Source organism: Streptomyces sp. NPDC015532 (assembly GCF_043078065.1).
Classification (GTDB): Bacteria; Actinomycetota; Actinomycetes; order Streptomycetales; family Streptomycetaceae; genus Streptomyces.
This window is the reverse complement of sequence record NZ_JBIBSY010000001.1, coordinates 770,006-825,451: the sequence shown is the minus strand read 5'-3', so window position 1 is coordinate 825,451 and position 55,446 is coordinate 770,006. Positions and strand designations below refer to the sequence as shown.

At 70.7% G+C, this 55,446-nt stretch carries 52 protein-coding genes, 1 tRNA gene, 3 pseudogenes and 1 riboswitch (2 of these 57 only partly in view); of the genes and pseudogenes, 26 read left to right on the top strand and 30 right to left on the bottom strand.

All coding sequences use genetic code 11. The features are described from left to right. Positions 1-1,087: the 5' portion of an alpha-L-arabinofuranosidase B gene (locus ACF07B_RS03475; RefSeq protein ID WP_392177953.1), read on the bottom strand. The gene continues 467 nt to the left of window position 1, outside the view; the window shows 1,087 of its 1,554 coding nt (coding positions 1-1,087); the start codon lies at positions 1,085-1,087; its stop codon lies off the left edge, out of view. A 295-nt stretch (positions 1,088-1,382) separates the two neighbouring features. On the opposite strand from ACF07B_RS03475, the gene ACF07B_RS03470 reads away from it, so the two are divergent. Then, positions 1,383-2,015, top strand: a complete 633-nt coding sequence (locus tag ACF07B_RS03470) for a response regulator transcription factor (RefSeq protein ID WP_362399165.1) — start codon at positions 1,383-1,385, stop codon at positions 2,013-2,015. A 395-nt stretch (positions 2,016-2,410) separates the two neighbouring features. Here ACF07B_RS03470 and ACF07B_RS03465 read toward each other — a convergent pair whose 3' ends face one another. From ACF07B_RS03465 to ACF07B_RS03445, 5 genes are all read right to left on the bottom strand, one after another. Next, the gene (locus ACF07B_RS03465) at positions 2,411-3,265 is read right to left on the bottom strand and encodes a hypothetical protein (protein WP_392177588.1); all 855 of its coding nucleotides are present in this window, start codon (positions 3,263-3,265) and stop codon (positions 2,411-2,413) included. Then, on the bottom strand, positions 3,262-3,801 hold the full coding sequence (locus ACF07B_RS03460) for a SigE family RNA polymerase sigma factor (RefSeq protein WP_369485269.1): 540 nt from the start codon (positions 3,799-3,801) through the stop codon (positions 3,262-3,264). Before ACF07B_RS03460 ends, ACF07B_RS03465 begins: the two co-directional genes overlap by 4 nt. 51 nt (positions 3,802-3,852) lie before the next feature. Continuing rightward, complete coding sequence (locus ACF07B_RS03455) at positions 3,853-5,271, bottom strand: MFS transporter (RefSeq protein WP_392177587.1); 1,419 nt, start codon at positions 5,269-5,271, stop codon at positions 3,853-3,855. Between the two features lie 143 nt (positions 5,272-5,414). After that, positions 5,415-6,608 carry a lipid-transfer protein gene (locus ACF07B_RS03450; protein WP_384238282.1) on the bottom strand — a complete coding sequence of 398 codons (1,194 nt, stop codon included), beginning with the start codon at positions 6,606-6,608 and terminating at the stop codon, positions 5,415-5,417. 7 nt (positions 6,609-6,615) lie between these two features. Beyond that, complete coding sequence (locus ACF07B_RS03445; protein WP_392177586.1) at positions 6,616-9,009, bottom strand: acyl-CoA dehydrogenase; 2,394 nt, start codon at positions 9,007-9,009, stop codon at positions 6,616-6,618. Positions 9,010-9,304: 295 nt separating this feature from the next. Between ACF07B_RS03445 and ACF07B_RS03440 the strand changes: the two genes are divergently transcribed. The 5 genes from ACF07B_RS03440 (at position 9,305) to ACF07B_RS03420 (ending at position 14,909) form a co-directional block, all read left to right on the top strand. After that, entirely contained in the window at positions 9,305-11,050 is a 1,746-nt protein-coding gene (locus ACF07B_RS03440) for an MFS transporter (RefSeq protein ID WP_392177585.1), read from the top strand. Positions 11,051-11,160: 110 nt separating this feature from the next. After that, entirely contained in the window at positions 11,161-11,811 is a 651-nt protein-coding gene (locus tag ACF07B_RS03435; RefSeq protein ID WP_362408369.1) for a class I SAM-dependent methyltransferase, read from the top strand. A 22-nt stretch (positions 11,812-11,833) separates the two neighbouring features. Further along, positions 11,834-12,811, top strand: coding sequence for an N-acetylmuramoyl-L-alanine amidase (locus ACF07B_RS03430; RefSeq protein WP_392177584.1), 978 nt, complete (start codon positions 11,834-11,836; stop codon positions 12,809-12,811). Between the two features lie 205 nt (positions 12,812-13,016). Next, positions 13,017-13,784, top strand: a complete 768-nt coding sequence (locus tag ACF07B_RS03425) for a hypothetical protein (RefSeq protein WP_392177583.1) — start codon at positions 13,017-13,019, stop codon at positions 13,782-13,784. A gap of 114 nt (positions 13,785-13,898) precedes the next feature. Then, positions 13,899-14,909 carry an LLM class F420-dependent oxidoreductase gene (locus ACF07B_RS03420; protein WP_392177582.1) on the top strand — a complete coding sequence of 337 codons (1,011 nt, stop codon included), beginning with the start codon at positions 13,899-13,901 and terminating at the stop codon, positions 14,907-14,909. Positions 14,910-15,016: 107 nt separating this feature from the next. Here ACF07B_RS03420 and ACF07B_RS03415 read toward each other — a convergent pair whose 3' ends face one another. Beyond that, positions 15,017-15,583 (bottom strand): hypothetical protein, encoded by a 567-nt coding sequence (locus ACF07B_RS03415; RefSeq protein ID WP_392177581.1) that lies wholly within the window; start codon positions 15,581-15,583, stop codon positions 15,017-15,019. A gap of 161 nt (positions 15,584-15,744) precedes the next feature. Between ACF07B_RS03415 and ACF07B_RS03410 the strand changes: the two genes are divergently transcribed. After that, the gene (locus ACF07B_RS03410) at positions 15,745-16,038 is read left to right on the top strand and encodes a hypothetical protein (protein WP_326788091.1); all 294 of its coding nucleotides are present in this window, start codon (positions 15,745-15,747) and stop codon (positions 16,036-16,038) included. Between the two features lie 87 nt (positions 16,039-16,125). Here the strand turns inward: ACF07B_RS03410 and ACF07B_RS03405 are convergent, their stop codons facing one another. Genes ACF07B_RS03405 through ACF07B_RS03395 form a run of 3 tightly spaced genes read right to left on the bottom strand, consistent with a single transcriptional unit; the run spans position 16,126 to position 19,426 of the window. Beyond that, the gene (locus ACF07B_RS03405) at positions 16,126-17,208 is read right to left on the bottom strand and encodes a prenyltransferase/squalene oxidase repeat-containing protein (RefSeq protein ID WP_362408359.1); all 1,083 of its coding nucleotides are present in this window, start codon (positions 17,206-17,208) and stop codon (positions 16,126-16,128) included. Further along, positions 17,205-17,969: a class I SAM-dependent methyltransferase gene (locus ACF07B_RS03400; RefSeq protein WP_369485249.1), complete on the bottom strand. Its 765-nt coding sequence runs from the start codon at positions 17,967-17,969 to the stop codon at positions 17,205-17,207. Before ACF07B_RS03400 ends, ACF07B_RS03405 begins: the two co-directional genes overlap by 4 nt. Continuing rightward, positions 17,963-19,426, bottom strand: a complete 1,464-nt coding sequence (locus tag ACF07B_RS03395; protein WP_392177580.1) for a glycosyltransferase family 4 protein — start codon at positions 19,424-19,426, stop codon at positions 17,963-17,965. Before ACF07B_RS03395 ends, ACF07B_RS03400 begins: the two co-directional genes overlap by 7 nt. 240 nt (positions 19,427-19,666) lie before the next feature. Between ACF07B_RS03395 and ACF07B_RS03390 the strand changes: the two genes are divergently transcribed. Next, a complete protein-coding gene (locus ACF07B_RS03390) occupies positions 19,667-20,368 on the top strand; it encodes a TetR family transcriptional regulator (RefSeq protein ID WP_384243353.1) in 702 nt (233 codons plus the stop codon). A gap of 195 nt (positions 20,369-20,563) precedes the next feature. Here ACF07B_RS03390 and ACF07B_RS03385 read toward each other — a convergent pair whose 3' ends face one another. Together ACF07B_RS03385 and ACF07B_RS03380 are read right to left on the bottom strand one after the other, a co-directional pair. Continuing rightward, positions 20,564-20,797, bottom strand: a complete 234-nt coding sequence (locus ACF07B_RS03385) for a ferredoxin (RefSeq protein WP_362408351.1) — start codon at positions 20,795-20,797, stop codon at positions 20,564-20,566. Between the two features lie 2 nt (positions 20,798-20,799). Next, positions 20,800-22,257: an aldehyde dehydrogenase gene (locus tag ACF07B_RS03380; RefSeq protein ID WP_369485246.1), complete on the bottom strand. Its 1,458-nt coding sequence runs from the start codon at positions 22,255-22,257 to the stop codon at positions 20,800-20,802. A 193-nt stretch (positions 22,258-22,450) separates the two neighbouring features. On the opposite strand from ACF07B_RS03380, the gene ACF07B_RS03375 reads away from it, so the two are divergent. Continuing rightward, complete coding sequence (locus ACF07B_RS03375) at positions 22,451-23,530, top strand: MBL fold metallo-hydrolase (RefSeq protein ID WP_392177579.1); 1,080 nt, start codon at positions 22,451-22,453, stop codon at positions 23,528-23,530. A 127-nt stretch (positions 23,531-23,657) separates the two neighbouring features. On the opposite strand, the gene ACF07B_RS03370 is transcribed toward ACF07B_RS03375, so the two are convergent. Continuing rightward, the gene (locus tag ACF07B_RS03370) at positions 23,658-24,320 is read right to left on the bottom strand and encodes a phosphotransferase (protein WP_392177578.1); all 663 of its coding nucleotides are present in this window, start codon (positions 24,318-24,320) and stop codon (positions 23,658-23,660) included. Positions 24,321-24,433: 113 nt separating this feature from the next. Next, a riboswitch (cobalamin riboswitch) is annotated at positions 24,434-24,497 on the top strand. A 134-nt stretch (positions 24,498-24,631) separates the two neighbouring features. Here ACF07B_RS03370 and ACF07B_RS03365 point away from each other — a divergent pair. The 6 genes from ACF07B_RS03365 (at position 24,632) to ACF07B_RS03340 (ending at position 31,267) form a co-directional block, all read left to right on the top strand. Further along, complete coding sequence (locus ACF07B_RS03365) at positions 24,632-25,864, top strand: prenyltransferase/squalene oxidase repeat-containing protein (protein WP_392177577.1); 1,233 nt, start codon at positions 24,632-24,634, stop codon at positions 25,862-25,864. After that, complete coding sequence (locus ACF07B_RS03360; RefSeq protein WP_362408341.1) at positions 25,861-26,517, top strand: SCO2322 family protein; 657 nt, start codon at positions 25,861-25,863, stop codon at positions 26,515-26,517. Before ACF07B_RS03365 ends, ACF07B_RS03360 begins: the two co-directional genes overlap by 4 nt. A gap of 294 nt (positions 26,518-26,811) precedes the next feature. Further along, positions 26,812-27,906: a CbiQ family ECF transporter T component gene (locus ACF07B_RS03355; RefSeq protein ID WP_392177952.1), complete on the top strand. Its 1,095-nt coding sequence runs from the start codon at positions 26,812-26,814 to the stop codon at positions 27,904-27,906. Continuing rightward, positions 27,903-29,624, top strand: a complete 1,722-nt coding sequence (locus ACF07B_RS03350; protein WP_392177576.1) for an ABC transporter ATP-binding protein — start codon at positions 27,903-27,905, stop codon at positions 29,622-29,624. The genes ACF07B_RS03355 and ACF07B_RS03350 overlap by 4 nt, the downstream gene beginning before the upstream one ends. Next, positions 29,621-30,469: an ECF transporter S component gene (locus tag ACF07B_RS03345; RefSeq protein WP_392177575.1), complete on the top strand. Its 849-nt coding sequence runs from the start codon at positions 29,621-29,623 to the stop codon at positions 30,467-30,469. The genes ACF07B_RS03350 and ACF07B_RS03345 overlap by 4 nt, the downstream gene beginning before the upstream one ends. 378 nt (positions 30,470-30,847) lie before the next feature. Next, complete coding sequence (locus ACF07B_RS03340) at positions 30,848-31,267, top strand: transglycosylase SLT domain-containing protein (protein WP_369485235.1); 420 nt, start codon at positions 30,848-30,850, stop codon at positions 31,265-31,267. A 443-nt stretch (positions 31,268-31,710) separates the two neighbouring features. On the opposite strand, the gene ACF07B_RS03335 is transcribed toward ACF07B_RS03340, so the two are convergent. Next, entirely contained in the window at positions 31,711-32,292 is a 582-nt protein-coding gene (locus tag ACF07B_RS03335) for a TMEM165/GDT1 family protein (protein ID WP_369482845.1), read from the bottom strand. 483 nt (positions 32,293-32,775) lie between these two features. Here ACF07B_RS03335 and ACF07B_RS03330 point away from each other — a divergent pair, with 483 nt between their 5' ends. The 3 genes and pseudogenes from ACF07B_RS03330 (at position 32,776) to ACF07B_RS03320 (ending at position 34,685) form a co-directional block, all read left to right on the top strand. Beyond that, the gene (locus ACF07B_RS03330; protein ID WP_392177574.1) at positions 32,776-33,420 is read left to right on the top strand and encodes an HNH endonuclease family protein; all 645 of its coding nucleotides are present in this window, start codon (positions 32,776-32,778) and stop codon (positions 33,418-33,420) included. A 156-nt stretch (positions 33,421-33,576) separates the two neighbouring features. After that, positions 33,577-34,212 (top strand): annotated as a pseudogene (locus ACF07B_RS03325) (alkaline phosphatase family protein); the annotation flags it as partial. Positions 34,213-34,406: 194 nt separating this feature from the next. Continuing rightward, positions 34,407-34,685, top strand: a complete 279-nt coding sequence (locus ACF07B_RS03320) for a hypothetical protein (protein ID WP_392177573.1) — start codon at positions 34,407-34,409, stop codon at positions 34,683-34,685. 36 nt (positions 34,686-34,721) lie between these two features. Here the strand turns inward: ACF07B_RS03320 and ACF07B_RS03315 are convergent, their stop codons facing one another. After that, positions 34,722-34,952 carry a hypothetical protein gene (locus ACF07B_RS03315; protein ID WP_392177572.1) on the bottom strand — a complete coding sequence of 77 codons (231 nt, stop codon included), beginning with the start codon at positions 34,950-34,952 and terminating at the stop codon, positions 34,722-34,724. After that, positions 34,949-35,149 carry a hypothetical protein gene (locus ACF07B_RS03310; protein ID WP_392177571.1) on the bottom strand — a complete coding sequence of 67 codons (201 nt, stop codon included), beginning with the start codon at positions 35,147-35,149 and terminating at the stop codon, positions 34,949-34,951. Before ACF07B_RS03310 ends, ACF07B_RS03315 begins: the two co-directional genes overlap by 4 nt. A 75-nt stretch (positions 35,150-35,224) precedes the next feature. Here ACF07B_RS03310 and ACF07B_RS03305 point away from each other — a divergent pair, with 75 nt between their 5' ends. Further along, the gene (locus ACF07B_RS03305; protein ID WP_392177570.1) at positions 35,225-36,442 is read left to right on the top strand and encodes a helix-turn-helix transcriptional regulator; all 1,218 of its coding nucleotides are present in this window, start codon (positions 35,225-35,227) and stop codon (positions 36,440-36,442) included. A gap of 344 nt (positions 36,443-36,786) precedes the next feature. Here ACF07B_RS03305 and ACF07B_RS03300 read toward each other — a convergent pair whose 3' ends face one another. The 6 genes from ACF07B_RS03300 to ACF07B_RS03275 form a co-directional block, all read right to left on the bottom strand. Continuing rightward, positions 36,787-37,281, bottom strand: a complete 495-nt coding sequence (locus ACF07B_RS03300; protein ID WP_392177569.1) for a transfer protein spdA — start codon at positions 37,279-37,281, stop codon at positions 36,787-36,789. 506 nt (positions 37,282-37,787) lie between these two features. Then, positions 37,788-38,144, bottom strand: a complete 357-nt coding sequence (locus ACF07B_RS03295; protein WP_392177568.1) for a hypothetical protein — start codon at positions 38,142-38,144, stop codon at positions 37,788-37,790. A 572-nt stretch (positions 38,145-38,716) separates the two neighbouring features. Beyond that, positions 38,717-39,499, bottom strand: coding sequence for a hypothetical protein (locus ACF07B_RS03290; protein WP_392177567.1), 783 nt, complete (start codon positions 39,497-39,499; stop codon positions 38,717-38,719). A gap of 49 nt (positions 39,500-39,548) precedes the next feature. Beyond that, positions 39,549-39,806: a hypothetical protein gene (locus tag ACF07B_RS03285; protein ID WP_392177566.1), complete on the bottom strand. Its 258-nt coding sequence runs from the start codon at positions 39,804-39,806 to the stop codon at positions 39,549-39,551. After that, positions 39,803-40,090, bottom strand: a complete 288-nt coding sequence (locus tag ACF07B_RS03280) for a hypothetical protein (protein WP_392177565.1) — start codon at positions 40,088-40,090, stop codon at positions 39,803-39,805. Before ACF07B_RS03280 ends, ACF07B_RS03285 begins: the two co-directional genes overlap by 4 nt. Before the next feature lie 1,411 nt (positions 40,091-41,501). Further along, on the bottom strand, positions 41,502-43,064 hold the full coding sequence (locus ACF07B_RS03275) for a recombinase family protein (RefSeq protein WP_392177564.1): 1,563 nt from the start codon (positions 43,062-43,064) through the stop codon (positions 41,502-41,504). 115 nt (positions 43,065-43,179) lie between these two features. On the opposite strand from ACF07B_RS03275, the pseudogene ACF07B_RS03270 reads away from it, so the two are divergent. Further along, positions 43,180-44,223, top strand: a pseudogene (locus ACF07B_RS03270) (alkaline phosphatase family protein); the annotation flags it as partial. A 200-nt stretch (positions 44,224-44,423) separates the two neighbouring features. Then, positions 44,424-45,053: a DedA family protein gene (locus tag ACF07B_RS03265; protein WP_369482848.1), complete on the top strand. Its 630-nt coding sequence runs from the start codon at positions 44,424-44,426 to the stop codon at positions 45,051-45,053. 210 nt (positions 45,054-45,263) lie between these two features. On the opposite strand, the gene ACF07B_RS03260 is transcribed toward ACF07B_RS03265, so the two are convergent. After that, positions 45,264-45,494: a DUF2277 domain-containing protein gene (locus tag ACF07B_RS03260; protein ID WP_362407569.1), complete on the bottom strand. Its 231-nt coding sequence runs from the start codon at positions 45,492-45,494 to the stop codon at positions 45,264-45,266. A gap of 242 nt (positions 45,495-45,736) precedes the next feature. Between ACF07B_RS03260 and ACF07B_RS03255 the strand changes: the two genes are divergently transcribed. After that, positions 45,737-46,651 (top strand): ketopantoate reductase family protein, encoded by a 915-nt coding sequence (locus ACF07B_RS03255; RefSeq protein WP_392177563.1) that lies wholly within the window; start codon positions 45,737-45,739, stop codon positions 46,649-46,651. Positions 46,652-46,987: 336 nt separating this feature from the next. On the opposite strand, the gene ACF07B_RS03250 is transcribed toward ACF07B_RS03255, so the two are convergent. The 4 genes from ACF07B_RS03250 to ACF07B_RS03235 are packed head-to-tail and all read right to left on the bottom strand — an operon-like array spanning position 46,988 to position 50,589. Then, the gene (locus tag ACF07B_RS03250; RefSeq protein ID WP_392177562.1) at positions 46,988-47,899 is read right to left on the bottom strand and encodes a LysR family transcriptional regulator; all 912 of its coding nucleotides are present in this window, start codon (positions 47,897-47,899) and stop codon (positions 46,988-46,990) included. 37 nt (positions 47,900-47,936) lie between these two features. After that, on the bottom strand, positions 47,937-48,524 hold the full coding sequence (locus ACF07B_RS03245; protein WP_369482851.1) for a hydrolase: 588 nt from the start codon (positions 48,522-48,524) through the stop codon (positions 47,937-47,939). A 2-nt stretch (positions 48,525-48,526) separates the two neighbouring features. Beyond that, positions 48,527-50,128, bottom strand: a complete 1,602-nt coding sequence (locus ACF07B_RS03240; RefSeq protein WP_392177561.1) for an MFS transporter — start codon at positions 50,126-50,128, stop codon at positions 48,527-48,529. Further along, complete coding sequence (locus tag ACF07B_RS03235; RefSeq protein ID WP_392177560.1) at positions 50,125-50,589, bottom strand: MarR family winged helix-turn-helix transcriptional regulator; 465 nt, start codon at positions 50,587-50,589, stop codon at positions 50,125-50,127. The genes ACF07B_RS03240 and ACF07B_RS03235 overlap by 4 nt, the downstream gene beginning before the upstream one ends. Before the next feature lie 280 nt (positions 50,590-50,869). Here ACF07B_RS03235 and ACF07B_RS03230 point away from each other — a divergent pair, with 280 nt between their 5' ends. Continuing rightward, the gene (locus tag ACF07B_RS03230; protein ID WP_362407582.1) at positions 50,870-51,202 is read left to right on the top strand and encodes a hypothetical protein; all 333 of its coding nucleotides are present in this window, start codon (positions 50,870-50,872) and stop codon (positions 51,200-51,202) included. A gap of 36 nt (positions 51,203-51,238) precedes the next feature. Here the strand turns inward: ACF07B_RS03230 and ACF07B_RS03225 are convergent, their stop codons facing one another. Both ACF07B_RS03225 and ACF07B_RS03220 read right to left on the bottom strand, forming a co-directional pair. Next, the gene (locus ACF07B_RS03225) at positions 51,239-51,667 is read right to left on the bottom strand and encodes a DUF3761 domain-containing protein (protein WP_392177559.1); all 429 of its coding nucleotides are present in this window, start codon (positions 51,665-51,667) and stop codon (positions 51,239-51,241) included. Positions 51,668-52,367: 700 nt separating this feature from the next. Continuing rightward, positions 52,368-53,105: an XRE family transcriptional regulator gene (locus ACF07B_RS03220; RefSeq protein ID WP_392177558.1), complete on the bottom strand. Its 738-nt coding sequence runs from the start codon at positions 53,103-53,105 to the stop codon at positions 52,368-52,370. A 210-nt stretch (positions 53,106-53,315) separates the two neighbouring features. Here ACF07B_RS03220 and ACF07B_RS03215 point away from each other — a divergent pair. Next, positions 53,316-54,344: pseudogene (locus ACF07B_RS03215) on the top strand (IS110 family transposase); the annotation flags it as partial. 117 nt (positions 54,345-54,461) lie between these two features. Continuing rightward, on the top strand, positions 54,462-54,845 hold the full coding sequence (locus tag ACF07B_RS03210) for a tyrosine-type recombinase/integrase (protein ID WP_392177557.1): 384 nt from the start codon (positions 54,462-54,464) through the stop codon (positions 54,843-54,845). A 95-nt stretch (positions 54,846-54,940) separates the two neighbouring features. Here the strand turns inward: ACF07B_RS03210 and ACF07B_RS03205 are convergent. Then, positions 54,941-55,012, bottom strand: a tRNA-Val gene (locus tag ACF07B_RS03205). 398 nt (positions 55,013-55,410) lie between these two features. Here ACF07B_RS03205 and ACF07B_RS03200 point away from each other — a divergent pair. Continuing rightward, positions 55,411-55,446: the 5' portion of a DUF4097 family beta strand repeat-containing protein gene (locus tag ACF07B_RS03200; RefSeq protein WP_392177556.1), read on the top strand. It continues 792 nt past the right edge of the window; the window shows 36 of its 828 coding nt (coding positions 1-36); its start codon is at positions 55,411-55,413; its stop codon lies off the right edge, out of view.

The window sequence follows — 55,446 nt, the reverse complement described above, 5'->3', positions numbered from 1 at the left end:
TCAGAGAGCCCGTGATGCCGGTCGAGCCGCCGTAGCCGACGGAGACGATGTTCGACTGCACCAGGTTGTCCGCGGCGTCCGTCGGGATGCCCGAGGTCATGACGCCCTCGAAGAAGGACCCGATGGAGCCGTTGCTGTTGTCGCCGCCGGTGCCCAGGACGATCGCGCCCTCCTGGTGCATGGGCGAGTAGCCGCCTGCGGTGGGTTCACCCCCGGAATAGGTGGTCGTGAGACTGCCCGACTGGGCGTTGCCGTATTTCAGCGCGAAATGGTCCTGACCGTTGTTTTTCAGCAAAGCGGTCACGAAGGGCATCGCACCGGTTCCGGTGTTCGACGTGTTCTTGCTGTATCCGGCGTCGGACTGGAACAGCCCGTTCTCCAGGTCGGCCTGCACCCACGGGCCCTGGCCGTAGCAGGGCGAGAACCAGCACTCGGTGCCGAAGTTGATCGCGTCCATGTGGCCGTTGCCGGTGTCCAGGTTGTTGGTCTCGGCGTTGCCGTAGTCGAAACAGCAACTGCCGTTGACGTGGGTACCGGAGGTCACCATGTACATCCCCTCGGCCTGCCCGTTGACGGCGACGCCCGAGGTGGAGTTGTCCCGGTAGCCCATGCCCGCCGAGATCTCCAGACCGTAGACCTGGTGGCCGCCGGCGGTCACCGGCAGCGCGTCCGCGGGCGCCCCGACATCGGCCGCGCCGGCCCCGCCCGCGCCCTCGATCGTGAGGTCGTTGTGGCGCGAGGACTGGTCGTAGATCTTGGTGATGATACAGGTGGTGCCGTTGCAGAAGGAGTCCTGCGCCGCCGCGTTCGCGTATCCGCCGGCCGCCAGGAGACCGATGTTCGCGGTGGCGCTGTCGGAGGCGCGCTGCACCTGGTAGAGCGAGCCGTTGTACGACGAGTAGAGCGCCCTGACGAGGCTGTGCGCGGCGACACAGGGGGTGCCGGCGGTGGCGTAGATGTCGCAGGGGAGCGACCCCGCGGCGGTGGCCTGCGGCGCGCCGACGGCGAACGCGACGACGGCCGCCATCACCGACAGCACGGCCAGGGCCGTGTTTCTGAGGCGCTGTAAGCGCGGGAGGGATGACATCACGGTGCACTTCCGTTCCTGGTAGGACAGTGCGGGTGTCCGGTTCGAGATACCGGACATCGTTCGATCGATATACCGAACCCATTCCCGGTCGAAATTCCGAACGTTTACGGAAAGCGGCCCGGCTCAGGAATTCCAAAGGGGAGTGCTGAATTCCGAGGCGATTATTTGCCCGCGACCGGGGGCCGTCAAGACGCGCGGACAGGAACCAGGACGATTTTTCCGGAGACCGCCGGAGCGTGCGGAACGGGCGGCCGGGCGGCCCTCTCGCCTTACGCTGGGCCGCGTGAACGAGATGCCCCGGGACCACCGGCCCGCCAAGTCCGTCCGTGTCCTGCTCGCCGAGGACCAGATGATGATGCGCGGGGCACTCGCCCTGCTGCTGGGGATGGAGCCGGACATCGAGGTGGTCGCGCAGGTGTCCGCGGGGGACGAGATCGTGGACACGGTGCTGACCAGCCGGCCCGATGTGGCCCTGCTGGACATCGAGTTGCCGGGGATGAGCGGGCTGGACGCCGCCGCCGAACTGCGGGAGCAGGCGCCCGACTGCCGGGTGCTGATCCTCACCACGTTCGGCCGTCCGGGCTATCTGCGGCGGGCCATGGAGGCCGGTGCCGCCGGGTTCCTGGTCAAGGACGGGCCCGTGGAGGAACTGGCCGAGGCGATCCGCCGGGTGCTGACCGGGGAGACCGTCATCGATCCGGCGCTCGCCGCCGCCGCGCTGAGCGCCGGACCCAATCCGCTCACGGCCCGCGAGTGCGACGTGCTGAAGGCCTCGGTGGACGGCGCGACCGTCGCCGACATCGCCGGCAAGCTGCACCTGTCCGAATCGACCGTCCGCAACTACCTGTCCTCGGCCATCGGCAAGACAGGCACCCGCAACCGCATGGAGGCAATGCGGGAAGCCCGCCAACAGGGGTGGCTGTAGGGCTTGTTCACCCGCAGCGCGCGGGACCGCCCCGCGTCACGCGGGTTACCACCGACAGGGTTGACGGTGAGGCCTTCTCGCACGGAGTGCGCCGGCGCCCGCCACCAGGCCACGCGGGTGACCGCCAACAGGGGCGGCCGTAAGACCTGTTCGCCCGGAGCATGCGGGCGCCCGCCGCCGGGTCGCGCGGTGGCCCGCCAACAGGGGCGGCTGCAGGGTCTGTTCACCCCGCGTGCGCCGGGGCCCGCCATCAGCCACGCGGGTGGCGCGCCAACAGGGGCGGCCGTAAGACCTGTTCGCCCGGAGCATGCGGGCGCCCGCCGCCGGGTCACGCGGGTGGCGCGCTCCTGGTCCGGTAGCGGGCCGCCCGCCGGTTCACTCCTCGTCCGCCTTCGCTACTTCGTCACCTTCGCCGAGCCGGAGCCGACGTGCCCGGCATGCGGCGCCACGCACACGAACCAGTTCGGCCGGGAGCCGTCCACCGGCCGGATCAGATCCTCGTAGGACGAGCCGAGGTCGGTCCCCGGGGCGGCCTTCCCGGCCTTGATCGTCGTGCCGTCGTCCCAGGTGCAGGTGACCTCCCGGACGGTCGTCGCGACCTTGCCGATCACCAGCAACCCAGGCGCCCCCGCCGTACCGCTCCGGCCGGTTCGCAGCGGCACCAGCGCGGCCTCGATGTCCTTGCCCGACAACGAGTCGCCCTTGTCGACCGGCCCGTCGAGCACCGTTTCCGGGCTGTCGTCCCCCACGAGGAGGCGGACGAACAGCCAGCCCTTGCCGATGAGGTCCGAGGCGACCTGGGTGCCCGTCGGCTTGAGGGCGTCCTCGCTCATGCTGGCCCACTGGGACCGCGCCTCCGTCTCGTTCCTCGGCGCCCCCCAGACGACGACCTCGACGCTCCACTCCCTGCCGGGCTCGGTCCCGCGCGCCACGGTGGTCGCCTGCGGCTCGTACACATGCCGCCGCTCCGGCGTCGACGGCCCGGACGCGGCCGGCACGACCCGCCTGCCGCCGTCGTTCCCGCCCGTGCCCCCCGCGAGGGCCAGCGTCCCCGCGGAACCCGCGGCGACGACCAGGGCCGCCGCCGCCACCGTCGCCCAGCGGCGCGCCCTGCGGCGCCGGCCGCCGCGCACGACCGCCTGGCAGGGGGCCGCGCCGATCTCGACCTCGTCCGCCGCCCGGGCCAGCAGGACGGCGATGTCCGCGTCCGTCGCCATGTCGTGATCCGTCTCCCGGTTCGCGCTCATCATGTCCGCCCTCCGTGCTTCACCGTGTCCGCCAGGCCCGGCAGGACACGGAGTTTCGCGATCCCCTTGGACGCGTTGCTCTTCACCGCGCCCACCGAGCAGCCCATCGCCTCGGCGGCCTGGCTCTCGCTCAGGTCCTCCCAGTAGCGCAGGACGACCGCCTGCCGCTGACGCGGGGGCAGTTGGGCCAGTGCGGTGACCAGAGCACCGCGGTCGTCGGCACGGGCCATCGGGTCACCGCTGTCGGGGACCTCGCGGCTCAGCCCCGCGTCGTCCTTCGGCGCGAGGAACTCCTTGAGCTTCCTGCGGTGCCGGCGAGCGTGCGCGTTGATCATCACGCGCCGCACATACGCGTCCGGTTCGTCGGCCGAGCCGACCCTGCGCCATGCCACGTACACCTGCTCCAGCGTCGTCTGGACCAGGTCCTCGGCGGCGTGCCGCTCCCCAGTCAGGAGAAACGCCGTACGCATCAGTCGCGGCCAGCGGCCGACGACGAAGCTCCGGAACTCCGCGTCCCGAGCCTGTTTCCGGTCCCCCATGTGCACCTCCTAGATGACTGAAGGAGTCCGCGGGCACCGGATTCCGTTGCCTCAGCGCCGTGGGACCGTCCGCGGCAGCCACAGCAGCATCAGCACGGCACCGGCGAGCAGCATCACACCGCTGACGCGGAACGCCAGCGCGTACCCGGCGGTCAGTGCCTCCCCCGAGACGCTTCCCCCCGTACGGGCCGCCGCGATCGTGGACATGACCGCGAGCCCCAGCGAACCGCCCATCACCCGCGAGGTGTTGACCAGGCCCGACACCACCCCCGCGTCCTCCGGCGCCGCGCCCGAGGTCGCGAGCGCCGCCAGCGGTGTCGCGGCCAGGCCGGCGCCGGCCATCATCAGGATGCCGGGGAACATGATCGCCGTGACGTACAAGGCGTCCGCCGTCATGGTCGACTGCCAGCCGAAGCCGGCCGCGGCGAGAAGCGTGCCGAGGACCGCCACGTTGCGCGCCCCGACGACCGGCATGAGGCGGGGCGCCGACTTCGAGCCGATGACCACGGCGAGCGAGCTCGGCACCAGGGCGAGGCCCGCGCCGAGCGGCGAGTAGCCGAGCACGTTCTGCGCGTACAGCGTCATGAAGAACCACATGCAGAACATCGCCGAGCCGGAGACGAACACGGCCGCGTTCGCCGACGCCACCGAGCGCAGCCGCAGCAGCTTCAGCGGCATCAGTGGCGCCCGGGTCCGCGCCTCGACCGCCAGGAAGAGCCCGATGAGAGCCGCCCCCGCGCACAGCGGTACGAGCGTCGCCGCCGCGGTCCAGCCCTCGGCCTCCGTCTGCACGATCCCGTACGCCAGGGTCGCCAGTCCCGCCGTCACCAGGAGCGCGCCCGGCAGGTCGAGCCGCCGCCCGTCCCCGGCCCGGCTCTCCACCAGCCGGGACGCCGCGCCGGCCAGCACGATGGCGCCGACGGGCACGTTGATGAGAAGCACCCAGCGCCACGACAGCCCGTCGACCAGCAGTCCGCCGACGAGTCCGCCCGCCGCGCCGCCGCCGGCCCCCACGGCGGTCCAGGTCGCGATGGCCCGCGCGCGTGCGGCGCCCTCGGGGACGGCCGACGTCAGGATCGTCAGCGTCGAGGGCGCGAGCACCGCGGCCCCCAGGCCCTGCGCGGCGCGCGCGAGGAGCAGTTGGGTCCCCTCCTGGGCGAGGCCGCCCGCGACCGAGGCGAGCGTGAAGAGCGCGAGGCCCACCAGGAACATCCGCTTGCGCCCGTACAGGTCACCGGCCCGCCCGCCGAGGAGCATGAATCCGGCGAAGGCCATCGAGTAGGCGTTCACCACCCACTGGAGTCCGGGGGCGCTCAGCCCCAGGTCGGTCCGCATGGAGGGCAGGGCCACGTTGACGACGGACACGTCCAGGACGACCAGGAACTGTCCGGCACACGCGAGCGCGATCACCACCCAGGGGGGCGGGGCGGTGCGGACGGATATCCGGGTGTCTTCAGCGGCTCGGAGCATGGCTGTCATGCTCTCAACCCGCTTACGCCCCTTGCATCAGGATTTCGGCCCAGCCGGCATACGGCGGGGGACCTAGGCCGTGTCCGGATCACGCGGCGGGACGCGGCCCGACCCGAACGACGGACCCCGGGACCCGGAACCGGTCACGCTCCCGCGCGCAGCAGCGTGACCACCGCCGCGCCGCCCAGCCCGATGTTGTGCGCGAGTCCGACCCGCGCCCCCGGGACCTGGCGCGCCCCGGCCTGTCCCCTCAGCTGCCGGACGAGCTCGGTCACCTGGGCGATCCCGGTCGCTCCCAGCGGATGGCCCTTGGAGATCAGCCCGCCGGAGGGATTCACCACCCAGCGCCCGCCGTACGTCGTCGCCCCGGACTCGACGAGTGCGCCCGACTCGCCCTCCGCGCACATGCCGAGCGCCTCGTAGGTCAGCAGTTCGTTGACGGAGAAGCAGTCGTGGAGCTCGACGACGTCCACGTCCTCGATGCCGAGCCCGGAGCGCTCGTAGACCTGGCGCGCGGCCTCCCGCGACATCGGCTGCCCCACGACGTCGATGCAGGAGCCGGAGGCGAAGGACTCCTCGGTGTCGGTGGTCATCGCCTGCGCGACGATCTCGACGGCCCTGTCCTCCAGCCCGTGCCGCTCGGCGAACCGTTCGGACACGACGACGGCGGCGGCGGCTCCGTCGGAGGTGGGCGAGCACTGGAGCCGGGTCAGCGGCCGGTGCACGGCCTTCGCGGCGAGGATCTCCTCGACGGAGTACACGTCCTGGAACTGGGCGTCGGGGTTGTGCGCCGAGTGGCGGTGGTTCTTGGCGCCCACGGCGGCGAGCTGGGCCTCGGTCGTGCCGTACCGCTCCATGTGCTCGCGGGCCGCGTCGCCGAAGATCTGCGCGGTGGGCGGGGACATCTCGAAGCCGTGCCGGGCGGCCATGACACCGTAGTGGCGGGCGACGGGTGAGGTGGCGAAGTCGCCGCCGTCGGCCCCCGATCCGAGCGAGCCCCGCTTCATCTTCTCGAAGCCCAGTGCGAGGACGCAGTCGGAGATCCCGCCCTGCACGAACTGCCGGGCCAGCATCAACGCGCTCGCCCCGGTGGCGCAGTTGTTGTTCACGTTGTAGACGGGCACGCCGGTCAGGCCGAGTTCGTAGGCGGCTCGCTGACCGGCGGTGGACGCCTGGAAGCAGTAGCCGACGGGCACCTGTTCCACCTCGGTGTACGAGATCCCCGCGTCGGCCAGGGCGCCGGAGCCGGCCTCGCGGACCATGTCCCAGTACTGCCAGTCCCGGGTCTCGGGCTTCTCGAACTTCGTCATGCCGACACCGACGACGTACGTCTTCATGGCGCTCCTAGTCTCGCGGCAGGCCGAGGATGCGCTCGGCCACGACATTGAGCTGGACCTGGGTGGTGCCGCCCGCGATGGTCAGGCACCGGGAGAGCAGGAAGCCGTGCACGGCCCGCTTGCCGGGGCCCTCGCACAACGCGCCCTCGGGGCCGAGGAGTTCGAGGGCGAGTTCGGCGACCTTCTGCTGATGTGCCGTCTGCACGAGTTTGCGGACGGAGGCGCCCGCGCCCGGTTCGACGCCGGAGACCTGGCGGAGCGTGGTGCGCAGGGAGATGCAGGCCAGGGCGTGCGCCTCGGCCAGCAGCGCTCCCAGCCGGGGGCCGTCGGCGTCGGCCGGTATCAGTGCCTCCAGGCCGGTGTCGAAGGTCAGCTGGTCGGCCATGTGGACGCGTTCGTTGCCGAGCGTGTTGCGGGCGACCCGCCAGCCGTCGTCGACCTCGCCGACGACGGCATCCGCGGGCAGCAGCACGTCGTCGAACCAGACCTCGTTGAAGAGGGAGTCCCCGGTGATCTCCTTCAGGGGGCGGATGCCGATGCCGTCCGTGTTCTTCATGTCGACGACGAAGTAGGTGAGTCCCTTGTGCTTGGGCGCGGCGGGGTTCGTCCGGGCGAGGAGGATCCCGTGGTCGGCCCACTGCGCCGCACTCGTCCACACCTTCTGTCCGTTGATCCTCCACCGTCCGTCGGCGGTGCGCTCGGCGCGGGTGCGCAGCGAGGCGAGGTCGGATCCGGCGCCGGGCTCCGAGAAGAGCTGGCACCACAGGAGGTCGCCGCGCAGGGTGGGCAGCAGATAGCGCTCCTGCTGCCGCCGGGTCCCGTGCGCGATGAGGGACGGCACGACCCAGGTCGCGATCCCCAGATCGCTGATCCGCACTCCGGCCCCGGCCAACTCCTGCTGCACGGCGAGCTGTTGTACGGGCCCCGCGCCGAGGCCGTACGGCGGCGGAAGATGCGGGGCGGCGTACCCGGTGGGCGCCAGGGACCGGCGGGCGTCCGCCGGTCCGAGCCCGCGCACCCGGTCGATCACCTCACGGGCGGCGGCCCGGTACCCGGACGCCTCCGGCGGCAGTTCCAGGCGCAGTTCCCGCCGTACGCCGTCGCGGGCGAGCCGTACCGCCCGCCGCAGGTGTCCGCTCCCGGTCCCGAGCAACTGCCGTGCCACCAGGGCCCGGCGCAGATGGAGATGGGCGTCGTGCTCCCAGGTGAACCCGACGCCGCCGAGGATCTGGACGCAGTCCTTGGCGCAGGAGCAGGCGGCGTCGAGGGCGGTGCCCGCCGCGAGCGCGGCCGTCAACTCCCGTACGCCGGGCGGCTCCTGTCCGGCGCGGGCCGCGTCCCAGGTGAGCGCCCTGGCCTGTTCCAGCCGCAGCAGCATGTCGGCGCACAGGTGCTTGACGCCCTGGAAGCGTCCGATGGGGCGGCCGAACTGCTCGCGGACCCTGGCGTGCCCGGCCGCCGTGTCCAGCGACCAGGCCGCGGTGCCGCAGGCGTCCGCGGCGAGGACGACGGCGGCCAGGTCCCGGACCAGTGACGGGCCGACCGCGAGGACACGGCCGGCGGGGACCCGCACCCCCCGGGCCCGGACCTCGGCGGTCCCCCGGGTCGGATCGGCACTGTCGTGCGCCCGGACATCCAGATCGACGGCGTCCACCACCAGCCAGACAGTGCACTCGGTCACGCCCCCCGCGCCGGGAGTCCGGTCGGACCCTGCACCCGCGCCGGAGGTGTCGTCGGACACAAGCTCCGTGTCGACGATGGGGTCGGACACGGCGCTCGACGCCGCCAGGACGAGCACGTCCGCGTCGGCACCCGACAGCACGGGCGGCGCGGTCCCGTCCAGCACGTACCCGCCGTCCACCGCGCGGACCGTCATCGTGCCGGTGCCGAACGCGACGGCGCCGATGCGCTCCCCGCACCCCAGGGCCCGTAAGAGATCAGCCCGCTCCGGGTCCCGTACGAGATCGGAACGCCCGAGGCCCCGTCCGAGATCAGCCCGCCCCCGGTCCCGTACGAGGTCCTCGCGCCCCGGCGCCCCCACCGGAGGGCCGAACCCGGGCCCCCGCGGAGAATCACCCGCCTCACCCGCTCCCCGACGAAGCTCCGCCGCCAGCACCGCGGCCGCCAGGACGGTCGCCGCGAACGGTCCCGGCAGCGCGGCCCGCGCGGCCTCCTCCACGACGACGGCGAGGTCGACGAGGTCGCCGCCGCCACCGCCGCAGGCCTCGGGAAGGTGCACGGCGAGCAGCCCCTGCGCGGCGAGCGCGTCCCAGAACGGGGGCCTGCCGCCACCCGGCGCGTCCAGGAGCTTGCGGACCTCCTCGGGCGGCACGGCGCGGGCGATCCATCCGCGCACGGCCTCGGCGAGCTCCTGTTGCTCCGGCGTGACCGCGATGCCCATGCGTGCCTCCCCAAAGGCCCAAGGTGCGTGGATCCGCGTCAGACTAGAACACGTTTCATTCTGACGGTAGGTCAGATACCCATGACTCGGTCAAGAAATCGTTAGTGCGCCGAAGCATCGGAATAGTTGCCCCGGCGCACCGGTTCCTCCTGCACGTACCCGCGTGGATCGCGCGGCCGACGTCCCCTGCCCCCAGGGACCACCCGCCCGACCGTCCCCGCGTCCCCATGGACCCGCCCCCTCCCGCGCGCTCTCCCGAGAGCGCCCATCACCTACGGCCTGGAGGCCCCCCGCAATGACGCACACGACGACCGGCAGGACCGCGCGGAGGCCGGGCGGCGCGACCGTGCCGGTGCTCGCCTTCGCGGGCATCGTTGTCGCGGTGATGCAGACCCTGCTCGTCCCGGTCATCAAGGATCTGCCGACGCTCCTGGACACCGCGCCCAGCAACGCCACCTGGGTCCTGACCTCGACCCTGCTCGCGGGCGCCGTCGCCACCCCGATCATGGGCCGCCTCGGCGACCTCTTCGGCAAGCGGCGCATGCTGCTGACCAGCCTGTCCATCATGGTGGTCGGCGCCCTGGTCAGCGCGCTGAGCAGCACCCTGCTCCCGATGATCGCGGGCCGTACCCTCCAGGGCTTCGCGATGGGCGCGATCCCGCTGGGCATCGGCCTGATGCGCGACATGCTGCCCCGCGAGAAGCTCGGCTCCGCGATGGCCCTGATGAGCTCCTCGATCGGCGTCGGCGGCGGACTCGCGCTGCCCGCCGCGGCCCTCGTCGCCCAGCACGCGGACTGGCACGCCCTCTTCTACGGCGCCGCCGGCCTCGGCGTCCTCTCGATCGTCCTCACCCTCGTCCTCGTGCCGGAGTCCCCGATGCGCGCCGAGGGCACCTTCGACGTACTGGGCGCGATCGGCCTGTCCGCCGGGCTCGTGCTCTTCCTGCTGCCGATCACCAAGGGCAGCGACTGGGGCTGGACCGCGCCCACCACGCTCGGCCTGTTCGGCGCCTCCGCCGCCGTCCTGCTGCTGTGGGGCGTGATGGAGCTGCGTCTGAAGGCCCCGCTGGTCGACCTGCGCACCACGGCCCGCCCGGCGGTCCTCTTCACCAACCTCGCCTCGATCATGGTCGGCGTCTCCTTCTACGTCGTCTCCCTGGTCCTGCCGCAGCTCCTCCAGCTCCCGACGTCCACGGGGTACGGCCTCGGGCAGTCGATGGTGAACGCGGGGCTGCTCGTGGCACCGCTCGGCCTGACGATGATGCTCACCGCCCCCGTGTACGCCCGTCTGTCGGCGAAGTACGGCCCGAAGGTCACGCTGATCATCGGCATGGTGATCATCGGGATCGGTTACGGCGCCGGACTCGGCCTGATGAGCGCCGCCTGGCAGTCGCTGGTCATCGCGGTGATCCTGGGCGCGGGCATCGGCCTCGCCTACTCCTCGCTGCCCGCCCTGATCATCGGCTCCGTCCCGGCCTCGGAGACGGGTGCCGCCAACGGTCTGAACACCCTGATGCGTTCCATCGGCACATCGGTGTCGAGCGCCGTCATCGGCATGGTGCTCGCCAACACGGCGCACCACGTCGGCGGAGCCGCCGTCCCGACCATGCACGGCTTCCGCGTGTCCTTCCTGATCGCCACGGGCGCGGTCGCGGTCGGCGTGCTCATGGCGCTGTTCCTGCCGGGCCGCCGCCCGGCCACCAAGCCCTCGCTGGTGGCCAGCAGCGAGGAGGACGCGGCGCTGGAGCGGGCGCACGAGGTGCTCGGCGGTTTCCGCGGCCGGGTCCTGGACACCGGGGGCGGCCCGGTCGCCCGCGCGAAGGTCACCCTGATCGACCGGCGCGGCCGCCAGGCGGGCGCCACCTTCTCCGCCGAGGACGGCAGCTACGCGCTCGCCGTACCGGCCGAGGGCGCCTACGTGCTCGCCGCCCGCGCCGCCGGCCACGGTCCGCTCGCCTCGTCGGCCACGCACACCGGCGACGACCGTCCGGTCGCCCTCGACCTCTCGCTCCCGGGCGAGAACGCCGACGTCACGGCCTGACGCGGGGACCCGCCCCGCGAGTGATCATCGCCACCCCCGCCGCCCGTTCGGCGGGGGTGTGGTGCACGATGCTCCGCGTACCCGTTGTTCGCACCGATGGAGGAAACCCCATGCCCGCGGCACCCAAGCCCGAGATCCTCGCCGCCTTCGAGGCCGCGAAGGGGTTCATGCCGAGCGGTGAGGGACTCGCGCTCCACGAGGCCGCCGTCGAGGCCGGACGGCTCGGGCTGCCGCTCCTGGAGGTCGGCACCTACTGCGGGCGTTCCACGATCCTGCTCGCCGACGCGGCCCGCGAGGCCGGGGTGACCGCCATCACGCTCGACCATCACCGGGGCAGCGAGGAGCAGCAGCCGGGCTGGGAGTACCACGACCCGTCCACGGTCGACCCGGAGATCGGCCTGATGGACACGCTCCCCGCCTTCCGCCGCACCCTGCACCGGGCGGGCCTGGAGGAGCACGTGGTCGCGCTGGTCGGCCGTTCGCCGCAGATCGCCGCCTTCTGGGGCACGCCCCTCGGTCTCGTGTTCATCGACGGCGGTCACACCGACGAACACGCGAGCGGCGACTACGAGGGCTGGGCGCCGCATGTCGCCGAGGGCGGCCTCCTCGTCATCCACGACGTGTTCCCTGACCCCGCCGACGAGTTCACCGGCCAGGCCCCCTATCGCGTGTACCTCCGGGCCCTGGAATCCGGCGCGTTCACCGAGATCGCGGTGACGGGCTCGCTGCGCGTCCTGCGGCGAACCGGAGCAGGGATCTGAGCTCCCGGTTAGAGTCGCTGACGTGTCGTACGTAGGCCCAGACTTCGATCCGCCCCAGCCGCGCCGCTCCCGGCGCGGTCCGCTCACCGTCGCGCTCGCCGCGCTCGTACCCGGCGCACTGGCCGGATACCTCGTGTGGCAGGCCGTGGGAGACGATTCGGGGGGCGGTTCCGACCGGGCCGTTCCCGCTTCGTCGTCCTCCGCGCCCGGCTCCGTCTCCCCCTCCTCGCGGGCATCCGCCTCGGCGACGGACGACGCCAGGCCGAGTGCGTCGTCGGCCCCGGCCTCCTCGTCCCCCTCCTCGTCCTCGAAGCCCGCGGCGTCCGGCTCCCTCAAGGGCAAGGTCGTCGTCATCGACCCGGGGCACAACCCCGACAACTTCCGGCACACGTCCGATATCAACCGCAAGGTGAACATCGGGACGAACTGGAAGGAGTGCGACACGACCGGCACGTCGACCAACGCGGGTTACACGGAAGCCCGGTTCACCCTCGACGTCGCGCACCGGATGCGGGACATCCTGGAAAAGCAGGGCGCCACGGTGAAGTTGACCCAGGACGGCGACCGGTCCTTCGGCCCCTGCGTCGACGAGCGGGCCCGTATCGGCAACACGGCGCACGCGGACGCGGTCGTCTCCCTCCACGCCGACGGATCGGCCGCCGGCAACCGCGGCTTCCATGTGATCCTCCCGGCGTCGGTGCACGCGGGTGCCGCCGACACCCGACCGATCGTCTCCTCCTCCCGCGACCTCGGCGAGCACATCGCGGGGCTGTTCGTCCGCGAGACGGGCAGCGCGCCCTCCAACTACGTCGGTGACGGCACCGGACTGGTGGTCCGTAAGGATCTCGGCGGTCTCAATCTGTCAACGGTTCCCAAGGTGTTCATCGAGTGCGGCAACATGCGCGATACGAAGGACGCTGCGCTGCTCACCAGTGGCGCGTGGCGAGAGAAAGCGGCACGGGGGATCTCTGAAGGAATCGTTGGTTTCCTGCACGGGTAGTGATCTACGGATCCAACCCCGCGACACCCTGATCGACCGGGCGATAGGGTCGTCCGTACGATAAAGGGCCATCCCCCGCGCTTCACACCGCGTCCCGACGGCGGCACCATGTCGGCGACACGGTGCACAGCGATGCCTCACCGATGACGAGACGACTGACGAAGGACCTGAAGTGAATATCCGCTCCCTCACTCGAGGCGACGGCGTGGTGATCGGAGCAGCGGTGTTGCTGTTCATCGCGTCGTTCCTCAATCTCTACTCCTTCTCCGGGTACAGCATTGACTCGAACGCCTGGGACAGCCTCGGCGAAGGCCTCGGCGTCTTCATGGGCGGGGTCATCGGCGCAGCCCTGATCGTCGTCAACCGCTGCCTGCCGCAGCCGCGCAAGGTTCTCGGGCTCGACCTGGGCGCGGTCGGCGTGGCGTTCACGGTTCTCGTCGCGTGGACCATGTTCTGGTCCCTCGTGGACGTCCCGGACAGCGCCAGCGCCTCCGCGGGTCTCATCCTCGGCTTCATCGCGGCGCTCGTCCTGGCCGGCGCGGCCGTCGCGACCCCGCTCGTCCCGGCCCTCCAGGCCGCTCTCGTCGGCGCCCCGACCCCGATCGCCCCGCAGCCCTACGGCGGTCAGCCGCAGGGTGGTTACGGCTACCCGGGCGCCTCGCAGCCCGGTCAGCCCGGCCAGCAGCCCTACGGCGCCCAGCCCTCGCAGCCCACGCAGCCGTTCGGTGGACAGCCGAGCCAGCCGTCGGCGCCGCAGACGCAGTCGCCGGCCCAGGACTTCTCCCCGTTCTGGTTCGCCGTCCCGGTCGCGCGGCCGCTGTTCGGTGAGGACGGCTCGCCGTCGCCGATCGCCGAACTGGCGCCGGGCACCTGGTACCTGGCCGTCGAGCAGCGTGGTGCGACCCTGGTGGCGCAGACGCAGGACGGCCGTCGTGGTGTGCTTCAGGACACCTCGGGGATCCAGCGCGGCTGATCCGCCCATCGCTCGCGCGACGGCCCCTCGCCCTTTCCGGCGGGGGGCCGTTGTCGTACAGTCGCAGCACGCCATGAACTGACGGACCGTCAGGACTCTGTCTCTGGAGGCGACATGCGGCTCGGTCTCGCGCTCGGCTACTGGGGGCGCGGCCCCTCGGCGGACCATGTGCCGCTCGCCGTCGAGGCGGAACGGCTCGGCTACGACTCGGTGTGGACCGCGGAGTCCTGGGGCTCGGACGCGTTCACGCCGCTCACCTGGATCGCCGCGAGGACCACCCGCATCCGGCTCGGCACGGCGATCGCTCAGATGGCCGCCCGCTCCCCCACCACCACCGCGATGCACGCGCTCACCCTCGACCATCTCTCCGGCGGGCGCATGATGCTGGGGCTCGGCCTGTCGGGGCCTCAGGTCGTCGAGGGCTGGTACGGGCGGCCGTTCCCGAAGTCGCCGCTGACCGCGACCCGGGAGTACGTCGACGTCGTACGCCAGGTCCTGCGGCGCGAGGGGCCGGTCGAGCTGGACGGACGCTTCCACTCCCACCCCTACCGGGGCGCCGACGGCACGGGACTCGGCAAGGCGCTGAAGCCGATCACTCACCCGCTCCGCGCCCAACTGCCCATCCTGCTCGGGGCGGAGGGCCCGAAGAACATCGCTCAGACGACCAGGATCGCGGACGGCTGGCTGCCGCTGTACTGGTCGCCGACGCGTCCCCAGGCGTACGAGGCCTCGCTCACCGACCTGCCCGAGGGCTTCCTCGTGGCGCCGATGGCCCGGGCGCACGTCTGTGACGACGTCAGCGAGGGACTCCTGCCGGTCAAGGCGATGCTCGGCTTCTACATCGGCGGGATGGGGCACGCGGCCCGCAACTTCCACGCCGATCTGATGGCCCGGATGGGCTTCGAGGAAGAGGCCCGCAGGATCCAGCGGCTGTTCCTGGAAGGACGCCGGGAAGAGGCCGTCCTGGCCGTCCCCGACGCCTTCGCGGACGAGATCTCGCTCGTCGGACCGCGTGAACGCATCGCCGAGCGGCTGGAGTCGTGGCGCAAGGGCCCGGTGACCGACCTGCTGGTCCTGTCCCCGGACCCCCACACCCTGCGCGTGCTGGCCGAGCTGAACTCCTAGGCCGTGTCCGCAAAGTCGCGCCTGCCCGGCGACCGGGCGAACGACGCGACTTTGCGGACACGACCTAGCCGCAGCGGCGGACGGATGGCGCTGGTCAGCCGGACGGCCTAGCCTCCGCTCAGCTGGGACGCCGACGGCACCTTGTCCTTGACCTCGGCGCCCGCGCTCTTCCCGGCCGCCTTCACCTGGTTGATGACATCGTCGAAGGAGTTCACGACGGAGTCCGTGGAGTCGCCCTTGCGCAGCTTGGCGGGCAGGCCCTTGAGGGCGGCGATGCCCGCGGCGAGCGGGGCGACGGCCTTGGACAGCGCGGGGTCGCCCTCGGCGTTCTTCGAGGCGGCCTTGAGCCGGTTGTACGCGAAGACGCCGGCGAGCCCTGCCTTGACCAGGGCGACCTTGCGGCCCTTCGCGCCCTTCTTGAACGTGCCCGCCTTCCAGGGCTTGACGATCCACTGGTAGGTGGCGCCGGCCGCGAGCCCCGCGTTCGCCACGAAGCGGGTCTTGGCGAACTTCTGTTTCTGGGCCGACGTGGTCGGCGCCGGGGTGGCGGCCAGCCGCGTCGCGGCCGCGGTGTCCTGGCCGGATCCGCCGCCGCTGCCACAGGCCGTGGCACCGCCGATCAGGACACAGGAGAGGGTCAGCGCCACGATCAGGCGCCGTATCGGTACGGGCACGGGATCCTCCGGATGAGGGGACGGTTCTCCCCGGTCCGCCGGTGCTCGCCCCGCGGGGGCGAACGCGGCTCTCCCCGGCAGCCTGGCCCGGTCCGGACACCCGTGCCAGTCGGCGCGGCCCGTTCGGGTTTCATCCGCAAGGGACGGGCAATCCGCTGGACATGTCCCCTAGATACCGCAACGGTTCGAATCAGGCGGGGACGGTCATCGCGATCATCGCGGACGTCATGGCCGTCATCCTCGGTCTCTGGATCCTGATGTATCTGCTCGACGCCAATCGTGGCAACGACCTCGTGCAGTTCATCCACAGCACCGCGGCCTGGCTGGCCGGCTGGTCGCGCGACCTGTTCACCTTCGACAAGGAGTGGGCGCGTGTCGTCGCCGGCTACGGTCTCGCCGCCGTCGTCTACCTGTTCATCGGCCACGCGGTCGCCAACCGCATCCATCGCCACTGACCGGCACCGAAACGGCCGGGAGCACCCGAGGAGTCCGAAGAGTTCACAGCGTCCGGACGGTCCGCGAAGCGGGGACCGTCCGGACCTTCAGCGTGTCGGCGTGCAGCAGTCGGGGTCCAGGCCGGCCGGCAGCCGCTCGCCGCCGAAGACCGCGCAGGTGGCCTCGTCGCCGCCCAGCGCGGCGACCGCCAGGAGCAGGGAGCCCGCCGTCCAGGTGGTGAGCTCCTCGGGCCAGACGGCCCGGTCCTCGAAGACATAGCCCGTCCAGTACAGACCGGACCGCGGATCACGCAGGTGCTGGATGGACTGGAGGATCTCCAGAGCACGGTCCGACTCACCCACCACCCAGAGGGCCAGGGCGAGTTCGGCCGACTCACCGCCGGTCACCCACGGGTTGGGAATCACGCAGCGCACCCCGAGACCGGGCACCACGAAGCGGTCCCAGCCCTCCTCTATACGGGACTTGGCCTCGGCACCCGTCAACGCGCCGCCGAGCACCGGGTAGTACCAGTCCATGGAGTAGCGGTCCTTGTCGAGGAACCGCTCCGGGTGCAGCCGGATCGCGTGCCGCAGCGCGCCGACCGCCAGCTCCCAGTCGGGCTGCGGCTCCTCGCGCTGCTCGGCGATGGCGAGAGCACAGCGCAGCGCGTGATGGACCGAGGAACTCCCGGTCAGCAGCGCGTCGTCGACCGCCGTTCCGTCGTCCTCGCGCTTCCAGCCGATCTGCCCGCCGCTCTGCTGGAGCCGCAGCACGAACTCCACGGCCGCGTAGACCGCGGGCCACATGCGGTCCAGGAAGACGTCGTCGCCGGTCGCCAGGTAGTGGTGCCAGACGCCCACCGCGATGTACGCGACGAAGTTGGTCTCGCGTCCGCGGTCGGTGACGTCCTCGAAGTCCCCGTCCGCGTAGGCCGCGTACCAGGACCCGTCCTCGTTCTGATGCCGTGCCAGCCACTCGTAGGCCCGCTCGGCGGCCTCGTGCTCGCCGGCCGCGTCGAGCGCCATGGCGGCCTCGGTGTGGTCCCACGGGTCGAGGTGGTGGCCGCGGAACCACGGGATGGCTCCGTCGGGGCGCTGCACCGCGAGGATCCCGCGCACCGTGGCGAGGGCCTCCTCGGCGGTGAGGACTCCGGGCAGGACGAGGTGTTCTGTCCGCCGGGGAGTGGTCACGTGGCGTCCGCCTCGGAGGTCTTCGCGGCCGTACCGGCGAGCTTCGGCAGGTGCGGCTTGGTCGCGTACGCCACGAAGCTCTTGCCGATCAGGGGGTTCAGGGTCTGCTCGACGACCCGGGTCGCCAGCGGCTTCTTCATGATGTCCCAGACCAGCAGCTTGTGGTACGCCCGCACGGGCAGCGCCTTGTCGTTGTCGACGCCGAACGCGCACTTGAGCCACCAGTACGGCGAGTGCAGGGCGTGCGCGTGGTGCGAGCCGTAGGGCCGCAGGCCGGCCTCGCGGATCTTCGCGAGCAGTTCGTCCGCCTTGTAGATGCGGATGTGGCCGCCCTCGACCTCGTGGTAGGCGTCGGACAGCGCCCAGCAGACCTTCTCCGGGCCGTAGCGCGGCACGGTGATGGCGATGCGCCCGCCCGGCTTGAGCACCCGGACCATCTCGGCGAGGACGCCCTTGTCGTCCGGGATGTGCTCCATGACCTCGGAGATGATCACGACGTCGAAGGACTCGTCGGGGAAGGGCAGCGCGAGCGCGTCGCCCTCCATGGCCGTCGCGGTGGCACCGGCGGGCGCCTCCCCGGCCTCCTTCATCGCGGCGAACCACTTGGCGACCTCGCGGATCTCCTCGCCGTTCTGGTCCAGCGCCACGACCTGCGCGCCGCGCCGGTAGCACTCGAAGGCGTGCCGGCCGGCACCGCATCCGAGGTCCAGGACGCGGTCGCCGGGGGCGAGCGGGAACCGGGAGAAGTCGACGGTCAGCACGTGGCCCTGCTTTCGCGATTGGCTGCAACTAGTTCTTCGGCGGCGGGAGCGGCTTCCGCGGCCTCGGCGCGATCGGGTCCCGGGGCCGGGGAGCCGGCGTCCGGCGCGGCTGCGCGCCCGTCGGTGCCCGCGGCCTCGCGCGTGCGGCGCCGGGACGCGGAAAGGGCCATCGCCGCACGGTAGTGGGCCACCGTGCCCTCGGCCGCCCTGGCCCAGGTGAAGCGCGCGAGGACGCGCTCGCGGCCGGCTGCGCCGAGCCGGGCGCGCAGCGCGGGGTCGCCGAGGAGCCGCCCGAGGGCCGCCGCCAGCGCTCCCGGGTCGCCCGGGGGGACCGCGAGGCAGGTCTCGCCGTCGGGTCCCGCGACCTCCGGGATCGCTCCGCCGGTGGTCGCCACGAGCGGTGTCCCGGTGGCCATCGCCTCGGCGGCGGGCAGCGAGAAGCCCTCGTACAGGGAGGGCACGCAGGCGACCTCGGCCGAGCGGACGAGGTCGACGAGCTCGGCGTCGGAGATGCCCTTGACGAACTCGACGGCGTCTTCGAGGCCGTACCGCTCGATGGCCTGGGCGACCGGCCCGTCCTCGGCGCGCCTGCCGACGACGACGAGGTGCGCGCCGGGGTGTTCGGTACGCACCTTCGCGAGCGCCTCGACGAGGAACACCAGGCCCTTGAGCGGGACGTCGGCGCTGGACGTGGTGACGATGCGGCCCGGCACCTGGGGCACGGAGGGGTCCGGCGAGAAGAGGTCGGTGTCCGCGCCGATGTGGACGACGTGGATGCGGTCCTGCTCCACCCGCAGGTGGTCGACGATCTCCTGCCGGGAGGTGCCGGAGACGGTGAGGACGGACCGCAGGCGGCGGGCGACGCGCTTCTGCATGCGGGTGAAGGCGTACCAGCGGCGGACCGAGGCCCGGCGCTGCCAGCCCTCGGCGGCGTCCAGTTCCAGTTGCCGGTCGACCGTGATGGGGTGGTGGATGGTGGTCACCAGCGGGGCGCCGACGTCCCCCAGCAGTCCGTAGCCGAGCGTCTGGTTGTCATGGATGACGTCGAACTCGCCGCGCCGGGCCCGCAGATGGCGGCGGGCGCGCAGCGAGAACGTCAGCGGCTCGGGGAAGCCGCCGGTCCACATGGTGCCGACCTCGAGGGCGTCGATCCAGTCGCGGTACTCGCCCCGCGCGGGGGTGCGGAAGGGGTCCGGCTGGCGGTACAGGTCCAGGCTGGGCAGCTCGGTGAGACTCAGCCCGGGAAGGCCCTCGTCGAGCACGGGGTAGGGCTGGGAGCCGATGACCTCGACGCGGTGGCCGAGGCGGGCGAGTTCGCGCGAGAGATGCCGTACGTAGACACCCTGGCCGCCGCAGAACGGGTTTCCCTTGTACGTGAGAAGCGCGATGCGCAGGGGTGGTTCCCCGTCGGCTGCCGTGCCCTTCCCGGGGTCCGCCTCCATGGCCTCAGCGGTCACTTCCGGTCCCCTTCTCCCTGCACTTTCCCGCGAGATTACGCCGGGACGCTAATCTAGAACAAGTTTCAGACTTGATCGTTCACGGAGCACTGAATCTACCGGCAGGTAGCGCCGCTGTGAGCGGTGGATCAGGTGATTCACGCCACGACGGAGCGGTGGGATCAGCTGGTCCACTCGGTGGTGTCACCCCCTGGCGGGCCGGCTCGTCGCTCCCTCTCGCTGATGTCACGGAACGGACCCATGCCTGCGGAAGCCAAGGCGGACTCGAAGAACGCGCGACCCGCGCCGGGGACCGGCACGCCCGCCGTGCCGACCGGTGCCGCGCACACCCGGCCGCACTCCACGTCGCATCCCGCCTCTCCTCCGCTCACCGAGCGGCAGGAGGCGCGCCGCCGCCGGATCCTGCACGCGAGCGCGCAGCTCGCCAGCCGGGGCGGCTTCGACGCCGTGCAGATGCGCGAGGTCGCGGAGTCCTCGCAGGTCGCTCTCGGCACCCTGTACCGCTACTTCCCCTCGAAGGTGCATCTGCTCGTCGCCACGATGCAGGACCAGCTGGAGCACATGCACGGAACGCTGCGCAAGAAGCCGCCGGCCGGGGACACGGCCGCGGAGCGGGTGGCGGAGACGCTGATGCGGGCGTTCCGTGCCCTCCAGCGCGAGCCGCATCTGGCCGACGCGATGGTCCGCGCGCTCACCTTCGCGGACCGCAGTGTCAGCCCCGAGGTCGACCAGGTCTCGCGGCAGACCACGGTGATCATCCTGGACGCGATGGGCCTCGACGACCCGACGCCGGCCCAGCTCTCCGCCGTCCGCGTCATCGAGCACACCTGGCACTCGGCCCTGATCACCTGGCTCTCCGGCCGCGCCTCGATCGCGCAGGTAAAGATAGACATCGAGACGGTCTGCCACCTGATCGACCTGACCGACCCGAACGGCCGGTAGCCCCTCCGGGACGGCCGCGAGGTCCGGGACACCCCGGCCGCCCGGGAGGGCGGCCGGGGGAACCGGAACGCCCGGACCGGCCGAAGCGCTCACGCCGGCCGGACCGGTCGAAGCGGTCACGGCAGCGGGACCGGCCCGGACGGCCGGAGCGGCGGCGGCAGGAGGCATCCCGTCCCCCGCGCCCGGCCCGGCACCCTATTCCTCCGGCGGGAACACCGGCTCGCCGCCCGCCAGCAGCGAGATCATGACGGCCTCGACCGGGCAGCCCTCGGCCGCTTCGAGAATCCTCTCGTTGGCGTCGGTCTCCGGCTCGACGGGATGGGACTGCATGCCGGCGTCGAGACGGAAGGCGTCCGGGGCGAGGTGGACGCACTGGGCCGAGCCGATGCAGACGGAACGGTCGACCTCGACCTGCCAGCGGTCACCCATCCTCAGGCCTCCCAGCCGGCCGGCAGGTGGATCATCTTGTGCTCCAGGAACTCGCCGTACCCCTCGGGCCCGAACTCCCGCCCGAGGCCCGAGTTCTTGTAGCCGCCGAAGGGGCCCAGCATGTCGAGGCTGAAGGTGTTCACCGAGTAGGTGCCGGTACGGACCTGGCGGGCGATGTCGACGCCGTGGGCGACGTCCGCCGTCCAGACACTGCCGCTCAGCCCGTAGTCGGAGTCGTTGGCGATCTTCACGGCCTCGGCCTCGTCGCCGTAGGGGAGCAGACAGATCACCGGGCCGAAGATCTCCTCCCGGGCGATGCGCATGCTGTTGTCGACGTCCCCGAACAGGGTCGGCTCGACGTACCAGCCGCGGTCCAGCCCCTGCGGGCGCCCGCCGCCGGCCAGGATCTTGGCGCCCTCCTCCTGGCCGATGCGGATGTAGTCGAGGCTGCGCCGCCGCTGCCGTTCGGCGACCAGCGGTCCGACCTGGGTGGCCGGGTCGAGCGGATCGCCGACGACCAGCGCGTTCGCCGCCGTGGCGAAGGCCTCCGCGAACTCGTCGTAGCGCGAGCGGGGCACGAGGATGCGGGTCTGGGCCACGCAGGCCTGGCCGTTGTTCATCCAGGCCGCCGAGACGATCCCCGGAACCGAGGTGTCGAGGTCCGCGTCGGGCAGCACCACGGCCGCCGACTTGCCGCCCAACTCCAGTGTCACTCGGGTGAGATGGCGGGCGGCGACCTCCATGACGCGTTTGCCGGCCGCGACCGAGCCGGTGAAGGAGACCTTGTCGACGCCGGGGTGTCCGACCAGGTACTCACTGACCTCGCGGTCGGCCGGGAGGATCGACAGCACCCCTTCGGGCAGCCCGGCCTCCTTCGCGATCTCCCCGAGCAGATAGGCGTCCAGCGGCGATTCGGGGGACGGCTTCAGCACGACCGTACAGCCGGTCAGCAGGGCGGGCGCGAGTTTGGCCGCCGCCACGAACTGCGGGACGTTCCACGGGACCACGGCCGCCACCACGCCCACCGGCTCACGGCGGACGAGGATCCTGCCGAGGACTCCGTCGCGGGTCTCCTCGTACGTGTAGCCGCGCGCGACCGTGATCGCCGTGTCCCACACCATCATCGCGCCGAGGGCCTGCGCGAGGACGCTCCAGGAGTAGGGGGAGCCGTTCTCCGAGGAGATGACGCGGGCGATCTCCTCGTGGCGTACGGCGATGGCGTCCTTGATCCGGGCGACGACCGCAATCCGCTCGTCGAGGCTCATGCGCGGCCAGGGCCCCTCGTCGAACGCCCGGCGCGCCGCGGCGACGGCGCGGTCGACGTCCGCGGCGGAGGCGTGCGGCACCCGGCCGATGACCTCCTCGGTGTGCGGCGAGATCACCTCGATGACGTCCTTGCCGAGCGGGTCGGTCAACTCCCCGCCGATGAACAGCTGTCCGTGTTCCACGAGCTCGGTCATGGCCGACTGCCTCCCAAGGGTGCTCTCCGGCACCATGTCTGACGGTTCATCAGATACGAGAACTGATACCAGTTCCCGCCACATGAGTCCACGGCACGGACACCGCCGTACTCCCGGACGGAACAGTCGACTTGGGCTCCCATTGGAACCCGTTCTAGTTATAGTGGCGGGAATCGGCGATGGGTGGAAGCGCATGACGCAGGTGACCGATCACGGCGGGGGCGTACGGTCCATCAGCGTCCCCATCCCGGACAACCCGCTCGGCCACACGCTGGTGTACCTGGTCGACACCGACGCGGGGCCCGTGCTCGTCGACACCGGCTGGGACGACCCGGCCTCCTGGGACACCCTCGTCGAGGGGATCACCGGCTGCGGGACCTCGGTCGCGGAGATCCACGGCGTGGTCATCACCCACCACCACCCCGACCACCACGGACTGTCGGGCCGGGTCCGGGAGGCCTCCGGTGCCTGGATCGCGATGCACGCCGCCGACGCGGCGATCGTCCGGCGTACCCGGGAGACCCGGCCCGAGGGCTGGTTCGCCTACATGGCCGCCAAGCTGACCGCCTCCGGCGCCCCGGAGGAGCATGTCGCCCCGCTCCGCGCGGCACCCCGCTCGCTCCGCCGCCCCAGTACCCTGCCCGGCTTCTCCCCCGCGCTGCCCGACCGTGAGATCGTCCCCGGCGAACTCCTGGCCCTGCCCGGCCGCCGGCTGCGCGCCGTATGGACCCCCGGCCACACGCCCGGACACGTCTGCCTCCACCTGGAGGAGGCCCACCCGGACCGGCTGCCCGGCAACGGACGCCTGTTCTCCGGCGACCACCTGCTGCCGAGGATCACCCCGCACATCGGTCTCTACGAGGACCCGGACACCCACGGGCGCCCTCCCTACGGGAACGGGATCGAAGGCCTCGGGGAGATCGCCGACCCGCTCGGCGACTACCTCGACTCCCTGGAGCGCGTCGGCCGTCTCGGCCCCGCCGAGGTGCTCCCGGCCCACCAGCACGTGTTCACCGACGCCCCCTCCCGGGTCGCGGAGCTGCTCGCGCACCACGAGGAGCGGCTCACCGGCCTGCTCACCCTGCTCTCCGTACCGCTCACGCCCTGGCAGCTCGCCGAACGCATGGAGTGGAACCGCCCCTGGGCCGACATCCCCTACGGATCACGGAACATCGCGGTCTCCGAGGCCGAGGCGCATGTCCGCCGGCTGGTGAAGCTGGGCCGGGCGGAGGCCGTGACGGGCAGCGATCCGGTGACGTACGTGGCCGTGTGACCCGACACACCCGTCGATCCAGACCAACCGACTCCCAGCCCGGCCGAACCCCGCACGCCGACGAGGGACCCGGCTGAACCCACGCGCTCCGATCCCCCAGCCCGGTGTCACGCCCCCGGCCGGTCGCTCAGCCCAGCAGCTCGCGAACCAACGCGTCCGCCTCACCCAGGAGTCCGACCTCACGCGTGCTCATCGTCGGGTTGGCCGCCCTGCGCCGGCCCGCCTCCCGGAGCCCCTCCTCGGTCACCTGGTCCTCGTTCCCGTCGAGCAGCGCCTCCAGCGTCTCCTCGGCCACGCCCCCGATCGCCTCGCCGCCGACGGCGACCTGGGCGAGGATCACGGCGGACATCGCCCAGTCGAGACCGGGCGCCCCCTCCTCGGTGTTGGACCAATCGATGACCTTCGGTCCGTCCGGGGTGAGCATCACGTTGTCGGGGTGCAGGTCCAGGTGCAGCACACGGACGGCGGGGTCGGCGGAGAGCCGCGCGGGCACGGCATGCAGCTTGCGCAGCAGCCGGGCCAGGGTGAGACCCGCTTCCTGGGCGGAGAGCAGGCCCTGGCCGAAGGCCTCCAGCATGGTCGGCCCGGACAGCCTCTCCATCACCAGATCCCCGCCGGTCGCGGCCCGCACCCCCGGCACCGGATAACCGTGCGAGCGCACGTGCTGCATCACCGCCGCCTCGGCCGTCGCGTCGCCCCAGCCGGCGCGGTCGCGCCGCAGCACCCACGCCTCGTCTATCTCGTAGACGTCCGCCGAACGCCCCGAGCCGAGCAGTCTCCCCGTACGCATGACCCGAACCTAGCGGATGTCGCCCAGGTCACTCCGGGCCCGTGCCCCGGGCAACACCCGGCGGAATCCGGGCGGCCGGTAGAGTGAGCGCGTCGTCATCACACCTCCACGAGGAGAAGCCGGTGCGAATCCGGCGCTGACCCGCAACCGTGAGCCACTTCGGTGGTGAGCCGGATCGCCTCGCACAGGACGTGACCGGCTCGTGCCCTCGGCAGCCCGCCGACGGCCGGCATCGTCGAGGGATACGGAGCCGGAGCCGCCCGGATACCTCAGCGTGCCCGGTGCTGCCCGGCTCCCCACAGGGGAGAGTCATGTTTGTTCGCCGCACCGCCGCGGTACTGGCCGCCACCGCCGTCATCGGGGCGGTCGTCGCACCCGCAGCCTCCGCGGACTCGTCCCCGTCGCCCTCGGCGGCACTGCCCTCGGGCCTGTTCGGCTCGACCGACCCGACCTACGACGGCGTGTGGCGCCAGTCCCTCGCCCTGCTCGCCCAGCACACCGTCGGTGTGCGGCCCGCCGAGAAGGCCGTGGACTGGCTGACCGGCCAGCAGTGCGCGAACGGCGCCTTCGCCGCGTACCGCGCCGACGCGGCCGCCGCGTGCGACGCGAAGACGCAGGTCGACACCAACAGCACCGCGGCCGCCGTACAGGCCCTCGCCGCGCTCGGCGGGCAGGACGACGCCACCAAGAAGGCCGTGACCTGGCTCAAGTCCGCGCAGAACAAGGACGGCGGCTGGGGCTACATGGCCGGCGGCCCCAGCGACACCAACTCGACGTCCGTCGTCATCGGCGCGCTGAAGGCGGTCGGCGAGAAGCCCGCGAGCGTCTCCAAGGACGGCAAGTCACCCCTCGACGCCCTGCTGAAGCTGTCGACGGCCTGCGACGCGGAGGGCGACGGCGCCTTCGCCTACCAGCCCGACAAGAAGGGCAAGCTGGCGGCGAACGCGGACGCGACCGCGGCGGGCGTGACCGCCGGCATGGGCCAGGGATTCGCGGCGGCGCCCGGTAACCCGTTCGACCTCACGGGTTGCGTCATCGCCGACGTCCCCGACCTGGCGACCGCGGCGGGGAACGGCGCCGACTATCTCGCCAAGGCGATGGCGAAGACCTCGTACCTGAAGTCCGCGCTCCCGGGCGCCAAGGACCAGCCCGACTACGGCAACACGGCGGACGCGGTCGTGGCCCTGTCCGCCATCGGCGCGACGGAGGCCGCGCAGAAGCCGCTCACCTGGCTGGAGAAGAACTCCGCCGACTGGGCGGCCAAGTCCGGCCCCGCCGCGTACGCGCAGCTGATCTTCGCCGCGCACACCTCCGGCACCGACCCGCGCGACTTCGGCGGCAAGGACCTCGTGGCACAGCTCAACGCCACGGGCCCGGCACCGGCCGCGGCGGGCGCCTCGGCGAGCCCGAGCGAGAAGAAGAACGACGAGAAGAAGGACGGCGACAGCGGGCTCGGCGTCTGGTGGATCGTCGGTGTCGGCCTGGTCGCGGGCATCGGCGTCGGCTTTCTGATCAGCGGCCGCAACAAGAAGCGACAGCTGTGACCGGCCGTCGGACGGCCGCGCCCGTTCTGACCCTGGCGCTGGCTCTCCTGCTCCTCGTCCTCGGCGGCGCGGGGCAGGCCGGAGCCGTCGGCTACCGCTACTGGTCCTTCTGGGACCTGACCGGCGGGAAGTGGACCTACGCCACCCAGGGCCCGTCGACCGCGCGGCCGTCCGACGGCGACGTCCAGGGCTTCCGCTTCGCGGTGAGCGAGGACTCCCAGCACGCCGTACAACCGCGCGGGGAGCGGGAGTTCGCCGCGATATGCGCCAAGACGCCCGCCCTGCAAGGAAAGAAGCGGGTGGCCCTGGTCATCGACCCGGGTACGGCCGCCGACGCGCCGTCCGGCGAGCGGCCGCCGGCCGCGCGCACCGCCTGCGCCCAGGTCGCGCCCGACGCGAGCACCGCGGAGGCCCTGGCCGCGGTCGCCGGCCCCCTGCGCTACGACACCAACGCCCTGCTGTGCGCCATCACGGGCTATCCGCGGACGGGCTGCGGCGACCCGGTCGCGGCCGGCGGATCCACCGCGACCGCCCGCCCGCACACCTCCGCACCGGCCCGCCAGGGCCCTTCGGTCGGCTTGCTGGCGGGAGCGGCCGCGGTGGCCGTGCTGGGTGCGGCGGCCGTCTGGCAGGCCCGTCGGCGCAGGGGCTAGGCGCAGGTCATGAGCAAGGCCGACCGCCCCACCACCTCCACGAGCGGCCGCCCCGCGGCGCGGTGGGGCTCCGCCCTGCCCGAACGGGGCCGGGACACCCGGGTGTCGGGCCCCCGGCGCCCGGCCGCGGAGGAGACGCACGCACCGCCGAGCGCCGACCCGGCGGAGACTTCGGGGAGCGTCAGCCCGGCCGGGCAGCAGCCGAACTCCCGCCCCCTCCGTCTCTTCCTCTCCCTCAGCCGTACGAGCAATACGAGCGATACGAGCAGGACGAGCAGGACGGGTACCGTCGCCATGGCGACCCGGTCCGACGCCCTGCACCCCGGGGCCTGGTGGATCTGGGCGCTGGGGCTCGGCACGGCGGCCTCCCGCACCACGAATCCGCTCCTGCTCGCGCTGCTCATGGCGGTGGCGGGGTTCGTGGTGGCCACTCACCGCACCGACGCCCCCTGGGCCCGCTCCTACACCGCCTTCGTGAAACTCGCGGCGGCCGTCCTCGTCATCCGCCTGGCCTTCGCCGTCTTCCTCGGCTCCCCGATCCCCGGCACGCACGTGATCGTCACCCTCCCCGAGGTCCCCCTCCCGCACTGGGCACAGGGGGTGCGCATCGGCGGCCGGGTCACCTCCGAGGGCCTGCTCTTCGCCCTCTACGACGGCCTGAAGCTGGCCGCCCTCCTCGTCTGCGTCGGCACGGCCAACGCCCTCGCCAACCCGGCACGGCTGCTCAAGTCGCTGCCGGGAGCGCTGTACGAGGCGGGCGTCGCGGTGGTCGTCGCGCTCACCTTCGCGCCGCATCTGATCGCCGACGTCCAGCGCCTGCGCGCCGCGCGCCGGCTCCGCGGCCGTCCCGACCGAGGGCTGCGCGGTCTGCTGCACGTCGGACTCCCGGTCCTGGAAGGCGCGCTGGAACGCTCGGTCGCGCTGGCCGCGGCCATGGACGCACGGGGGTACGGGCGCACGGCACAGGTCCCGGCCGCCGTGCGCCGGACCACCTCGGCCCTCACCCTGGGCGGCCTGCTCGGCGTCTGCGCCGGCACCTACGGACTGCTGACCGCGGCGGGCGACAGCTACGGCCTGCCGGTCCTGCTGGCCGGGCTCGGCGCGGCGCTCGGCGGTCTGTGGCTGGGCGGCCGCCGTTCGGCGCGGACGCGGTACCGGCCCGACCTCTGGGGCGTCCGGGCCTGGCTGGTCGCCGGGTCGGGCGTGGCGGTCGCGGCCCTGATGATCGTCGCCGCGTCCTCCGACCCCGCCGCGCTGCGCCCCGGCGTCATCCCCCTGGTGGCCCCCACCCTCCCGCTCCGGCCGGCGGCGGCGATCCTGCTCGGTCTGCTCCCCGCCTTCGTGGCCCCCACCCCCCAGCGAACCCCGGCCCCCGAGGAGTCATCGTGATCCGCTTCGAGGATGTCTCCGTGACGTACGACGGAGCGGCCGAACCCTCCGTCCGGGGCGTGGACTTCGAGGTGCCGGAGGGCGAACTGGTGCTGCTGGTCGGCCCGTCCGGGGTCGGCAAGTCGACGGTGCTGGGCGCGGTGAGCGGACTGGTCCCGCACTTCACCGGCGGCACGCTGCGCGGCCGGGTCACCGTCGCAGGACGGGACACCCGTACCCACAAGCCACGCGAACTCGCGGACGTGGTCGGCACCGTGGGCCAGGACCCGCTGTCCCACTTCGTGACGGACACGGTAGAGGACGAACTCGCCTACGGCATGGAGTCGTTGGGCCTGGCGCCGGCCGTGATGCGCCGCCGCGTCGAGGAGACCCTCGACCTTCTCTCGCTGGCCGATCTGCGCGACCGCCCGATCGCCACCCTGTCCGGCGGCCAGCAACAGCGGGTCGCGATCGGCTCGGTGCTCACTCCGCACCCGCGGGTCCTGGTCCTCGACGAACCCACCTCGGCCCTGGACCCCGGCGCCGCCGAGGAGGTCCTCGCCGTCCTCCAGCGCCTGGTCCACGACCTCGGCACCACGGTCCTGATGGCCGAGCACCGCCTGGAACGCGTCGTCCAGTACGCCGACCGGCTCGCCCTCCTGCCCGCGCCGGGGGCACCGCTGACGCTCGGCACCCCGTCCGAGATCATGGCCGTCTCCCCGGTCTGCCCGCCGGTGGTGGACCTCGGCCGCCTGGCCGGCTGGTCCCCGCTCCCCCTGACCGTGCGCGACGCGCGACGCCGGGCGGGAACACTGCGCGAGCGTCTCACCACCGCTCCGACCCCGGCCGTACCCACCGCTCCCCTCCGCGCGCCCCTCCCCCTTCCCGAGGCGCCACAACGCCCCGCCCCGCCCTCTTCCCCGCTCTCCCGTCTCCTTCGCGGCCGCGGTCGTGGGCGCGGCCCCGCCGCCGCCCCGACGTCGTCATCGGAGGTGGCCGCCGCCTCGTCGCTGGCCGTGCGGCGCGGACGCGTCGAGGCTCTGCGCCGGGTCGATCTGGCGGTGGGGCCGGGCGAGACCATCGCGCTGATGGGCCGCAACGGCGCCGGGAAGTCGACGCTGCTCTCGGCGCTGGTCGGGCTCGTCGAGCCGACCGCCGGTTCCGTCCGGGTCGGCGGGGCGGCACCGCATCGCCTGGCGCCGCGTGACCTCGTACGGCGGGTGGGACTCGTACCGCAGGAGCCGCGGGATCTGCTGTACGCGGACACGGTGGCCGCCGAGTGCGCCGCGGCCGACGAGGACGCCGGGGCCGCCGCCGGAACCTGCCGGTCGCTGGTGTCCGAGCTGCTGCCGGACATCGCCGACGACACACACCCGCGTGATCTCTCCGAGGGCCAGCGCCTGGCACTGGCGCTGGCCGTCGTCCTGACGGCCCGCCCCCCACTGCTGCTCCTGGACGAGCCGACCCGCGGCCTCGACTACGCGGCCAAGGCCCGGCTGGTCACCGTGCTGCGCGGGCTCGCCGCCGAGGGGCACGCCATCGTGCTGGCCACCCACGACGTGGAACTCGCCGCCGAGCTCGCCGACCGCGTGGTGATCCTCGCGGACGGCGAGGTCGTCGCCGACGGTCCCACCGCCGAGGTGGTCGTCGCGTCCCCGTCCTTCGCCCCGCAGGTCGCCAAGATCCTGGCCCCCGCGCCCTGGCTCACCGTCGCCCAGGTCAGAAGGGCCCTCGCATGACCACCGCCGACACGCCCGCCGCGCGCCCGCAGGCCCAGCCCCAGGCCCGAGCCGTCCGCCTCGGCCCGCGTTCCGTCGCCGCCCTGGCCCTGGTCAGCGCGACCGGAGCCGCCGGGTTCGCCTGGCCGCTCTTCGCGGGCCCCGGCTCCCAGGTCAGCGCGCACGCCCAGGACGCGCCGTGGCTGTTCGCCGGGCTTCTCGTCCTGCTGGTCGCGGTGGTCGCGGCGACGATCTCCGAGTCGGGCCTCGGCCCGAAGGCGGTCGCCATGCTCGGCGTGCTGGCCGCGACCGGCGCCGCGCTGCGCCCGATCGGGGCCGGGACCGCCGGCATCGAGCCGATGTTCTTCCTGATGGTGCTGAGCGGCCGGGTGCTCGGGCCCGGTTTCGGTTATGTGCTCGGGTCGGTGACCATGTTCGCGTCGGCGCTGCTGACCGGCGGGGTGGGGCCCTGGATGCCCTTCCAGATGCTGGCCATGGGCTGGTTCACGATGGGGGCCGGGCTCCTGCCGGGGCCGGACCGGCTGCGCGGCCGCGCGGAGCTCTGGATGCTCGCCGGATACGGCTTCCTCGCCGCCTTCGCGTACGGCACCGTCATGAATCTGGCCGGCTGGCCCTTCATGGACGCGCTCGCCTCGAACATCGCCTTCGACCCGCACGCCGCGCTCCCCGCCAACCTCGCCCGCTTCCTCGCCTACTGCCTGGCCACCTCCCTCGGCTGGGACCTGGGGCGGGCGGTCGTCACCGTCGTCCTGACCCTGACGATCGGCACGACCCTCCTCAAGGCGCTGCGCCGGGCCACGCGGCGGGCGGCCTTCGAGAGCCCGGTCACGTTCGAATCCCGGTGAGCGGGACCCACGTCACATCACCCGGCAGCACCGCGTGGTCTCCCCCGCACCGTGCGTCAGGCACGGGGTGAAGCGGCCCACAGGGCCCAGGTCACATACGAAGCGGCTTCGTAGACAAGAAGGCGTGGCATGGACGCGTCGTCATGCCCTCTGACCTGGGGTTTGAGAGCCACGTCACACAAGGGACGTTCACCCCGCATGCGACCACAACTAGTAAAAAGGGTCATTGCGGACGAGCCCGGATCCTGTTTGTCTTGAGGACGTCGCCAGGCACCACGAGCCCCCACGGGCCGCGGCGCCGACGTACGCCGCTCCTTCCACACACCACGTGGTCACGACGTACGAGCGACTCCATGTCCCCGAGGAAACAGGTTCTCCGTGTCCGTCTCCGTCATCCGCCGCATCGTTTCTTCCCCGAAGAAGGCTCTCGCCGGTACCGCCGTGGCCGCGGCCACCGCCGGTATGGTCCTCGCCGCGGCGCCCGCCCAGGCCGCCACGCCGACCAGCGCCTCCGCCGCGAAGTCGATCGCTCACTCGATGATTCCGGACGCCGCGCAGTTCAACGCCTTCAGCAAGATCGTCGAGCACGAGAGCGGCTGGAACGTCAACGCCACGAACTCCTCGTCCGGTGCGTACGGGCTGGTCCAGGCCCTGCCCGGTTCGAAGATGTCCTCCGCCGGCTCCGACTGGAAGACCAACCCCAAGACCCAGATCAAGTGGGGCCTGGACTACATGAACTCCCGCTACGGCAGCCCGGCCGGCGCCTGGGGCTTCTGGCAGGCCAACGGCTGGTACTGATCAGCCCCTCAGCACACACAGGCGGCACCCCGTTTCCGGGGCTGCCGCCTTTGTCGTACCCGCCCCCACTTCCCCTCCCGAGCCCCGGCACCCGGCAAAGCCACAAGCGACTCTCGCCCCCTCCGCCCCTACCCGACCCACCCCTGGGGCTCCGCCCCAGACCCCGCTCCTCAAACGCCGGAGGGGCTGAATCTTCCCCGGCCAGGGCTGAAATCCGAACCGGCCACCACAACGCACCCGCACCCGGGATCCGACGCGAGGGGCCGTGCCGGTACATCGATGCCCGTCGCCACCGACGCCCACCCCTCACCCAACAGCGACGGGCTGATGCACCGGCACGGCCCCGACCCACAACACACCCGGCACCGACCGACACCCGCAGACGCCGACGCCGACGCCGACGCAAGCGAACCAACACCCGCGAACGCCAGCGCAGCGAACCCTCAGGCAGCCACAGCCTCGTACAAGCTCCAAGCCCCCAGCCCCAGCATGAGCACAGCCGCCACCTTGGTGATCAACGACAACGGCACCCGCTTCATCAGCGCCTTGCCGCCCACGATCCCCAGCCCCGCGACGGCCCACAGCCCCAGCACGGCGCCGAGCCCCACCGACAGCGGGTCGTCGTACCGCGCGGCGAGGTTGGCCGTCATGATCTGCGTGAGGTCGCCGAACTCGGCGACCAGGATGAGCATGAAGCCCGCCCCGGACACCTTCCAGAAGCTCTGGTTCGCCGGCTTGCGGACCTCGTCCTCGTCCTCGTCCTTCTTCATCAGCAGCACCGCGGCACCGCCGAGGAAGAGCACACCGGTGACGGCGTGCACGATCTGCTGCGGCAGCAGCGTCAGCACACTGCCCGCCGCGACCGCGAGGGCCACATGGACGGCGAACGCGGCGGCGACACCGACGAAGACGTACGAGGCGCGATAGCGCGTGCCGAGGACGAGGCCGGCGAGCGCGGTCTTGTCCGGCAGCTCGGCAAGGAAGACGACACCGAAAACGAGTGCCATCACGCTGAAGCTGATCAAAATTCCTCAATCGGTCGGGCTGCCCCGCCGAGAGGGTTGCGATGACGCTTGCTGTGACTGCGCGACAACCTCGGCACGGCAGCACACAGCAACGCCCGCGCCGGGAGGCACGGGCACCAGCGCCCACGCCGGAAAGGCCCGGCAGGGCAAGTGCACTGCTTGCCGAAGGTCTCGCTGGCCGGCCTCGTGATCGAGACCTGCCTCCGGGCGCCGGCTCAGACGAGCTGAGCAGTATGTCGACGGTCCGGCGAAGAGCTACTCCCCTTCTGCGCCGTCCATAGTACGCGACCCGCGCGGCGGCCCCACAGGGCCGAAAGTCCCCCGGGCCCAAACACCCTCACACCGGAGAAAGTTCTGTCATGAACCTTGTTATGTCATGCACGCGTCATTATTTTCTAACCGCGCACTTACCTCACGGCAACACGACGCCGCGAGCATTCGTTCGCCCGTACTCCAACACCCCCACACCACAAGGGAGTTCGCATGCCAAAGGTCTACGCGCGTCGACGGCTGAGCATACTCGCAGGCATCACCGGTCTGATAGCCATGGCCGGCCTTTTCAACGGCCCGGCCGCTTCCGCCGCTCTCCCCACCCCGGTCAGCGCGGCCACCGCCCGCACCTACCTCGCGTCCCTCACCGTCGCGACGGAGAGCCGCACCGGCTACAGCCGTGATCTGTTCCCCACCTGGATCACGATCAGCGGCACCTGCAACACCCGTGAGTACATCCTCAAGCGCGACGGCTCCGGCGTCACCACCGACTCCGCCTGTGTGGCCACCAGCGGCAGCTGGTACTCCGTCTACGACGGCGCCACCTGGACCGCCGCCTCCGACGTCGACATCGACCACCTCGTACCGCTCGCCGAGGCATGGGACTCCGGCGCCGGCGCCTGGACCACCGCCCAGCGCCAGGCCTTCGCCAACGACGTGACGCGCCCCCAGCTCCTCGCCGTCACGGACAACGTCAACCAGTCCAAGGGCGACCAGGACCCGGCCACGTGGATGCCCTCGCGCACCGCGTACGCCTGCACCTACGTCCGCGCCTGGGTCCAGGTGAAGTACTACTACAACCTGAAGGTCGACTCCGCCGAGAAGACCAAGCTGAGCTCGGTCCTGGCCGGCTGCTGACCCGCACCCCGACCCGCGCCCTCGGCGCAGACCGGCGGCCGTAGGCCGCCGGGGTTCCGGACACCGTCCCCCCACGGTGTTCCCACGGTCTCCGGAACCTCCCCACGGGCCTCCGTCGTTCCGTACCGTACGGGGCGACGGAGGAGGGGGATCACCATGGCCGAGCTGCTTCTGGGACCGCTGCTGAGGTATGTGGACGGCTCGTCGGCGACCTTCTGGGTCGAGGCGAGCCGTCCGTGCACCGCCGAGGTGCGCTGCGCGGACGGCACCCGCGGACAGGCCCGCACCTTCCAGGTCGCGGGCCATCACTACGCGCTCGTACCGGTGAGCGGACTGGCACCGGGCACGACCACCCCGTACGAGATCCTGCTGGACGGCACGCCCGTGTGGCCGCTGCCCGACTCACGCTTTCCCCCCTCGGTCGTCCGCACCCCCGAGGGCGACGACGCCGTCGTCCGTGTCACCTTCGGTTCCTGCCGCTGGGCCTCACCGCCGGCGGACGAGAAGGACCCCGTGGGACCCGATGCCCTGGACACCCTCGCCGCCCGGATCGCCTCGGCTCCGGACGCCGAACGCCCGGACGTGCTCCTGCTGTTGGGCGACCAGGTGTACGCGGACGAGGTCTCCAGGGCGACCCGCGCGTGGATCGCGGCCCGAAGGGGCCTCGCGGACCCCCCGGGCCATCAGGTCGCGGACTACGAGGAGTACACCCGCCTCTACTACGAATCCTGGCTCGACCCCGAGATCCGCTGGCTGCTGTCGACCGTGCCGAGCTGCATGATCTTCGACGATCCGAAAGCTGCGAACTCCCAGTTCTAGCACAAACGGCCTGGTCAGCGGGCCGAAACAGCAGCAAGAGGAACGCCCGGCACCCCCGAATCAGCACGCCAGCGGACGCGCCTGCGCCCGTAGCCTGAACGGGTCACATAAGCGCCCCGGCGGGAAGGCTTCCGCACCGGGGCTTACCGACTGGGTTGGGAGTCGGCATGGCTGAGCTGATCGCCGAGCAGCAGCGCATTACCGATCGCACGGAAGATCACGTCATCAACGCAGCTCGCAACGATGCCGCTTACGCGCTGGCCAAAGCAGCGCAACCGGAAGCCTCGCGCGCCGACCTTTACCTACTGGTGCGGAAGTTGGCCGATGCCGTGGACGACGTTTCCAGGGTGGCCGAGCTGCGCGGTGAACGACTGACCGAACCGGCATACGCCACTGCTGCGCGAGCTCTTGAAGAGGCCTTGCGCGGGGCGCTTCGCCAACTCTGAATATGTGACCGCCGTGGTCCCTCAGCGGACCGGCGCCTATTCCTCGCGGGTCACGCGCGCATGGTCGGTCACGGCACGGCGGAACAGATCATGTGTGGGGTTCCGGCCGGTATGCCGCAGGCACCAATCCTGCGCAGCATCCTGCGTGTCCTGCGGGCCGGAATCCTCGGCGCAGTTCGACGCAACGCAGGCCGCTTCGAATACCCAGCCACCCTCAGGCACGTGGCGGATTGAGTGCCTGACGTACCGCAGGATTGCGCGGGTCATGAACCCTCCCCATGGGCATGCCTGCGAATCTCGATGTTGATGTCGGTCACTCGGGAAAGATCGCCGCGCGCTCTGGCTTCCGTTCGCTGCGTATCCAGGGCCCGGCACACGTCACAACCGGCCGAAGGTTCCGGCTCCGGTACCAACATCAGCGGCGACACGAACGGCGCTGTCTGGAATCGCTGGGGCTCGCTCATGCCGTCCAGGCTCCGCCCGGAAATGATCAGTGACTAGCGGCCCCGTGTAGGCCAACTGTCGGCCAGAATCGAGCCATGGGCAGTGACATCGGGGCCAACATCAAACGCTTGCGCGAACAGCGCGGGTGGAGTCAGGCACGGCTAGCACATGAGGTCTGTCGGACATCCGGGGTGATCGGCGATCCGGTCGGGCGGCAGGAAGTCAGCCGCTGGGAAACCGGAAAGCGCACCCCTCGCGAATGGCTGCCATTCATCGCGGCCGCTCTAGGCGTGTCCGTGGATGTACTCCGCGCGCCCCTGGCGCCCGCTGAGCCGCCGTTGCCGACCCTGGCCGAGTTCCTGCCCGAAGGTGACCCGCTAAGCCCCGCAGACGGCCGTACAGGGCGTCGAGTTGGCATGGGCCAGGTGGACGACTTGCAGCAGCGGGTGCACGGCCTGCGGCTGGCCGACGACGTCCTAGCCGGGGGTGATCTCATCCGGCCCGCGCTGCGGGAACTCCGCTCCGCCGTGAGGCTCTACCGGGAAGGCAGCCACACGAGCGAGGTAGGCCGCCAACTACTCGTACAGATTGGGGAGTTGGCACAGATCGCCGGATGGATCGCGAGCGATGCCGGACAGCACAGCGAGGCAGAGCGCATTTACCGGCTGGGAATCAGCGCAGCGAGGCAGGCCGAGGATCACACCCTGGCCGGGAACGTCGCCGGATCGCTGGCCTACCAACTCAGCAACACGGGTCGGGAATCCGAAGGTCTGACACTCGCCCAAGCAGCCCTGAATGACGCTGGCAACGACGCTCCGCCAAAGGCCCGCGCGCTCTATCTCGATCGGGTCGCCTGGGCTCACACGAAACTCGGCGGAGTCGACAACGGGCAGCAGGCAATGCGTGCCCTGGGGGAAGCCGGGCAAGCACTCAGCGAGGACGGCGCCGGAATCGCATCGCCCGCATACCTGTACTGGGTCGACGCTGGCGAACTGCGCGTCATGGAATCCCGCGTGTACACAGAGCTGCACCGGCCCTTGCGCGCCGTGCCATTGCTCCGTGATGTCCTCGGCGGGTACAACGCGACGCATTCACGGGAAGTCGCCCTGTATCTCTCCTGGTTGGTCGTCGCTCTCGCGGATGCCAATGAGCCTGAGGAAGCAGCCGCAGTAGCCGAACGGGTTATCTCGCTGGCATCCGACATTCCATCGGAACGGACGGCCGAACGGGTGCGCGTGATACTCCGTCGCTTGCAAGACTTCGCCGACGTGCCGGAAGTCGCATCCCTACTCGCCGAACATCAGGCGGCTTAGCGCTAGCGCATGCCATCGCAATCTCTCTCGGGCACAACGTTGCAGGTCAACGCCCATGTGGGGCTCAGCCGGCGAGGGTCACCATATACGGAAGCTAACGAAATCCAGAACGCAGCAAAGCCCCGATCCTGGAAATTTCCAGGATCGGGGCTCTTGCTACTCGGTTTCGGCGAACTCGGTAACGCGCTCATCAGACTCAGCGAGGGCATGCGGTTGCAACTCAGGACCGGCACTCAGAATGCGGCGGCGCGCACGCTGGACCAACGACACATCGAGTGGCGGAAACGTCCACAGTGGCGCGCTCAATTCCTCGGCGGACAGGCTCAGGTAATGCTCTAGATCACTCATGCATCACCGGCCAGCGCAAGGTACCGGCGTCCGGTCCGTTCGGACACCCGGAAGTGGTCGGCCAACATGCGACCGGTCACGGGTCGGCCATGGTCCGCAGCGAGTGAAGCCATGACCGTGCGCACGTCCTCGGCGCTCGGAGGGGTAACCGGGTCGACGTCCGCCGCGCTGCCGTGGAAGTCGACCCAGAGGTCATCGTCCGGCCAGGTGTCCGGGAGGCTCTCAGCGGCCACAGGAGCGACCGCCAGGGGCGCAGGGTCCCCGGTCACCGGTACGGCCAGGGCGGGCGCCTCAGCGGTCACCGGCCGGTGCATCCGCCAGAGGGTCAGCGGGAACACGGCATGCAGTCCGGCACTGACCCAGGTGTCGACGCTGGCGAGCGGTTCGGCGGTCAGCACTCCGGCCACGTTGGCGGCGACGGACACGAGGACGGCCAGCGCCACATCCCGCCGCATCCGCACTGCCCACACCAAGTAGAGGTCGATAGCCAACGGGACTGCGTACGAGGGGAGTTGGGGCACCTCATGCGTTACGGCCAGGTGTTGTTGAGTGGCGAATGAGATGGACATCGAAGCCAACAGGGCTGCATATCGCGCGCAGTTGGCTACTGAACGACCGTTCAATAGAGACTCCAGGGCATGACAGTGCCCCCGACTCCAGCGATGGGAGTGGGGGCACCTACCAATTTTGGGATGTGATCGCGCTGCGCGCTTAGACCATTTCGCAGTTGCTGCGGTCGACAGGCGTTTCCGTCCCGTCATCCCAAACAATCGCGTGCGTTCCATGCAGCCAACGGGAGCGAGGGACTGGCTTATCCGCTGGCCACGTTCGCCAGTCAAGCCCCAGGTGGAACAAATCCCAGGGCTTCCAGGCTGCACGCCACTTCGCCGTATCGCCGTCCGCCATAGCGGCCAACTTGTCTTCCAGGGATAGCGTGTTCGGCCGTGGAATGAGCCCCGGTTTAGCGGCCCGACCCTTGCGCTGCGCACGCTGCCTGTCAGTCGCCATCCGCGATCCTCACTCCCATTCGAGCGCGGGACGCCGGACTCATGCCCAGCGAATCGGCCAGCGACTTGATCTCACGAATCGTGGCGGCAGTGCCCGACCCGCTGAATAGCTGGGATTCCAGGTGGACGTACGCAGCGACTAGGCCCAGTTCGGGCTCACCCCAAAGCCAGGCAACGGCGCTACTGAATAGCTCCTCCCATCGCTGCTGCTGCGCCTCGCTGAATGCAGATCCAGGGGGAGCGTCTGGCACCGGCAGATCACAGATAACCGGCAGCGTGGTGGAGCTGTCGCCGCCGGACATGGCCTTACGGCGAATTGGCTGCTTCATACCGGGAACACCGGGCATGGGTCCTCCAAAGGTTACGGATTGTGTTCGCGCACTCGGCACGGAAAGTTGATTCTCGGCGTAAATGGGCGAGACACCTCCCCCGCGCTCGATGGTCCCTACCGCCGCCGGGGTCCATCCCCACCCCTGGGCACGCAAAGTGATGACGGAATCGGGTCAGCGATCACATTCGGTTGCCCTGGTCGCGCATGGTTCGTCGGTTAGCCATTGCCCGAGGGCCCGACCAGTCATAAGCGCGCGGACCCAGCGAACCGAGCCCGTCAATGTGGTCGACCACTTCGGCCGAAGATCTCAGCGGGCATGGTGGAAGGCTCAGGGGGTGGCGCCGCATTCTCCGGCCAGACACCATCAGCGAGCACTACCAGGCCCGTGGATAGCCATTGAGCGGCGCTCTCGTCGGGCACGTCGAACTCATCTCCGCCGCTGAGTTGGGAGTCCTGGTAGACCAGCCGACACAACGTTCCGACACGCAGTCTCACGGGTCCACTGTCCTTTCATGGAAGGGGGCCCAGCAGGAATGCCGGGCCCCATATCCAGTAGCTCAGTCGGTGCGCAGATCAGCGGGTCGGCAGTTACTTCCCACTCAGGGTGTGCCGGGTGTACGCCGTGGCAGCCGCACGGGCCCTTCGCAGTTCGGCCAGCGCGAGAGAAGTACGACCGGCGGCACTCCGCTTCGGGTCGGCGCTTTCGGCCGCAGTCTTGAATACCTCGGCGCGAACGCTCGTGAGGATGGCGTCACGCACCTGCGGCTCAATCCCGTTCGCGTCCAGGAAATCCCCGAGGTAGGTCGAGTCAGCGACCAGGGCACCCACACCGTCACCCCGCTGGGCAATGGCCTTGAGTGCGCCAGCGAGCGCCCCGGGGTTACCGAGATGGCGGGCCGTGAGCATGGCCAGGTCGGCGCGAGCAGGCATTGCAGCGTCGGCCGAAAGGCTCGGGCGGGCAGCCTCATACAGCCCAGCCTCGGCAATCTTGATCCGGACATCGGCGCTCGCGAACGACTCGGTCACCTTGTCGGCAGCCGTGCGGATTGCCTCGCTGGCCTTCAGCTCGCGACCTTCCGGGTACATCGTCAGGTCCGCCCGGAATCCCTCCGCCTTCAGGCGAGCCTGCGCCGCTATGCCGATAGGCGAAGTGATGGCCGTAGAGGCTTCGTTGACCAGCTCGCGCACATCCTGCGGCAGATTGGCCGACAGATCAGCAGCGGAACGGAAAGCGGCCTCATAGCCCCGCGCATCGTCCGCCAGTGAAGCAATGGAAGTCGCAACCGGGTCCGGGGCAGACGTACGCGCACTGAAGGTGAGCGGGTCCTTTTCGGTGCCGGTGCCGGTGATCTGCGTGGTGTTCTCGGTCATGGGTGAATCTCCTTGGCAGCAGGTCGAGCGGGTTTGTTTCGGTGATGCGTCAAGCGGTTTGACGCTGGGCATAACGCACGTTGATTGCGCTGGCTAGATCTGCCTGCGCTTGCGTCAATTCGGCGGCACTTCGAACTAGGCGCGTCAGGTGAATGACTGCCTCCATGTCGAGACCGTCGGTATCGGCTGCAATGGCCTCAGCCAGTGCAGTTATGAGCCCTTCCAGGCTGGCCCGAGTACGAGCACTGCTGGGGATTTCCTTGCGCGTCTGCGGCATGTCGGCAGGTGTCGCGGCGGGTAGGTTCATCGAGCATTCCTCCGCATCACGCGGATCTTTCGTTCCAACTCAAGGCCATGCCCTCGTGCACCTGGGGCGAGAGCCACGTCACGGGCGAAGTGCTCCCCGCATTCGGCGCCGCGCACAGATACACCCGCAGCTCGAAGAGCGGTCTTCACGTCACGGAAGCTGAGGCCCCGCTCAATCCCCAGGTTTGCCATCACGGCGCCATAGACCAGCGGAATCGGTACGGAGCTGCCGGGGCGCGGTTCGAGCACTTCGGCCAGCGCCTTAGTGATGGAAGGGTTGATCATGCGGAAGCCTTTCGATCGTTCAGGAAGTCAGGGCGCTGGCACTTGCGGCCGCACAGAAAGCAGAGAAGACAGCGAGCAGGATCACGAGGGCTCCAGATTTGCGAACTGGGAAGCGTGGCAGGAGCGACGCACAGGGCGCTGACCAGCGAGGATGCTCCGGCCGGCTGCGGGTGACCCTTTGCGCGAGCAGCGGGTGAACGTACAAAAGACCCGTAGGCCCAAATCCACTGCTACCTGTCCGCATAACAGGGAGTGGACCTGGGCCTACGGGCCTAGATCATGGGGTGAGCCTCAATACCAGGGATGCGGCCCCAGTAGATGTCTCGGGAACGGCGTCAGTCACGTACCAAAACTGGTAGGTGGTCACCGCGTTGAACGTTGCGCGGATTATCCGTCGCGCCCCGGCATGCCTAGTAGCAGATTCATCACTACCCCCTACGGTTGAACTGCCTTGCTATCCGTACGGCCGATTCACGCTGTCGCTCTTCATGTGCGCGCTGATCATCAGAGACAGCGGACCACGCCCGATCGCGCAGGGGCTTGACCCGCTCGGCTAGTAGGCACCGGTCATAACCACTCTCGCGGTAAGTCCGGTCCATCTGTCGATGATGGCGCAGGCACATTGGCGCGTAATGCGACTCGTCGGCAGACCAGAGTCGACGCGCTTCCAGGTCGAGAACTTCATTTTCGTCGGTGTGCAAGTACGCCCATTGGTCAGCAGTACGGCCACACCATGCGCACGCATGATGCCTTGCTGGGCCGCACCGCCTGGTTAGTCGGACGTGCACTGTGCGATAGCCGGGTCGAGTCACGGATACGTCCCCCTCGCGGGAAAAAAGAGAAAGCCCCTGGCCGGTTGCTCAGCTCGCAGACCCAGACGCCAATCTGACTGCGAGGAACAACCGAACCAGGGGCTCAGTGCAAGGTGGGCTTTCGCCCTGGGTGCTCAGGATTGCGCAGCCTTGAAGGCGTGCGCTGGCGTCTGACTGAGCTAGCGGGCGGGGACGTATCCGCCCTACTCGTTATATGTATCGGGCGACCGGCCCCACCCAGAGGCGGCCGAGTGCAGAAGTGCAGAAACCGGGGTCGTCTCGGTTACTGCTGGGAGCCCCTAGGAGGAACTGAGATGTTCGTCATTTCTACACTTCTACACTTCCTGCTGGTCAGAGGGTTTTTGATCTTGTCTAGCCATTCATCGATCTACACTCCCGCCGATTCGACAGGTCTATACCAATCTCACATGGCGAGACAACGAGACATTCCGTTACCTAGCCGTTATCCGGGCTACGGAAAGGCTGGCGGGTTACCTGCCCGCCTGGGAGCCCCGGCCCTGTACGCCCCGCTGCGGGCATGCGAAAGCCCCTCCCGGCCGAGGGGGCCAAGAGGGGCTGAAAGGCTGCGAGAGAGGCGCCTAGTCGTTCGCTGCCAACTCGTCAGCCATCGCCGTGAACTCGCTCGCCGCTTCCGCATGGAACGGGTCTCGCACGGTGAAGTCGACGCGCCGCTCATCAAGGCTGCGCCAGCCGCCGGGAGTCCCCGACATAACCGCCAGGTGCGCGCCAGCCTCGATCAGCATCTTCCGCCGTCCGGCCGTTTCATCCTTGATCCAACGCTCCGCATACGTCGTGCGGGTGCGGATTTCCTCGGTGCGCGGTTCGATCTTTTCCCTGCTCTCAAGCTCGGCGAGTCGGCTGTCGAGTGCGTCCCGGTGCTGCTCCCAAGACTTCATCGCAGCATTGGACTTGATGCTCTTCCGTTCCGCGCGGTGCGCTTCGTACTCAGCGAGCGTCGCGTCGATTTCCGGCTGAGGGTCGTAACCGGGGATGTTGCGCTTGGTGGTGATCTCCAGGCCGCCGAGGATGTGCAGGAACTCGCGGGTCACGTACTCATCAACCCAGTCAGCGCGAATGTTCATCGGGTGCTCGCAAACCTCGCCCCTGGGAGAAGCACCACACCGATACGTGGGACGCTGACCGGGCTTGCCTTCCTGTCGATTCAGATACATCCGGCCACGGCATGACGAACAGTGGACGATGCCGAACAGAAGCGCATTCGTGTCTCGCCTGACGGGGTTGTCAACGCTGCGCTCATTCAGCAGAGCTTGAACGGCGTCGAACTCAGCGCGAGTCAGGATCGGTTCCCGAGTCGCCATGACCGGGCGCCCCTCGCTATCGCGTACGGGCTTGTCGTCGCTGAGCTTCCATCCGATCAGGGTTTCAGAGCGCAGGATTCGCGTGACCGTTACGGAACTCCACCGCGTGGGCTTCTTCACCTTGCGACCCTTGTACTTCGACCAGTGGTCGGCTGGGGAAAGCACGTCGTCAGCGTTCAGGGCAAGCGCGATGCTGTTTGCAGTCTCGCCCTCCAGGAGCGCCTTAATCATGCGCTCGATGATCTTGACTGTGTTCGGGTCCCGCTCCAGGGTCCAGCCGCCAGCATCCAGCGGAGTGGGCACGTAACCGTACGGCGGACGTGAGCCCCGCCAGCGGAAAGGCATGACCCGCATTGCTGCCTGCGCACCGATCACGCGTTCACGGATTGAGTGCGCTTCCATCTGTGCTGCGAAAGCGAAGAGAGTGACCATGAGCTGTGCCATGGGGTCCAGCGGATTGCGGAAGTCGAGAATCAGGCGCCCGCCCGGACCCTCAGCGAACACGACCATCTTTTTGTGATCGCGTGCCCACTTCGCCAATTCGTGCATGTCGTCCATGGACCGGATGGCACGGTCGAAGCGCCAGAAGAACAGTGCGTCGAACTCGTCGGGACGCTGAAGCCAAGCACCCAATTCCGGGCGCTCAAACGGCGTGGTCTTGCTGGCGCTGACTCCCAGGTCGACGGCCTCGCGGTCGGCCAGGTCGATTCCCAGGGCAGCGGCAGCAACATGGTTCGCCTCGCGCTGGCGCTCGGGGCTGGTGGTCTCGTCGGTCAGCACGGACAGACGGAGGCAGGACACGCCTCGGAGCTGGGTGGGCATGTGGGTGCTGTAACGGGTGAACGGCCTGGTGCTCACGCTGGCCGCGCTCGAACTACCTCTGACCTGCGATTTTGATGCCACGACGGGGGTCTCCCAGAACTGCTAGTCGGGAGCCTTCGGAGACCACGACGTCATCGATGACTGGAACACCAGCGAGTCCTGGCTCGCGGAGATCCGGGCGACCCCGTGGTGGCGCGAGCGGGTGCTCAGCGGTCTCATGTCGTACTGGGTCCACCAGCACCTCGGCAACCTCTCCCCCACCGAGCTCGCCGCGGACCTGCTGTACGCGGCCGTACGCGAGACGCCCGACGGCACGGACGTGCTGCGCGCCTTCGCCGCCCAGGCCGACGCCGACCCGGCCTCGGTCCGCTGGAGCTACCGCCGCGACTTCGGCCGGACCCGTGTCCTGATGCTCGACACCCGCGCGGCCCGCGTCCTGGACGAGAAGCACCGCGCGATGCTCGATCCCGGGGAGGCGGCCTGGCTGCGCGAGCAGGCCCTGGAGGCGCCGGACTCCCGGGACCATCTGCTGATAGGCACGTCACTGCCCTGGCTGCTGCCCCCGCTGATTCATCACGTGGAGACGTGGGACGCCGCTCTGTGCCGGGGCGAGCGGGGCGGGCGCTGGGCACGGTTCGGCGAGCGGCTGCGGCGCGCGGCCGACCTGGAGCACTGGGCGGCGTTCCCGGAGTCGTTCGGGGAGCTGGCGGAGCTGATCGCCGAGGCCGGCTCGGGCGAGCGGGCGCCGGCGACCGTGTGCGTGCTGTCGGGAGACGTGCATCACGCGTACGTCGCCGATCCTGTCTGGGCCGACCCCGCCGAGCAGCCCTCCGCCCGGGTTCTCCAGCTGACCTGCTCCCCCGTCCACAACTCCATCCCGCTCTCCGTACGGCTCGGCTTCCGCTTCGGCTGGAGCCGCCCGGCCCGGCTGCTCGGCACCCTCCTTGCCCGGCACGGCCGTTACGGACGCTCACCGGTCGACTGGCGGAAAACCGGCGGCCCTTGGTTCGGCAATCAGCTCATGACCCTTACCCTGCAAGGCCGTTCGGCCTCCCTGCGCCTCGAACAGGCGCGGCCGGTGCGGGGCGGCGGCGCCGGGCGTCCGGGCCGAGGGGCCCGGCTGACGACGGTGGCGGAGTCCCGGATCACCCCGGAATAGGTGCATTCCTCGCGGTTGCCCGCGCCGTACGGCATACCGGAGCGTGCGGGCGCGTGAACGTGATGTGACCGACACATGCGTCCCCGGAGGATCTTCCGCCCCATCCGCGGCGTACGCTGTATGGCGGTCACAGGCTGCCACGCCACTCCCCCGCGAGTAGCGCCGCGGCCGGGCTTACGGGGGAGTCGGGGGAGAGTTCGGTGCTGGAGAGTGTGGGGTCGCTGACAGGCAGCCCATGGATCTACGCGGTGATCGCCGTGTCCATCGTTCTTGACGTCTTCCTGCCTGTTCTGCCGAGTGGCGTCCTGGTCATCACGGCGGCGACGGCCGCCGCGGGCTCGGCCACGGCGACCGGCGCCGTCCCCCATGCCGTGCCCGACATCCTGGTGCTCACCCTCTGCGCGGCCACGGCCTCGGTCCTCGGCGACCTGGTGGCGTACCGCGTCGGCTGGCGTGGCGGCGACCGTCTGGATCGCGCCATCGCCCGGTCCCGCCGCCTGACCCGAGCGCAGGAACGTCTCGGCGAGGTCCTGGCGCGCGGCGGCGGTGTGCTCGTGGTCGTCGCCCGGTTCGCGCCGGCCGGCCGCTCGGTCGTCTCGCTCGGCGCGGGCGCCGCGCACCGCCGGTTCCGCGAGTTCCTGCCCTGGTCGGTCCTCGCCGGTCTGACGTGGGCCGGTTACAGCGTGGCCCTCGGCTACTTCGGCGGCCAGTGGCTGGGCGCCACCTGGCTCACGACGGCCATCTCGGTCGGGGCGCTGTTCGTCGCGGGGGCGGGTGCGGCCTATCTCGTACGCCGCCCCGCGCTACGGGAGCAGGAAACCAGCGCCTGAGCCACCACGCCGGTCCACACCGGCGCCATGGGCACGCGGGCACAGAGGCACGCCGCCCCCTGTCCCACGGACCCAGGCACACGGGCACACGGGCCCTGGCCACAGGCGCAGACGACCGGCCCGCCCCCGGACACAGGCCCAGGCGTACGGGCGCACCGGCGCGGCCACACGGGCGTCGACGTACGGGCGTGGTTCCGGGCGACGGGTGCGCTAGCCGGCGCGCTGGGCCGTCGCCCCGCGTACCTCCAGGTCCTCCAGCAATTCGGCCGTGGCCGCCGCGACCGCCGCGACGGCGCGGTCGAAGACCTCACGGTTGTGGGCGGCCGGGGCACGGAACCCGGAGACCTTGCGGACGTACTGCAGAGCGGCGGCGTGGATCTCCTCCTCGGTCGCTTCCTCGGGGATCACGGGCGGGCGAAGTGTCTTGATGCTGCGGCACATGAGTCCAGTCTCGCGCGTCCGGCGCCGTCCTGGTCACCGCTCGCGAAAGGCAGCCCGCCGGCGAGGACGCGGCACGGGCGGCGGAGATCTTCGGCGCCGTCCGGGTGGCCTCGCGGTCCGGTTCGCGCAATACCCTCGCGAATGCTTGGGGTTCGGCAAGCTTCTCCGAGGATTGACTCGGATCACCGTGAGTTGTGACCATCTCCAGGGCCCGTTCGGGCCCGTGGAGAGAGCGAGGATCTATGGCGAACGACGTGCTGACGGTGGCGGTGCTGGGTCCGGGAGGGGTCGGCGGGCTGCTCGCGGCACTCCTGTCCCGCGCCGGTCACCGGGTCATCTGCCTCGCCGGTGACGAGACCGCGCGGAAGCTGGCCGCGGACGGCATCGAGGTGCGCAGCGGCCACTTCGGCGACTTCACGGCGCGGGTGGAGGCGGACACGGAACTGCGCGAACCGGCCGACGTGTGCTTGATCGCCGTCAAGGCGACGGCCCTGGAGGCCGCGCTGGAGCGCCTCCCGGCGAAGGCCCTGGGTGAGGAGGGCCTGATCGTCCCGCTCCTGAACGGTGTCGAGCATCCGGCGCTGCTGCGCGAGCGCTACCGCTCCGAGCAGGTGGCCCCCGCGGTGATCCGCGTGGAGTCGACGCGGATCGCTCCGGGAGTGGTCGAGCACGGCAGTCCGTTCGCCGAGCTCGATCTGACCGCCGACAGCGCACCCCGGGCGCGGGTCGAGGCATTCGCCGGGGCCCTTGAGTGGGCCGGACTGCGGGCCCGGGTCCAGGACGGCGAGTCGGCGACGCTCTGGGCGAAGATGTCGTTCCTGGCGCCGTTCGCGCTGCTGACGACGCGGTACGGGGTGCCGGTGGGCGACGTGCGCACGCTGCACCGCGAGGAGTTGGCCGCTCTCGTCGAGGAGACGGCCGCGGTGGGCCGTGCGTGCGGGGCGCCCACCGATCCGGCGACCGCCCTCGCCCGCTACGACGCCTTCCCTGCGGCCACCAAGTCCTCCATGCAGCGGGACGCCGAGGCGGGCCGGACGCTCGAACTCGACGCGATCGGCGGCGCGTTGCTGCGAGCGGCGGAGCGGACCGGGGTGCCGGTACCCGTGGCGAGCGAACTGGTCCGGCACCTGACACCGATCGCCGACCCGGACAACTGACGAGGAACGACGGAACAGCAGACCCGCGGAACGCCAGACCGGCGGGGTCGGGAGCGAGGGAGCCGGTCCAGGACGAGTGCGAGGAACCCGGCCGGGGGCGGGGGCGAGGGGGCCGGCCGGGAGCGGGGGCGAGGGAGCCGGCCGGGGGCGGTGCCCTACGGGGGCCGGCCGGGGGCGGTGCCCGACGGGGTCCGGGTGGTGCGGGTTCGGTGCCGGGAGCGAAGGCGAGGAAACCGGCCGGGGACGGAGGCAAGGAAGCCGACCGGGGGCGGGGGCGAGGGAGCTGGCCACGGCGGTGCCCGACGGGGTCCAAGTGGTGCGGGACCGGTGCCGGGGTCAGTCCCCCGCCGCCGTCCCGGCGCCCGAGCAGTGCCGGGCCACCGTGTCGGCGAAGGCGTGCGCCGCGGGTGACAGGGCGTCCCAGCGGCGGACGGCCCAGCCGACCGCGAGGGGTCGCAGGTCCGGTACGGGGAGGAAGCGGAGGCGGGGGTGACCGGGTCCCGGCAGGCCGGGCAGGGCGGGGACGACGGCGTGTCCGAGCCCGAGTTCGGCGAGCAGGATCGCGGTGTCCCAGTCCGCGACGCTGGTGTCGGAGGTGCTCGCGGGTATCCCCAACTCCCGGTAGGCAGAGTCGAGATGGGCACGGGAGGTGGAGCGCTCGGGCAGCCCCACGATCCGCAGTCCGGCCAGCTCTTGCGCCTCGATCCTCTCCCGCGCGGCGAGTTCGTGGTCGGCGTGCACCGCGAGCACCCAGGGAAGTTCGGCGACCACCTGCTGCTCGACCCCTCGCACGGGAGCACCGAGGGTGACCCAGGCGAGGTCGAGTCCGTGGTCGGCGAGCGCGTCGAAGCAGCTCCGGCTGGAGTTCTCGGTCTGGAACTCCAGGCTCACCTTGGGGTATTGCCCCCGGAACTCGACCACGGCCTCGGCCATGAAGTGCCGGACGGTGGTGCCGCCGGTGGCGATCCGTACCGTACCGCCGTCTCCGCGCGCCAGCTCGTCGAGCCGGCGCAGCGCGAGGTCGAGCCCGGCGATGCCGTCGGCGGCGGCCCGTTCGAGGAGCCGCCCGGCGCGGGTGGGCACCACGCCCCGGGCCTGCCGTTCGACGAGCCCGAGCCCGACCTCGCGTTCCAGCCGGCGTACGTGCTGACTCACCGCCGATTGCGTGCAGCCCAGTTCCCGGGCCACCGCGCTCAGGCTCCCGGCCCGGCAGACGGCGACGAACACGCGAAGATCATCCAGGGTCACGGCCCCAAGGTACTCGCGGGCCGATGGAGTCGGCCGGTCAGACCCGGGTCTTGTCGAGCAGCTCGACGATCTCCTCGGTCGTACCGGTCTCGCCGAGGCGCGGGAAGATCCGCTCGACGCTGTTGCGGTGCGTCTCGGCGTCGAGGTCGGACATGGCGTCGGTGGCGAGCGTGACGTGGTAGCCGTGTTCGTGGGCGGCGCGTGCCGAGGACTCCACACCGATGCTGGTGGCGATGCCGGCCAGCACGATCTGGGTGATCCCGCGCCGGCGGAGCTGGAGGTCGAGATCGGTGCCGTAGAAGGCGCCCCAGTTCCGCTTGGTCACGGTGATGTCCTCGGGGTGCCCGGCCAGGTCGTCGACGATGACGTCCCAGCCCTCGGGGAAGGAGCGGCCGCGGCTCTGGCCGTCGATCCGGCCGGGAACGGCGTCCGCGCCGTCGGCGGCGGCGGTGACCCGGACGAGGACGACCGGGAGGCCGTGGCCGCGGAAGGCGTCGGCGAGCCGGACGGAGCGCTCCACGACCTCGGCGCCGGTGCGGGGGGCGACACCCGGGTTGCCGACGATGCCGTGCTGAAGGTCGATGAGGACGAGCGCGGTGCGGGGGTCGAGCGTGGTGACTGCCATGGTCAGGCCTTTCGGGGGATGAGATCGCGGAGGGATCGGTCGATGAGGGTCACCGCCAGGAGCAGCACTGCTCCGGCGAGCATGAAGAGGGCCAGATGGTGCAGGCCGCCGGTGTCGGCGCCGTGCGTGAAGAAGGCGGCGTCGGCGGCGGAGGCGGCCATCGCGCCCAGGTAGGTGAAGGTGCGCAGCAGCCCGGCCGCGGAGCCCATCCGGGCGGGGTCGGCCTGCCGGTACAGGGCATTCTGATTGGCCAGGCCATTGAGACCCTGCGGAACGCCCATGAGGGCGCCTACGCCGGCCAGCAGCCAGATCGCGCTGGTGGAGTTCATCGTCAGCAGCGCCAGGCAGCCCGCGATCTGGACGAGACTGCCGACCACGAGCTTGCCGCGGACCGCCTCCCGCCGTCCGGTGACGCCGGAGACGACGAGCCCGCTCAACGACAGCGGCAGCAGGACCAGCCCGGCACCGGCCGCGTGCAGCCCGCGCCCCTCCTCCATCCACTGCGTGAACCCGTAGAGGAAGGCGTACGCGGTGGTGTAGCTGAGGAACTGGCGCAGGAAGGTGGCGAGCATCGGTCCGTTGCCGCCGAGCACCCGCAGGTCGATGAACGGGGCGGGAACGCGGAGCTCCCGCCGTGCGAAGGCGGCCCCGGCGACGAGCGCGAGCACCGGCAGGTACCAGTCGGCGGCCCGCGGCCTCATCAGGAACAGCATCAGGGAGACGAGCAGTGCGGTGAACAGGGCCATGCCGACGAGGTCGACACCGCGTGAGGCGGACGCGGACGGCTCGTACCGTCCGCCTGTCCCGTTCCCGCGCACCGCGACCTCAGGCGCCTCGTCCCTACGCGCCTCGTTCTCACGCGGCTCGTCCTGACGCGTCTCGTCCCGCGTGGTGGTGCGCTTCGGGTCGTCCGTGCGGCTCGGGGCGGTGGCGTCCGTGCGCGCCGGCCCGGACGGAGCCTGGCGGGCCGCCGGCTTCGCGGCTTTCGGCAGGCGCAGGGATCCGAGGACCAGACAGGCCAGGGACAGCGGTACGTTGACGAGGAAGATGGTGCGCCAGCCGCCCACGCCGATGAGCAGGCCGCCCAGCGTCGGCCCGACCACGGCGACGGTCTGCGCGGAGACGGCGAGCGCGGTCAGCACGCCGGCCGGGCTGCTCTGCCCGGTGCGTTCCGCCTCACTGCGGGTCAGGTGCATCGCGGCGGGATACGCGGCCGAGGTGCCGAGTCCGAGCAGCACCCGGGCGGCGACCAGCGCGCCGAGATTCGGGGCGAGGGCGCCGAGGAGTCCGGCGACGCCCACCATGGCCGTACCGACGAGGTAGAGGCGGCGGGGCCCGTACAGGTCGACGAGGCGTCCGATGACGGGCTGCCCCACGGCGGTGGCGAGATACAGCCCGGAGACCAGCCACGCCGTCTCCGCCGGGGACGCTCCGAGCGCCCTGCCGATCGGCACCAGCGCCACGGCGATCATCGAGGAGTTGACGGGGTTCAGCACGGTCCCGAGGACCATCGGGGCGATCAGCCGGCGGTCGAAGCGGTCGGGCGGGCGGTGCCGTGCGGGGGTGGTCCGGTGCTGGAGCCAGTCGCGGAGCGCAGGTATCACGACCGGGTGAGCCGTTCCAGCAGGGCCATGGCCTCGATGACGGTCTGCCGCTCGTCCTCCGTGCAGCGCTCCTCGAAGGCGCGGGCGAGCCACTCCGAACGGGCCTGCCGGGTGCCTTCGACGCGCTCGCGCCCGGCATCCGTGAGCGTCACGAGCTGACGCCGGCCGTCCCCGGGGTCAGGGTTGCGCTGGATGAGTCCGAACTGGTCGAGGGCCGCGAGTGTGGCGGCCATCGACTGCGGGCGCACCCCTTCGACCGCCGCCAGCGCACTGGCCGTGGCGGCCCCGCTCTTGCTCACCAGGGTGAGCGCGGAGATCTGGGAGGGCGTGAGGTCCTGCGTCTCGGACACCTCGCGGATCCGCCGCCGGAGCAGGCTGAACGCGACCCGCAGATCCTGCGCGGCACGCGCCGCGGAATCCGAGACACCCGCTTCGTTCGGTCCCTTGCCGCTCAGATCCATACCGCCACGGTAAATCGCCCAGCCCAAACTGTCCAGTTCAAACTGCTCAGTTCAAGCTGTCCAATTCAAACTGCGCAGCTCAAGGTGCGCAGCTCAAAGTGCGCAGCCCAAGGCGCTCAGCTCGAACTGCGCAGCCCAGGCTGTTCGATCCAGCCCGCTCGATCCACCTTGCGACGGGCGGAATCGGCGGCCCTCATGGAACACGCGTTCGGAACACCCGTTCGCGTGAAGTCCCGGAAGGAACTCGCACCTCAAAATCGAACAGGCGTAGCATTGCCGCGTGGCTGCGACCTATGACTTTCCAAGTGACCTCCTCGCCGGTCAGGAGGAGCTGCACCAGGTCCGGGCCGAGCTGCTGGCTCTGCTGAAACGACTCCCGTGGTCGGTGGAGCCGCTGGACGGCTTCAGTGACACCGGCGGCTGGCGCAAGGTGGAGCGCCCGGCCTCCCCCGGCTGGACCGACGACGAACAGGCCGAAGTGGAAAAGCTCCGGCAGCGCGAGCGCGAGCTCACCGTGTTCGTGTCCGGACACCGCTTCTGGTCGGAGATCACCCCTCCGGACAAGGTGGACGCCCGGATGCGGCTGAAGCACACGCGTGACACGTCGCCCTGAGCCGGCGCGGACCGCGCCGCCACGCGTCCGCGTCCTCTACGAGGGCGCGCCGGCAAGCCAGTTGGCCACGCCGCCGTGATGCGAGCACGTGCCGCGCCGGTGCGCGGAATAGCTGTACGTCCCGTCGCCGCACTGGGCGGTGGCACCGGCGGGCGCCTGCGGCGAGCCGCCCGAGGACGAGGACGTACTGGAGTCGCTCTCGGCCGCGTCGGAGCCGCCGGTCGACGAACTGGAGCCTCCGCTGGAGGAGTTGCCGCTGCCGTCGTCCCCGGTACCGGCGACCGAGGAGGAGCTGTCGTCGCTCCCGTCGTCCTCCGCACCGGCGACCGTGGACGAACTGTCGTCGCTCTCGTCGTCCCCCGCACCGGCGACAGCGGTGGAGTCGTCCTCGCCGTAGTCGCTGCCGCTATCGCCCGACGCTGTGAGGTCGTCGCAGGTTTCCCCCTCGCGGCCGCTGCCCGGCATGAGCCGGCGCTCGCGTACAGCGAGGGGCAGGGCCGTAAGGGCGCCGACGCTAGCCGCGGGCCGCCCCGGGGATGACCATCCGAGGGAAAGGCGGGAGCGGACGGTATCCGTGCGGGTACGGTGAGGCACGATCCCTGCCCGGATGCCGCAGTGCCGACGCCGATCCGGGTGAGGAAAGGGAAACCTGCAACGCGGGTTCGTGGGAGCCGGGTTGGCGATTCCGGGCCCGGTGACCGTGACCCGCTGAGAGCACCCGCGTTGCCGCCCGGTTCCTGGCCCTCACGGGTCGGAAGGTCAGTTGCTGAGCGCCAGCCTGATGCCGAAGACGCCGATGACCGTGCCGGTGATCCGGTCGAGCAGGCGGCGGGCCCGGGGCTTGCGGAGCCGGCGGTTCGTCGCGCTGCGGGACCGAGGTCTCTTCCGTCCAGGACCTCGATGTCCACGATGACCGACCCGGTCGGATCAAGACTGAGCCAGATCACCACTTCGTCGTGCTCCTCCAGTTCGCAAAGATAGGGAGTGGGCGAACCCTGCGGCGCCGTCAAGAGGGCCCTACAGGTGGGCGTACAGGTGCACACGCCGTGGAAGCGCAAGGCTGGGATCTGTGCGATCAGGACCGGGTCATCGTCGCCAAGCAAGCGCACGATGTCGGCAGTCAGCTCGGGGAAGACTTCCGCGAACAGCGGTAGTCCGTCGACGGTCACAGCACGATGGGAGTCCCGCGCTCCCAGGTGTGGTCGAAGCTTCGCATGTAGTGCCGGAACGTGCGGGCACCCGGGATGTAGCGGAAGCGCAGTACCGGGTTCTGTCCTGCTGGAGCTCCGAGGACGTGCGGGTTCGCCAACACGTCATCATCAAAGCGGTAGATGGAGTTGTAGAGGATCGTGTCGTGCAGTCTGATCTCCACGCCGCGCGTCTTGGCTGCAGGTTCGAGGTAGCGGCGGGTTGTCCGGGCGCGGGCGGCAAGGTCGTCGCCGATGCCTTCCTCTTCGCCCCGCTGGCGGATCATCTGCGACTCCGGGTCGCCCAGGAGGACACGCACCTGGGTGCCGGCCGTTGCCTTCGCTGCGAGCTGGTCGGGGAGGTCGAGGTGACTGCCGAAGAGGAACAGTCCCGCGTATACGAGGATTTCGACCTGATCCTTCGCCCCCTCGATCAGCGACGACCACAGGGAAGCTGGAACGGCGCCGCGGTGCGGGTAGTACGTGACCAACTCGGAAGTGCTGGCGGTCTCGGCCTGCTTCTCCACTGTCGGCCAGAGATAGACCTCATCGACGCCTAGAAGGGCTGCGGCCTTCCAGCGGTGGCCGCGGTGCGGGGTGCGGTTCGTGGTGATCCACCGCTCGACGCTCTTCGGGTCCACTCCGACGTGGTCAGCAGTGGACTGAACGGTCTCGCCCTTCGCCGAAATGGCCGCTCGCAGACGTTCGTTCGCCATGAGGTGTCCCTAAGAATGTGAGGCGGTCCGGGAGGACCGGGTGTGGCTGATGAGGTGTTGCCCTTGATGGCTCGGGAGGAATGGCCGCCCGGTTCTCCAGGACGCTCCGACCACTGATTGAGAACTGCGGTCATCGCTGGTTAGGGACCTGTCGGCGGGGTGTTCTTCGGGCCACGAAGTGCTGGTCACGAGGCATACGGAGCGATGGACTTGAGCACGTCTCACAAGCGGGTATGGGTCGGCATCGATGCCGGCAAGGGGCATCACTGGGCGGTTGGGATCGACGCTGACGGCGAGACCCTGTTCTCGACGAAGGTGATCAACGACGAGGCCCAGATCCTCACGCTCATCGGCACCGCCCGTGAGCGGACGGATGAGGTGCGGTGGGCGGTGGACATCTCCGGCCGGGCCTCCACCCTGCTGGTCGCACTGCTGGTCGCGCATGGCCAGCAGGTGGTCTACGTCCCCGGCCGGACGGTCAACCGCATGACCGGGGCCTACCGCGGCGAGGGTAAAACCGATGCCAAGGACGCCCGGGTCATTGCCGATCAGGCCCGCATGCGCAGGGACTTCGCCCCGCTGGGCACGACGCCCGAGCTGGTGTCCACCCTCCAGCTGCTGACAAATCACCGGGCCGACCTGATCGCCGACCGGGTCCGGCTGATCAACCGGCTCCGCGACCTGCTCGTGGGAATCTGTCCTGCCCTGGAGCGGGCCTTCGACTACTCCGCGGCCAAGGGCCCGGTCGTCATGCTGACCGAGTACCAGACCCCGGCCGCCCTGCGCCGCATCGGCGTCAAGCGGCTGACGGCCTGGTTGGAACGCCGCAAGGTCCGTGGCGCCGACACCGTCGCGGCCAAGGCCGTCGAGGCCGCTCAGGCCCAGCAGGTCGCGCTGCCCGGCGAGAAGCGGGCGGCGAAGCTGGTCTGCGACCTCGCCCACCAACTCCTGGCCCTGGACGAGCGGATCAAGGACAACGACCGGGAGATCCGCGAGGCGTTTCGCTCCGACGACCGCGCGGAGATCATCGAGTCCATGCCCGGCATGGGGCCCGTCCTCGGCGCCGAGTTCGTCGCCATCGTCGGCGACCTGTCCGGCTATCGCGACGCGGGCCGACTGGCTTCGCACGCCGGCCTGGCCCCGCTCGCCCGTGATTCCGGACGCCGCACCGGCAACTATCACCGGCCCAAGCGATACAACCGGCGCCTGCGGCACATCTTCTACATGGCCGCACAGACCTAACGTCCAGACGGATCGTGATACGTCCACGGGGCCTCGCGGTCTCCTGAACTCACCGAGACCCGGACGGATGGCCTCACGGTCAAGGCGCCCAAGAGCGCGGCGGGTGTCCGCACCGTGGCGTTCCCGGCCTCGCTCGTGCCCGAGCTGGCGCACCACCTGACCGAGCACGCGGAGGCCGGCCGCACCGGGCTCGTCCTCGTCGGGGCCCGCGGTGGTGTCCTGCGGCGGAACAACTTCCGGCGGATCTGGCTTCGCACCCTCGCCTCGACCGGTCTCGGTGACGTGCACTTCCACGATCTCCGGCACACCGGGAACACCCTCGCCGCGACCGGCGGCGCCACGACCCGCGAGCTGATGCAGCGCATGGGCCACTCGTCGGTGCGGGCCGCGCTGGTCTATCAGCACCTCGTCAACGGGCGCGACCACCAGATCGCCGACTGCGTGGACGGTCAGATCACGAAGGTACGGCGGCCTCCGCGCGGCCCATCTGGCACGTAAGCGTCACGACGGCCACGAGCAGCCGAAAAAGATCAAGGCCCAGATCACCGGATTCACACCGGCTGACCTGGGCCTTGTTCGTGTCCTGAGACTTGTGGGCGCGGACGGTTTCGAACCGCCGACATCCGCCTTGTAAGGGCGGCGCTCTACCACTGAGCTACGCGCCCAGGACGATTCGACAGCCTACATGGCCCGGGGGGATGCCCCGCAAACCCGTATCGGACGAGCGGGTGGCGGAGTGACGAAGGCGCAGCCTGGCGGGCCAGCCAGGTCTGTCCGGGGCGGGGAGGGAAGGGGAGGGGAGGGGAGGGGAGGGAGGGGAAGGGAAGGGCGAAGGTGTGGGGCGAGGGGGACCGTCAGGGCGGTCCGCTCCGGGGGCGACGGGGGCTCTGGGGCGGGGGCCGGGGGTTATCCCCACCCTTGGTTCGGGAGCGGCCCGGATCGTTTCGGGCTCCGTGGGTGCCTACCGTCGAAGAGGCTTCGCCGACCGGCTCCGGTCCAGTGCCCGGGTATCCGGGCTCGAAGGCGCGAAGTTCCGGCACACCGTCCCAGGGGGAGATCCGTCATGGCCCGCACGCGCACCCGCGCCACCAGCAGGAAC

What these genes read in the sequence shown, in the direction of transcription:
- ACF07B_RS03245 (WP_369482851.1), bottom strand. Translation starts at nt 48,524, where the DNA reads ATGGCAGTCACCACGCTCGACCCCCGCACCGCGCTCGTCCTCATCGAC.
- ACF07B_RS03440 (WP_392177585.1), top strand. Translation starts at nt 9,305, where the DNA reads ATGACGCACACGACGACCGGCAGGACCGCGCGGAGGCCGGGCGGCGCG.
- ACF07B_RS03330 (WP_392177574.1), top strand. Translation starts at nt 32,776, where the DNA reads ATGCCAAAGGTCTACGCGCGTCGACGGCTGAGCATACTCGCAGGCATC.
- ACF07B_RS03285 (WP_392177566.1), bottom strand. Translation starts at nt 39,806, where the DNA reads ATGAACCTACCCGCCGCGACACCTGCCGACATGCCGCAGACGCGCAAG.
- ACF07B_RS03470 (WP_362399165.1), top strand. Translation starts at nt 1,383, where the DNA reads ATGCCCCGGGACCACCGGCCCGCCAAGTCCGTCCGTGTCCTGCTCGCC.
- ACF07B_RS03375 (WP_392177579.1), top strand. Translation starts at nt 22,451, where the DNA reads ATGACGCAGGTGACCGATCACGGCGGGGGCGTACGGTCCATCAGCGTC.
- ACF07B_RS03235 (WP_392177560.1), bottom strand. Translation starts at nt 50,589, where the DNA reads ATGGATCTGAGCGGCAAGGGACCGAACGAAGCGGGTGTCTCGGATTCC.
- ACF07B_RS03260 (WP_362407569.1), bottom strand. Translation starts at nt 45,494, where the DNA reads ATGTGCCGCAGCATCAAGACACTTCGCCCGCCCGTGATCCCCGAGGAA.
- ACF07B_RS03305 (WP_392177570.1), top strand. Translation starts at nt 35,225, where the DNA reads ATGGGCAGTGACATCGGGGCCAACATCAAACGCTTGCGCGAACAGCGC.
- ACF07B_RS03390 (WP_384243353.1), top strand. Translation starts at nt 19,667, where the DNA reads ATGCCTGCGGAAGCCAAGGCGGACTCGAAGAACGCGCGACCCGCGCCG.
- ACF07B_RS03310 (WP_392177571.1), bottom strand. Translation starts at nt 35,149, where the DNA reads ATGAGCGAGCCCCAGCGATTCCAGACAGCGCCGTTCGTGTCGCCGCTG.
- ACF07B_RS03455 (WP_392177587.1), bottom strand. Translation starts at nt 5,271, where the DNA reads ATGCTCCGAGCCGCTGAAGACACCCGGATATCCGTCCGCACCGCCCCG.
- ACF07B_RS03365 (WP_392177577.1), top strand. Translation starts at nt 24,632, where the DNA reads ATGTTTGTTCGCCGCACCGCCGCGGTACTGGCCGCCACCGCCGTCATC.
- ACF07B_RS03295 (WP_392177568.1), bottom strand. Translation starts at nt 38,144, where the DNA reads ATGCCCGGTGTTCCCGGTATGAAGCAGCCAATTCGCCGTAAGGCCATG.
- ACF07B_RS03385 (WP_362408351.1), bottom strand. Translation starts at nt 20,797, where the DNA reads ATGGGTGACCGCTGGCAGGTCGAGGTCGACCGTTCCGTCTGCATCGGC.
- ACF07B_RS03220 (WP_392177558.1), bottom strand. Translation starts at nt 53,105, where the DNA reads ATGGCGAACGAACGTCTGCGAGCGGCCATTTCGGCGAAGGGCGAGACC.
- ACF07B_RS03420 (WP_392177582.1), top strand. Translation starts at nt 13,899, where the DNA reads ATGCGGCTCGGTCTCGCGCTCGGCTACTGGGGGCGCGGCCCCTCGGCG.
- ACF07B_RS03450 (WP_384238282.1), bottom strand. Translation starts at nt 6,608, where the DNA reads ATGAAGACGTACGTCGTCGGTGTCGGCATGACGAAGTTCGAGAAGCCC.
- ACF07B_RS03315 (WP_392177572.1), bottom strand. Translation starts at nt 34,952, where the DNA reads ATGACCCGCGCAATCCTGCGGTACGTCAGGCACTCAATCCGCCACGTG.
- ACF07B_RS03280 (WP_392177565.1), bottom strand. Translation starts at nt 40,090, where the DNA reads ATGATCAACCCTTCCATCACTAAGGCGCTGGCCGAAGTGCTCGAACCG.
- ACF07B_RS03355 (WP_392177952.1), top strand. Translation starts at nt 26,812, where the DNA reads ATGGCGACCCGGTCCGACGCCCTGCACCCCGGGGCCTGGTGGATCTGG.
- ACF07B_RS03435 (WP_362408369.1), top strand. Translation starts at nt 11,161, where the DNA reads ATGCCCGCGGCACCCAAGCCCGAGATCCTCGCCGCCTTCGAGGCCGCG.
- ACF07B_RS03445 (WP_392177586.1), bottom strand. Translation starts at nt 9,009, where the DNA reads ATGGGCATCGCGGTCACGCCGGAGCAACAGGAGCTCGCCGAGGCCGTG.
- ACF07B_RS03410 (WP_326788091.1), top strand. Translation starts at nt 15,745, where the DNA reads ATGTCCCCTAGATACCGCAACGGTTCGAATCAGGCGGGGACGGTCATC.
- ACF07B_RS03225 (WP_392177559.1), bottom strand. Translation starts at nt 51,667, where the DNA reads ATGCCGGGCAGCGGCCGCGAGGGGGAAACCTGCGACGACCTCACAGCG.
- ACF07B_RS03380 (WP_369485246.1), bottom strand. Translation starts at nt 22,257, where the DNA reads ATGACCGAGCTCGTGGAACACGGACAGCTGTTCATCGGCGGGGAGTTG.
- ACF07B_RS03460 (WP_369485269.1), bottom strand. Translation starts at nt 3,801, where the DNA reads ATGGGGGACCGGAAACAGGCTCGGGACGCGGAGTTCCGGAGCTTCGTC.
- ACF07B_RS03255 (WP_392177563.1), top strand. Translation starts at nt 45,737, where the DNA reads ATGGCGAACGACGTGCTGACGGTGGCGGTGCTGGGTCCGGGAGGGGTC.
- ACF07B_RS03320 (WP_392177573.1), top strand. Translation starts at nt 34,407, where the DNA reads ATGGCTGAGCTGATCGCCGAGCAGCAGCGCATTACCGATCGCACGGAA.
- ACF07B_RS03370 (WP_392177578.1), bottom strand. Translation starts at nt 24,320, where the DNA reads ATGCGTACGGGGAGACTGCTCGGCTCGGGGCGTTCGGCGGACGTCTAC.
- ACF07B_RS03275 (WP_392177564.1), bottom strand. Translation starts at nt 43,064, where the DNA reads ATGCCCACCCAGCTCCGAGGCGTGTCCTGCCTCCGTCTGTCCGTGCTG.
- ACF07B_RS03290 (WP_392177567.1), bottom strand. Translation starts at nt 39,499, where the DNA reads ATGACCGAGAACACCACGCAGATCACCGGCACCGGCACCGAAAAGGAC.
- ACF07B_RS03465 (WP_392177588.1), bottom strand. Translation starts at nt 3,265, where the DNA reads ATGATGAGCGCGAACCGGGAGACGGATCACGACATGGCGACGGACGCG.
- ACF07B_RS03345 (WP_392177575.1), top strand. Translation starts at nt 29,621, where the DNA reads ATGACCACCGCCGACACGCCCGCCGCGCGCCCGCAGGCCCAGCCCCAG.